The sequence below is a fragment of the Enterobacter sp. JBIWA003 genome (assembly GCF_019968825.1).
Lineage (GTDB): Bacteria > Pseudomonadota > Gammaproteobacteria > Enterobacterales > Enterobacteriaceae > Enterobacter > Enterobacter quasiroggenkampii.
The window spans coordinates 4,691,714-4,749,036 of sequence record NZ_CP074170.1 but is presented as its reverse complement, the minus strand read 5'-3'; the positions used below and the strand labels follow the sequence as shown (position 1 = coordinate 4,749,036).

Genomic DNA, 57,323 nt, shown 5'->3' with positions numbered 1-57,323 from the left:
GTGTCAGATTTTCCCGCAGCAGCGTCTCACACAGCCGTATATCTTCATGCAGCAAATGGTCTGCCTCCAGCGGTGTGACAGGACCGTGAAAATGTTCCTGGTCACGGATAACGTGGCCATAGCCGATAACCCATAATCCGTGTTCGTCACGATATTTTTCCAGAGAAAGACCCTGATGTTTTTTTATTAACGCGATGGCGGCAGATGATATTTTCAGCCCATGCTCTTTCATATTCGTTTCCTCTTAATGGCGACACTGTAGAGGAAACGGCTTACGAGAAATATCCGCCAAATGGCTGTTGATCACGCCTTGTTATTCAGATATTCATGCCGCAATAAACCAAATAACCAGTCATTATGCCAATGCCCCGCAAGGAAATAGCTTTCGCGTAATTCGCCCTCCAGACGAAAGCGGACTTTTTCCAGCACACGTCGTGAGGCGATATTGCCCGCCGTGACGGTGGCGGTAAGTCGGCGTATATCGCCTTCTTCAAAGGCATAGCGGCAAAGCGCCTGCAGGGATTCGAAGCCGTAGCCTTTTCCCTGCGCCTCGGGGGCGAAAAGGAAACCCACTTCGGCACAATCCACCTCCCGATGAATATACCCGGTGACACCCAGCGGGGCCCGGGAGGCGGCGTCACGCACGACGAGGCACAGCCAGTGCGCGCTGCCTGGCGTCCAGGGCGTCAGACGGGCATCGAACGCCTCGCGAATAACTGCGACGGGGCGGTCTTCCGCCACAAAGCGCATGACGTCGGGATGTTGCTGTAATGCCAGAAAAAAGGGCCAGTCTTCTTCCTGCAAAGGTGAGCAGTTCAGGCGAGGGGTAATTAAAACGGGCATTCAGATTCTCCTGACACTTTTTAAATGATTTTAGGGTTGTCACTTTATTTCAACAGAAAGTCAGGTATGGTTAACCGCGTATAAATAAAAAGAAAAAAGGCCGTCTCGTGCCCATTCCGGATGTCTTCGTTGTCGCTTAAGGAAAACAATGACTCTCAGCACATCACATCATATTCGCGAACAGTTCGAACACTGTCTGGCGGTCATTCGCCATGCGTCGGTGGAAATTTTGCTTCTTCTGAATGTACATGCATCTGAGGGCAAAGATCCACGCTGGTTTCTGGAACAACTGGACAGCGCGCGATTAGCCCTGGGCGGCTGGGGAGCCGTGGCGAAAAAACTCAACCTGAATGATGCCGAGATGTCGGAATTTACGCTCCAGCTGCGCCTGCTGCAGCAGCGCGTGCCGCAGTATGAAAGCGGACAGGATGTGAGTGAAAACCAGTTGATTGCGGCGATGCGCTTTGTCACCGCGCTGGAGCACCTTCGCCTGCAGCAGCCGCTGTTGACCTACAGCACGGAGCTGTCTCCGGGCAGCGAACTCCAGCAGCAGCAGGCGCACAAGCAGGTGCGGGCGATAGAGCTGATGATAAAAGGGCTCATCCAGCAGGCCTGGCCCGATCAGGTCAAGCTGAACAACCATCTCAAGACTTTGTTTAACGCCGATCGCGTACGGCGCTGGCTGAAGCTGGGCGAGATCAACGATGTGCTAAGCGGCATGATGTTCAGCGAGCTGGCACAGATGCTGGTGGATAAAAAGGAGTTCAGCCGCTATTACGCTTCGCTGTTCAGCGATCCGTCCATGCTGACGCTGCTGGTTGAACCGCGTAAAACACTGCAAACCTTCCTCGATGACATTCGGCAAATTCGCAACAACATCACCGTTCAGAAAACGTTGAGCTCGGCGCAAATTCAGCTGCTGGATAACTACTACGCACAGATCGCGCGGCCCGTTCAACGCGCGTTTGAAGAGGGGAGAACGCGCGTCAATCCGGCGGGATTCATGGCGGTAGATGCCAGCGAACTGCATACCTTCTGGGAAAAGGCGCAGAAAATGGATCGGGTCACCGGCGGGGATCTGTTTGAAGTCCGCGACACCATTGAAAAGCCGACCCAGCGCGCGCCGCGCACCCCCGAACAACGCGAGCAGCTCATTTCCGGTGCGTTATGGGGGGCAGTTGGCGTTATGGTGATTGCCATCGTGGCCGGGGGATTCTGGCTGGTGACCAGCAGTAAACCGCAGCCTGCGGCCGTCAGCGCGGCTGAAGCGGCACCACCACAGGAAATGCGTGAAACGCCTTCCTCGCGCGAAACGCTCACGCGCATGGGAGTGACCTGGGACGAGAATAATTTCCGCTCGGCCATTAACCGAAACGATACCCGCGTGACCCAGCTCTTTTTGCAGGGCGGTATGGACTGGAAGCTGTCCTGGACCGAAGAGGCGATGTCGGCAGGCTATGACGACGTGCTGGAGCTGATGTTACGCTACCGGCAAAACATGGTGGAGGAGAAGCCGTGTCGGCGCTTCATCAACACACTCAGCCACGCAATGTCGAACGGCGAGTCTCTGACCTCGGTACGTAAAGAGTACCTCAAAGCTTTCTGCACTGTGCCTGCGGTGGTAAAACGCCAGCAGCACGATCTCGACATGGCCACGCGCCGTGCGAAGTCACAGCCGGATGCCACCACCAAAAAATGGCAGTCTATTCAGAGCGCCATTTATGAAGTGATTCGCTGATCTCTCCTCCCTCTCCCTGTGGGAGAGGGCCGGGGTGAGGGCATCAGACCGCACCCCACTTAAGGCTCCCCATACAACCCAATCAGCCGCCGCACCACGCCGTTTGTCCAGCCAAAACCGTCCTGCAGCGGATACTCACCCCCGCCACCTTCGCGCGGCGTGCTGCTGGCGATGTGGTACTTCTCAATCAGCTTATGGTGCGTCTGATAAAAATGGTTCACCGTATGCAGCCAGCTCCAGGCGATCTCATCCCCCAGCGAGTCGTTGCCATACTGCTTGAACCCTTGAATCGCCATCCACTGCAGCGGCGCCCAGCCGTTGGGTTTATCCCACTGCTCGCCGGTTTCATACTCGGTCGCCAGAATCCCGCCCGGCGTGAGCAGTCGTGCCTTGACCGCATCCGACAGGCGCTCAGCCTGCTCATGGGTCGCCATACCGACATACAGCGGCACGATGCTGGCGGCAGAAAACAGCGCCAGCTCTTCACGTCGCCAGTCGTAATCGCGGTAACAGCCGCTCTCCTCGTCCCACAGGTAGCGGTTCACCGCCTCGCGACGATCGCTGGCTTTCTGGCGGAACAGGTCGGCCGTCTCTTTGTCCCCTTTCGACGCCGAGATGTTGGCAATGGCGCTTTCCAGCTTGAACAGGAAGGCGTTGAGGTCGATGGGGATAAACTGCGTCGTGCGGATGCTGGCGAGCCGCGACGGATCGCGCAGCCAGCGGGACGAATAGTCCCAGCCGGACGCCGCCCCCGCCCGCAGGTCGCGATAGACCTCGTTTGGCGGTCGCCCCGAGTGGCGCGCGGTTTCTACGTCCTCAATCCACGATTCGTCGCGCGGGGTATCACGGTCATCCCAGTAGCGGTTGAGCAATGAACCGTCCGGCATGCGCACGGCGCTGCGGTAGGCCTGGTTAAGCAGCAGCGACTCCGCGCCGTCCATCCAGAAGGCGTACTCCATTTTGAGGTGATCCAGATAGCGTTTCGCACCGCGCACGCCGTCCTCCTCAAACAGTTCCACCATCAGCGCAAAGACCGGCGGCTGGGAGCGGCTGAGATAATAGGTACGGTTGCCGTTGGGGATATGCCCGTAGCGTTCAATCAGCCAGGCGAAGTTGTCCGCCATGCACTTCAGCAGGTCGTTACGACCGCTCTCCGCCAGCCCCAGCATGGAGAAATAGGAATCCCAGTAGTAGGTCTCGCTGAATCGTCCGCCGGGAACGATATAGGCCTGCGGCAGCGCCAGCAGAGAAGACCAGGGAATATGATCCTGCGGCTCGCGCGTCAGCACCGGCCACAGGTTATCAATGTGCTCCTTCAGGGAGAGGCCCGGGTCGGAGACATACTCGGTGCCGAACGTTTCCGGCATCCAGAAGTGGTTCTCCACAAACTGGCGCAGGTCGAAGTCCCGGTGGCGTCTGACCTTGCGGTAGCGGATCAGGATATCCAGCGGATCCATTTTCGGCGCGCAGTCGGGGAAGGTTTTGCTGTCCGCAAACAGCCGCGTCGACTGCACATGCTCGAACAGTTCAAGATAGCGGTCTGCGGGCGTCAACGCATCGGAGGCGGGTAGCCCCTCGATCATTTCGGGTTCCGGCTCCGCCTCAATCATTTCATCCAGTTTCAACTCGCAGGGATCGGTCTCGTAGCGCAGCTCTTCTGCAATCTCGAATTCGATGTTCTCGGTAGCCTGTAGTTTCTGGTTGAACATGGTGATAGGGACCTCCGGTTGTGTGTTCAAAAGACAGGTTTATCCGGGCGTCTTATAAGCGTAGACATTCGCTTCGGTAGAGGGGGAGGAATATGTGCGGTAGATCACTATTTTCGGAGCATTCGTTTTGCAACGATTTATGTATGTTAACAGTAGCCTCTCCAGGAGAGGCTACTGAACAAGAGGGGAGCCTGCCGGATTAAAGGCCTTGTTTTAGCCGCGTAGCAATCGGTTCAAATTCCTCGGTGGAATGGCGCTTGAGCGTATCAGGTGCGTTATCCTCAATGGCTTTCCAGTAGGCCCACGGCACCGGTTTTTTCCCCAGCTCATAGTCCATGGCGTCCCAGGCATCTTCACGAAACGCATAAAATGCCCAGTGTGCATGATGTTTGTCGAGGACGGTCAGGACATCATTAAGCCACTGCCTGCAGCCCTGCAGCGTGCGAACGCAGCCAAACTCTCCCGCGACAACCCGGTTGGCCGGAATACCGTGCTGTTTCGCCCAGTCAAAGGGCGCGTTCATCCATTTCTCTATGGCCGTAGCGTCCCATTTCACCTTTTTACCGCCGAACGTGACCATGCCTGGATAGTCGAACGGCACTTTGCGGCGTGCATTTGGCGCGCTGGTGAAATCATAGGGCTCGTACATGTGGAAGCTGTAGAGCACCCGCTTATCCTCAAGCGCGGACGGCCAGCCAGAAAAACCACGCGCGGAGGCGTACCAGCCTCCATCGACCATAATCGGTGTGGTGGCATCGACCTCGCGGATGGCGGCAATAATCTGATTGTAGAGAGCGGGAAGGTTACGCGCCGTGCTTTGCTGCTGCTGATACCAGGTTTTTAACGCCTCTGGCGACGCCTGCTCGCTAATGTTGCCTCTTTTTTCAGGCGCGGGTTCATTGACCAGGTTCCAGGCCGCAATGCCCGGTTCGTCCTTCAGGGCCTGGGCCAAATCACGCCAGAACTGAGCGGCTTCCTGCCAGTATTTTTTATCCTGCCAGATGCGGTCATCAAACTGGTTATTGTTATTTTGCGCCCAGCGCATGCCGGGTAAAGAGAGTGGGGCAATAACGACCTGTAGCCCGGCCGCGTGGGCTTTCCTGATGGCGGCTTTGAGCGTCGCGAGGTCTGCGGCCTCGAGCCCACGGTAACCGTCGGCGTTGCCGAGAAGAAAATCTCTCCCGGCAGGTTTCCATTTATCATAAGAGAGGCGAACCCACGTCGCGCCATAGCCACGCAGCGCATCATAGTATTCCTGCGTGGGTGGCAGGCGGTTAAAGCTGTTTCCGCCGTGCTGAGGGGTATCCCAGAAGGTGATTTGATCAGATGAGGAGGCAGCAAAGCAAAAAAGAAGCAGGGTCAACCCGATAAGCGCTTTCATCTCAATTCCTTTTTAGCGTGATGATGATTTTATATTCGCCGGGATGATGAGGCTTTGTCTTTAAATTATCGAGCCATATAAAAAAACTGGCCCGCAAAGGCCAGTTTTGATGACGTGCTTTCCTGCGAAAAGCCCTTAACGCATGGTCACAAACTCTTCCGCCGCCGTTGGGTGGATTGCCACGGTGTTATCGAAATCTTTTTTCGTTGCGCCCATCTTCAGCGCCACGGCGAAGCCCTGCAGGATCTCGTCCATGCCGAAGCCGATGCCGTGGATACCGACAATCTTCTCGTCCGGACCGACGCAGACCAGCTTCATGCGGCACGGCTGACGGTGCGAGGTGACGGCGGTATACATCGCGGTGAAGGCCGATTTATACACTTTCACCTGGTCGTCGCCATACTGCTCGCGCGCCTGCGGCTCGGTTAAGCCGACGGTGCCGATTGGCGGGTGGCTGAAGACCACGGTCGGGATGTTGCTGTAGTCCAGATGCTCGTCCGGCTTGTTGTTAAACAGGCGCTCGGAAAGACGACGACCCGCCGCAACGGCCACCGGGGTCAGCTCAACCGCACCGGTATTGTCGCCGACCGCGTAAATGCCCGGTACGCTGGTGTTCTGGAATTTATCGACGACGATATAGCCTTTTTCGTCGGTTTTCACGCCGGTCACGCCCAGGTTGAAGTTATCGTTCGCCGGTTCACGGCCAATCGCCCAGATCAGGCAATCGACGGTCTGGCTGCGACCATCTTCCAGCTCCAGCGTCAGGCTGCCGTCTGCATTTTTTACGACCGCTTTTGGCACGGCGTTGGTATGCAGTGTTGGACCTTCGGTGTTCATCACTTCAACCAGTGTATCAACAATCAGCGGATCGAAGCTGCGCAGCGGCGCGTGTTTACGCACGAACAGGTGCGCTTCAGCCCCCAGACCGTTAATCACGCCAGCCAGCTCCACCGCGATGTAACCCGCGCCCACCACGGCAACGCGTTTTGGCAGGGCAGGCAGTTCGAAGAAACCGTCGGAGTCGATGCCGTATTCCACGCCCGGGATGTTCGGGTGGCTTGGACGACCGCCGGTAGCGATCAGGATGTGATCGGCGGTGATCGTCTCACCGTTCACTTCGATCGTTTTCGCATCAACGAAGCGAGCGAAACCGTGGATAACGTCGACGTTATTTTTGCCCAGCACGTTGTCGTAGGAGGTATGAATACGGTCGATGTAGGCGGTACGGCTGGCGATCAGCTTGTCCCAGTCGAAGTGGTTGATGGTGGTGTCAAAGCCGTAGTCCGGGCCATACATGTGGATAGCTTCACGGATTTGCGCCGCATGCCACATGACCTTCTTCGGTACACAACCCACGTTCACACAGGTGCCGCCCAGCGCTTTGGCTTCAATCAGCGCGCACTTCTGGCCGTACATGGCCGCGCGGTTGATGGAGGCGATGCCGCCGCTGCCGCCGCCGATGGCGATGTAGTCATAATGCTTAGTCATAGCTTTTGTCCTTAATCGTGAATTGCCGCGATTGTATACCTGAAATCAATAGTTTCCACCGATGGCTGCGATTACTCCGGCACGATCCAACTGACGGAGGTATGGCCCGTACCGGCTGGCACCAGCGTTTTGTGCAGCCACGGCAGCACGTTGTTCATCTGCGCTTCGAGCTTCCACGGCGGGTTAATGACGATCATGCCCGAGGCGGTCATGCCGCGCTGGTCGCTGTCCGGACGTACCGCCAGCTCGATCTGCAGAATTTTGCGGATGCCGGTCGCTTCCAGGTCTTTGATCATGCGTTTGATTTGCGCACGCAGCACCACCGGATACCACAGGGCGTATGTCCCGGTGGCGAAGCGTTTGTAGCCTTCGTGGATACCGGTCACCACCGCCTGATAGTCGGTTTTGATTTCGTACGGCGGGTCGATCAGCACCAGGCCACGACGGGAGACCGGCGGCAGCTTGGCTTTCAGCTGCTGGTAGCCGTCGGCTTTTTCCACGCGGGCGCGGCTGTCTTTCTGAAATTCAGAGCGCAGCAACGGGAAGTCGCTCGGGTGCAGCTCGGTCAGCTGGATGCTGTCCTGCTCGCGCAGCAGCTGGCGGGCAATCAGCGGGGATCCCGGGTAGTAGCGCAGCTGGCCGTTGCGGTTGAAGTGATTCACCACGCCGATGTACGGCTCCAGCTCGGCAGGCAGGTCGTCCTGCTGCCAGATGCGGGCGATCCCTTCCAGATATTCACCGGTACGCTCGGCATGCTCACCGCTCAGCTGATAACGGCCCGCGCCTGCGTGGGTGTCCAGATAGAGAAACGGCTTCTCTTTCTCTTTGAGCGATTCGATGATCAGGCTCTGAACGGTGTGTTTAAGGACGTCGGCGTGGTTGCCTGCGTGGAAGCTGTGGCGATAACTGAGCATGGGTAATGATATTCCGCTGAATTGACGATTTGCCACAGTTTACAGCAGAACGGCGCAGATTACCCGTAGGCCCGGTAAGCGCAGCGCCACCGGGCTCTTTTCGACAACGTCTGGCATTGAAATCCTCTACACTTAACCCCATTCTAGATCGCATATGCACAGCGCCGGATGCGCGCTTCATTCATCTTATTCAACAGGACAGCGTTTATGACCAATCCATTACTGACGCCTTTTTCGTTGCCGCCGTTTTCTAAAATCCTCCCCGAGCATGTGGTTCCAGCCGTTACGCAATCCCTGGACAACTGCCGCGCGGCGGTAGAAAGCGTGGTAGCGCAGGGCGCGCCGTACACCTGGGAAAATCTGTGTCAGCCGCTGGCCGAAGTGGACGACGTGCTGGGGCGTATCTTCTCCCCGGTAAGCCACCTGAACTCGGTAAAAAACAGCCCGGAGCTGCGTGAAGCCTACGAGCAAACCCTGCCGCTGCTCTCTGAGTACAGCACCTGGGTCGGCCAGCACGAAGGGCTCTACAAAGCCTACCGCGACCTGCGCGACGGTGACCATTATGCCGAACTGAACACGGCGCAGAAAAAATCGGTCGATAACGCCCTGCGTGATTTTGAGCTGTCCGGGATTGGCCTGCCAAAAGAGAAGCAGACCCGCTACGGTGAAATCGCCGCGCGCCTGTCTGAGCTGGGCAACCAGTACAGCAACAACGTGCTCGACGCCACCATGGGCTGGACGAAGCTGATCACCGACGAAGCGGAGCTTTCCGGCATGCCGGAAAGCGCTCTGGCGGCGGCAAAAGCTCAGGCCGAGGCGAAAGAGCAGGACGGCTTCCTGCTAACTCTGGATATCCCGAGCTATCTGCCGGTGATGACCTACTGCGACAACCAGGCGCTTCGCGAAGAGATGTACCGCGCCTACAGCACCCGCGCCTCCGATCAGGGGCCGAATGCCGGTAAGTGGGACAACAGCCCGGTCATGGCGGAAATCCTCGCCCTGCGCCACGAGCTGGCCCAACTGCTGGGCTTCGAAAACTACGCCGATAAATCCCTCGCCACCAAAATGGCGGAAAATCCGCAGCAGGTGCTCGACTTCCTGACCGATCTGGCGAAACGCGCCCGTCCACAGGGTGAAAAAGAGCTGGCCCAGCTGCGCGCCTTCGCGAAAGCGGAGTTCGGCGTGGACGAGCTGCAGCCGTGGGACATTGCTTACTACAGCGAAAAACAGAAGCAGCACCTCTACAGCATCAGCGACGAGCAGCTGCGCCCGTATTTCCCGGAAAACAAAGCCGTTAACGGCCTGTTTGAAGTGGTGAAGCGCATCTATGGCATCACCGCCAAAGAGCGTACCGATATCGACGTCTGGCACCCGGACGTGCGCTTCTTTGAACTGTATGACGAGAAAAACGAACTGCGCGGCAGCTTCTATCTCGATCTCTACGCGCGTGAGAACAAGCGCGGCGGGGCGTGGATGGACGACTGCGTGGGCCAGATGCGTAAAGCAGACGGTTCTCTGCAGAAGCCGGTCGCCTACCTGACCTGTAACTTCAACCGTCCGGTGAATGGCAAACCTGCGCTCTTTACCCACGACGAAGTGATCACCCTGTTCCACGAGTTCGGTCACGGTCTGCACCATATGCTGACCCGCATCGAAACTGCAGGCGTGGCAGGCATCAGCGGTGTGCCGTGGGATGCGGTCGAACTGCCGAGCCAGTTTATGGAAAACTGGTGCTGGGAGCCGGACGCGCTGGCGTTTATCTCCGGTCACTATGAGACCGGCGAACCACTGCCGAAAGAACTGCTGGATAAAATGCTGGCAGCGAAAAACTACCAGGCGGCGATGTTTATCCTGCGTCAGCTGGAGTTCGGCCTGTTCGATTTCCGCCTGCACGCCGAGTTCAGCCCGGAGCAGGGCGCGAAAATTCTTGAAACCCTGGCCGAGATTAAAAAGCAGGTTGCCGTTATTCCTGGGCCAACCTGGGGCCGCTTCCCGCACGCGTTCAGCCATATCTTTGCAGGCGGTTACGCGGCGGGTTACTACAGCTACCTGTGGGCCGACGTGCTGGCGGCGGATGCCTTCTCTCGTTTCGAAGAAGAGGGGATCTTCAACCGCGAAACCGGCCAGTCGTTCCTCGACAATATCCTGACCCGCGGCGGTTCCGAAGAGCCAATGGTGCTGTTCAAACGCTTCCGCGGACGCGAGCCGCAGCTGGATGCGATGCTTGAGCATTACGGGATCAAAGGCTGATTGTTACGTGAAGATCTGCTTAGTGGATGAAACGGGCGCCGGAGACGGCGCCTTATCTGTTCTGGCCGCCCGCTGGGGGCTGGAGCACGATGATGAAAACCCGATGGCGCTGGTGATGACACCAGAACATCTCGAATTACGTAAGCGCGACGAACCGAAGCTCGGCGGGATTTTTGTCGATTTTGTCGGTGGTGCCATGGCGCACCGGCGCAAGTTCGGCGGCGGTCGCGGCGAAGCGGTGGCTAAAGCGGTTGGGATTAAAGGAAGCTATCTGCCGGACGTGGTGGATGCCACGGCGGGGCTGGGGCGCGATGCGTTTGTGCTGGCGTCTGTCGGCTGTCGGGTGCGGATGCTGGAACGTAACCCGGTGGTGGCGGCCCTGCTCGACGACGGTCTGAGCCGTGGCTACGCGGACCCGGAAATCGGCCCGTGGTTGCAGGAGCGTTTGCAACTTATCCATGCCTCGAGCCTGACGGCGCTGACCGATATCACCCCGCGCCCGCAGGTGGTCTATCTCGACCCGATGTTTCCGCACAAGCAGAAAAGCGCGCTGGTGAAGAAAGAGATGCGGGTGTTTCAGTCTCTGGTGGGACCTGATCTGGATGCGGATGGCCTGCTGGCGCCGGCTCGCCAGCTGGCGACGAAGCGGGTGGTGGTGAAGCGCCCTGACTATGCGCCGCCGCTGGCGGACGTTGCCACGACCAATGCGGTGACCACCAAAGGGCACCGGTTTGATATCTACTCAGGCACGCCGGAATAAAAAAAGCCGGGTGGCGGCTTCGCCTTACCCGGCCTACAGTTAGTGCCGTTTGTAGGCCCGGTAAGCGTTAGCGCCACCGGGCTTTTTTGCACTTACTCGTCTTCTTCGTCACGCAGTGGAACAATCAGCATATCCACGTGAACGGTGTTAATCAGCTGGCGCGCGGAAGACATCAGCTTGCTCCAGAAGTCCTGATGGTGACCACACACCACCAGGTCCATGTCATATTTCTTGATCGCATCAACCAGTACCTGGCCCAGGTCGCCGCTGCCGCTCAGGGTTTCGGTAATCGGGTAGCCTGCGTTAGTGGACAGTTCGCTCAGGGCGTGGTGCGTCTCTTCGGAGATACGCTTCTGCATATCGCCCAGATTGACGTCGATCAGACCGGTGTAGAGGTCGGAGTAATTCACATCAACGTGAATCAGCGAAACTTTCGCGTTGTAGGGACGTGCCATGGATACCGCTTTATCAACCAGCACTTTGCTCTCCGGGGAGAGGTCTACCGCGATGAGAATGTGTTTGTAAGCCATAGTGTTACTCCTTCCTTAAGTTATCGATGACTAAATGGGAAAGCCGTCGTCTGATGCTTTCATTACGGCCCAGTTAAACATATTTTTCAAGCTTTGGTGTTGATAACGATTAACCTTGTGGCAAAAAAATTAACGGATCTCCTACACTATTAAATGAGCCGTTCGGATATTAAAACGCGAACCGGATCGACTTTTGGTCATTCTTTCACTGAACTGTCTGTCAGGGCATTGGGGTGCGGTAGCTCAGAAGCCTTGCTTCGTGGGCGGACGCCGGGGAGGATGTATGATTAGCACCGTCGCATTGTTTTGGGCGTTATGCGTGGTTTGCATAGTGAATATGGCGCGCTACTTCTCATCGTTACGTGCGCTGTTAGTGGTACTTCGTGGTTGCGATCCGTTGCTTTATCAGTATGTGGACGGTGGAGGGTTCTTCACCTCGCATGGACAGCCCAGCAAACAGATGCGTCTGGTGGGATATATCTACTACCAGCGCTACCGCGATCATCACGATGAAGAGTTTATCCGTCGCTGCGAGCGCCTGCGTCGTCAGTTCATTTTAACCAGCGCCCTGTGTGGCCTGGTCGTGGTCAGCATGATTGCATTGATGATTTGGCACTGAGCATCACAACAGGCGGGGTCAGCCCCGCCTTCTTTCCTCTGGCTCAGGGCTTAACCGTGAACCGAAGATTGGAGAGATTGGTCTCAATCGAAGTAACCTTCCCGCTATAGGCGATGTTAACGTCTCCGTTTGTATCAATGCTGGCCGCAGTAATTGTACCCGTACCTTCAATGACAGGATGCTTCATTGCCAACTGATGGATAATGTCGGTGTCTTTCCCTGTTATCTTTTCCGAGAGATAGTAACGGTAGATTGTGGGTACGGTGGCGCCACCCTGATTGTTCACTGTCATATAGAGCCAGACGCTGTCAGATAATTTATAAACGTGTTGAAGTGCATCGTTATTTCGCTGATTGGGCTGGTGGTTTAGCCACACAAATCCAATGACCAGAGCCAGAAGCGAAACCGTAACAAGGCGATGAATCCATTTAGTAGCCGTTTTGAATGGCATACTCTATTCCTTATCTGATATTGCGTTGGTCCGTTGGATCGTCCCCGTAAGGCGGCTTTTCGTACCATTTTCCCCATTCAGGTTTTGACGTGCCAGCACGGCTTTGAGCCCAACCTGCTCCCATAAGAAGGATGTTTGCAGGAATGCCTGCTGCAGTTCCGGCGGCTCCGAAGTTGAAATTACCAAATGCAGCAAAATAAGGGTCGAACTTTTTGTAATCCCAGGGACCACCATTTCGGACTTTTTGGTAGAACCAGTAATACGTTGAGGGAGTGGCCATGTTACGCGACATGCCATGAAGACGTGCTTCACGCATATTATTTGCTATAACCATTGAGCCAGGTCCTGAAATTGGGACAGAAGCCATACATTCTCCTTTGTCTGGTTTTTCTTCTGACCGTCATCATAGTGTTATCTTCGCAGCTCTTTTGAGCAAAAAATGTTCAGGAAATCCTAATGTTATAAACTGTTCGATTGCAAATAACAGCCATAAAAAAAGCGGGTCAGTTTCCTGACCCGCTTTTTTGTCGCTTTCAACCGATTAAATCAGCTTCAGCGAAATCCAGTACAGCCCACCAGACAGCAGGATGGATGCCGGAAGGGTGAACACCCAGGCCATCAGAATGTTGGTCACGGTTTTGCGCTGCAGGCCGCCACCGTCAACAATCATGGTACCTGCCACGGACGAGGAGAGTACGTGGGTGGTGGATACCGGCATACCGGTGTAGCTCGCCAGACCGATAGACACTGCCGCCGTCATCTGCGCGGACATACCCTGCGCATAGGTCATGCCTTTCTTACCGATCTTCTCGCCGATGGTGGTCGCCACACGGCGCCAGCCAATCATCGTACCGATACCGAGTGCCAGTGCGACCGCCATGATGATCCAGATTGGCGCGTACTCAATGGTGTTGAGCATATCGCCTTTCAGTTTCTTCAGGAGACGCTGGTCGTCAGCATTCACGTCAGGCAGCTTCGCCACTTTATCCGTTACATCAGAGATGCACAGCATAATGCGACGCAGCTGACCACGCTGCTCAACGGTCAGTTTGTCATAACTTTCGATATTGCCCAGCATGCCTTTGGCACGTTCCAGCGCGTTAATCGCGTTTGCCGGATGGCAGTGGAATTCGCCAGGCGCGGTGGTAGCACCGGCTTCCGGAGACGGGATCAGCTGGTCAACGCCGGTCGCTTTTTTCACCAGCTCAGGGTGCTGCTGGAAGTAGGTTTCAACGTTGTTAACCGCATCACGGGTCCGGGTGATTTCGTAGCCGGAGGCGTTCATGTTAACCACGAAGCCTGCCGGAGCAACGCCGATCAATACCAGCATCACCAGACCAATGCCTTTCTGACCATCGTTCGCGCCGTGTGAGAAAGCGACACCGATTGCGGAAATGATCAGGGCGATACGCGTCCAGAATGGCGGCTTTTTCTTGCCGTCTTTCTTTTCACGCTCTGCTGGCGTCAGGTGAATACGGGAGCGTTTTTTGGTATTGCTCCAGTAACGACGCAGGATGAAGATCAGCCCGCCTGCCACCACCAGACCCACGATAGGGGAGACGATGAGAGAGGCAAAGATCCCCAGTACTTTCGGGATATTTAACGCATCAACAACCGATGTACCGGTCATGAGGGCGTTGGTTAACCCGATACCGATAATCGCGCCGATGAGAGTGTGAGAACTGGATGCAGGCAGGCCGAAATACCAGGTACCGAGGTTCCAGATAATTGCAGCAAGCAGCATTGAGAACACCATAGCGAGGCCATGGCCAGAACTTACGTTAAGCAGCAGATCTGTTGGCAGCATATGCACAATGGCATACGCAACGCTCAGTCCGCCCAGGAGGACACCAAAAAAGTTAAATACCGCCGCCATAACAACCGCAAGCTGCGATCGCATTGCGCGAGTGTAGATAACCGTCGCTACTGCGTTTGCAGTGTCGTGGAAGCCGTTGATCGCTTCGTAAAACAGTACAAAAACCAGAGCAAGCAAGAGTAAAAGCCCGGTATGTAAATCCAGGCCGGCAAACAAATGTAGCATAGGACGTTACGCCATTTTGAGGACATGAACGCGGCGCATTATCCAGGACAAATGCGCAACGGGCAAAGTGAAATATAGACTTTTTTTGACATACCACCTGAATTGAGAAAAGTGCCTGAAAGGATATTCTTTAAATTTCAATGAAATGGCTTTGTAATATCTTTTTACGCTGGTGTGACCACAGAGGAAACTTTACAATCCGCGGCAGTTAACAAAGAGGGTTTTGACGTGGAAAGGTTTGATGCCGTGGTAATTGGCGCCGGTGCGGCGGGTATGTTTTGTGCGGCAATGGCCGGACAGGCGGGTCGTCGCGTGCTGCTGCTGGATAACGGTAAAAAGCCAGGCCGTAAGATCCTGATGTCCGGCGGCGGACGCTGCAACTTTACTAACCTGTATGTTGAACCCGCGGCCTATTTGAGTCAAAACCGTCATTTTTGTAAATCTGCGCTGGCGCGTTATACCCAGTGGGACTTTATCGACCTGGTGGGAAAGCACGGTATCGCATGGCATGAGAAGACGCTGGGCCAGCTGTTCTGCGACGACTCCGCGCAGCAGATTGTCGATATGCTGGTGGCCGAGTGCGAGAAGGGTGGCGTGGTCATGCGCCTGCGCACCGAGGTGCTGGAGGTTTCCCGTGACGACCAGGGCTACACGCTGCAGCTCAACGGCGAAACCGTCAGTGCCGATAATCTGGTGATCGCCAGCGGCGGCCTCTCTATGCCGGGGCTGGGCGCTTCCCCGTTCGGCTATAAGATTGCCGAACAGTTTGGCCTGAACGTTTTGCCTACGCGCGCCGGGCTGGTGCCGTTCACGCTGCATAAACCGCTTCTGGAACAGCTTCAGACGCTGTCTGGCGTGTCTGTTCCCTCAGTTATCACCGCCGAAGACGGCACGGTGTTTCGCGAAAACCTGCTCTTTACCCATCGCGGCCTCTCCGGCCCGGCGGTCCTGCAAATCTCCAGCTACTGGCAGCCGGGAGAGTTTGTCACGGTTAACCTGCTCCCGGACTGCGATCTCGATGCATTCCTCAACGAGCAGCGTACCGCGCACCCGAATCAAAGCCTGAAAAACACGCTGGCAATGCAGCTGCCGAAGCGTCTGGTGGAGTGTTTGCAGGTGCTGGGGCAGATCCCCGACGTGTCGCTTAAGCAGCTTAACAGCCGCGAGCAGGAGACGCTGGTGGAGACCCTGACAAACTGGCGCGTGCAGCCAAACGGCACGGAGGGCTACCGCACCGCGGAAGTCACGCTGGGCGGGGTCGACACGAATGAACTCTCTTCCCGCACCATGGAAGCGCGCAACGTACCCGGGCTCTATTTTATTGGTGAAGTGATGGACGTCACCGGCTGGCTCGGCGGATACAACTTCCAGTGGGCATGGGCAAGTGCCTGGGCATGTGCTCAGGCGCTGGCAGAAGACAAGTGACATCAGCGCGCTGTCACTCGTCGCGGTTGGCTTTACGGGCTGACGGTGGTGACGTCCGTCACGGCCAGAATATTGCTCGCGGCCACGGTCCCCATCTTGATGTATGACGCGGCGGTAACGCCGCCGATATGCGGTGAAATAACCACGTTTTCTACAGACTGCCAGAGGTGCGGCGCCGTCAGCGGCTCGTGGGTAAAGCTGTCCAGCGCTGCGCTGTGCAGCGTGCCATCCCGGAGCGCCGCCAGTAACGATTCACTGTGGATCAGTCCACCGCGTGCCGTATTGACCAGAATGGCGTTCCGCTTGCAGTGTGCGAGCGTCTCGCTATTGATCATTCCCCGATTCTCATCGGTTAGCGGACAGTGCAAAGAGATGACATCGGAACGGGAAAGAAGTCCGGTCAGCGTCTCTGCGCGTTCGCACAGGGCGGGCATGGACTTAGCATAAGGATCGTAAGCCAGCACCTTCATACCGAAGGCATGACCAATAGTTGCCACGCGCGAGCCGATAGCGCCCAATCCGATTAGCCCCAGGGTTAATCCCTCCAGCTCAATGGATTTATGCGTCGCCTTATCCCAGTGCCCGTCTCGTAACCGCTTGTCCAGAGGCACCACGGACTTTGCGCAGGCGAGGATCAGCGCCCAGGTATGTTCAGCCACTGCCGCCGCGTTTGCGCCTGGGGCCGCGCGGACGGCGATATTGCGCTCGGCCGCTGCCGTCTGGTCTATCACATCGATCCCGCTTCCGTGCTTGGAAATAACCTGCAGAGCCGGGGCGGCATCCATGACTTTCGCGGTGATCCGGCCATAACGAACCAGAATCGCCACGGGATTGTGTCGTTCACACAGCGCGATCAGGTCATCTTCTGTCGGCTGGCGGCCCGCAAACACCACCTCAAAGCCCTGCAGCATCACCATGGCCTGCTCCGCCAGGTCGCTTCCGGTAACCAGAATTACGTCTTTGCCCCCCATCACAGCGTCTCCCCGTCAGCTAACATACCTGCCTTACGAAGCGCGTCATCAAGCCAGTGTGGACGCAAATCGCCTTCACGGATGGCGGCAAGACGTCGGGTCTCCATCTCCAGCTTTTCCTTTGCCAGCGCGATGACCTGCTGAACCTCATCACGCGGGATGACGACCACGCCGTCGATATCCGCCACAACCAGATCCCCGGCCTGAACCGTCGCCCCGGCGACTGAAATGGGATGATTAACCCGGCCAGAAATTAACTTTGTCGGGCCGCAGGGGTTCAGACCGGCAGAAAAGACAGGGTAGTGACCTTTGCTCAGGGAATCGGCGTCACGTACAGCACCGTCAATAATGATGCCCGCAATGCCGCTCGCCTGAGCCTGAGTGGCCATGATTTCGCCCAGCAGCGCGCAGCTCAGGTCGCCTTTGCCATCGACGATCAGGACATCGCCGGGTTGCGCAACCGCCATCGCGGCATGAATCGCCAGATTATCACCCGGACGGACTTCCACGGTGATGGCCGGACCCGCAACGGACATGTGAGGAGCCAGCGGTTTGATGCGACCGTGAAGCGTACCGCGGCGACCAGCCACGTCGGCCAGAATGGCTGCCGGATACTCGGCAGCCCGACGAACGTCCTCGGCAGAAACGCGTTCGAACTGGCGATTAATCGGTTTTTTTTCAGAAACGGACATGAATGCCTCCATATTGTTTTACTTAGTACAACGCAGGTTTACAGAACAAAACAACTATAGCGGTGTTGCTTTCCTTTTAGCCAGACCCGAGGTGGCGTTTGTGATGTAAACACGAAGTGACTCACAAAATTTGAGGTACACTCACTGCCGGGCTAACAAGGAGATAATGATGGGGAATGAAGGCGTTGTAGCGGTTGAAAAAGCGCTGGCTTTACTGGATTGCTTCCGTCCTGGGGATGAGAGCCTGACGCTGACCGCGCTGGCACAGCTGTCGGGTTATCACAAAACCACGGTTTACCGCTTGATGAATTCTCTTGAACGGATGAATTACGTCGTCAGGCATGAAGACGGCAATTATGCGCTTGGCCCACGTCTGCTTTACCTCGGCAAGCTGTATGAACAATCTTTCCATCTTTCGCGGGTGGTTCAGCCAGAGCTTCAGGCGCTCTCCCTGGCGTCTCAGGAAAGTGCCAGCTGGTATGTGCTGGAGGGTGGGCAGCGCCTTTGCCTGTTTCGCGCGGAAGCGTCGCACGGCCTGCGACACAGCAATCTTCCCGGCAGCCAGTTCCCGCTCGATAATTCGGCCATCAGTAAGGTCTTGCGCCATTGGGGGCTCAATGAGAGCCTGCCGGAGGGAGACGCTGAACTCCCCTTCTACACGTCAGGCGCACGCGATCCCCACACCGCGGCGTTTGCGATGCCTGTCTTCGGCGTTCACGACAAGCTGGTTGCGGCGTTAGCCCTGACCGGCCCCATCTCACGGCTGACGGAAGATCGTCGTGAGAAGGAGATAGGGCCTTTGATGAAGGTGGCGGCCAGCCGTCTGTCGCAGAAAATGGGAGCCAGTAAGCCCTTCTGTCAGCAGTTCTTTGGTGAAACGAGCGACGCGGCGGAAGACAATCTTTAAACGCAGAAGCGGGACACGTGTCCCGCTTTTGTCATCACGAATGCGTGATCTGTTTTTCGTGTAGCTGAGCGTTGCGGGCCTGCCGTCCCATAATGAGCACCGCTATACCCCCGGCCAGGCACAGCGCGGCCAGTGGAAGCATAGCCAGCGTGTAGCTGCCCGTCTGCTCGCTGATTATGCCGTAGGCATTTACCATGACCACCCCGCCAATCAGGTTCGCGATGGCGCCAATCGCGGCCAGCCCTGCCGCCGCCGAGGAGCTGCTCATCCAGCCGGATGCCAGCGCCCAGAAAGGCCCTTTCGCAGCATACGCGCCTGTCAGGATAATGCTCAGGATCACGATAGTGGCAAAGAGCGAGACGTTTACAAAGGCAGCGAACACGCCGGCGGCAATCATGAACAGCGTCAGCGCGGTATGCCAGCGGCGTTCGTTGGTGCGATCGGAGTGTCGTCCCCAGACAATCATCAGAATCGATGCCAGACCGTAAGGGATAGCGTTAAACAGACCTGTCTCAAGGTTATCGAGATGGAAGGATTTCAGCAGTTGAGGAGACCAGACGCTGATCGTGGTGCCCGCGGACGATGCGCCCGCATAAATCAGCGCCATCAGCCAGATCTGACGATGCTTCAGCAACTGCCACGTCGTCTGATGTCCAATGTTCTTTTGCTGGCTCCGCTCGGTCTCAAGCGTGGTTTCCAGCCACTTTTTCTGTTCATCACCGAGCCATTTCGCCTGATGAGGGCGATCCCGGAGAATAAACCAGGCCGCAATACCCAGCAGTACCGCAGGTAAGCCTTCAATAATGAACAGCAGATGCCAGCCGCGAAGACCCAGCCAGCCATCCAGCGACAGTATCAACCCGGAAAGCGGGGAGCCGATGAAGTTAGCGAGCGGGATGGCGACCATAAAGGACGCAATAATGCGCGCGCGGTAGCGGGCAGGGATCCACCAGGTCAGATACAGCACGACGCCCGGGAAGAAGCCTGCTTCCGCTGCCCCGAGGAGAAAGCGGACGATATAGAGCGAGGTGGTATTTTGAACCAGCGCCATGCCCATGGAGACGATGCCCCAGCTGATCATAATGCGCGGTATCCACAGCCGGGCACCGACTTTTTGCATGGCCAGGTTACTGGGAACCTCAAACAAAAAATAGGCCACGAAGTAAAGGCTGCTGGCGAAGCCAAACGCCGCTTTGCTGAGGCCAAGGTCCTCATTCATCTGCAGCGAAGCCATGCCGATATTCCCACGATCGATAATCGAGACCAGGTAACTGACAATCAGAAACGGGAGAATACGCCAGATCACCTTCCGCATCGTCTCTCTTTCTATGTCCTCGGTGGCGGTCGCGCCGTTACGTAAATGTTCTGTCATTGTATCCTCGCAGGGTGTGTTCTTTGTTTTATTAGGTACAACTTAGTTTTATTAAACAAAACCACTATAGCGACGGCGCGTTCTTTTTATCCAGTTAATGGAAGGTTTAAATGATGTAAATAAGAGGTGACTCACAGATAGTGCGCTGCGGATATCGCTCAAGGCTGATGACCAGCCGCAAGCCGGACGTGTTGGCAGAGAAATAATCACGTAACGCAATTATTGCACCAACTTTTCCTCTCCCTTCGACTAAGCTTCGACCAGATGCCCCGCCGCCTTCGCGGGGCCATACTCCTTTTGGTCAGAGCACGTACCATGCAGCTACTCAGCATTATTATTTTGCTTACCCTAACCGTGGTGATTCATTCGCTGTGGATGTTTGGCGTTTTAAAATTCATTACGTTAGAGGTCGATTCTGCGGTACGCATTGTTTTACGCAATGTCGGCATCGTGATCTCTATGATTTTCGCCCATCTCCTGGAAGCCGGGCTGTTTGCGGCGTTTTATTTTGTCATCGACGCGTTTAATGACTGGAACACCAGCTTCTACTTTTCGCTGGTGAGCTATGCGACGGTAGGGTACGGCGACGTCACGTTACCCCAGCACTGGCGGCTCATCGGCGGGGTGGAAGGGCTGGTGGGCGCGTTGATGGTAGGCTGGTCTGTGGCTGTTCTGGTCGCGGTGCTGCAGCGTTTACGTGGCATGAGCGCCTAAACGGCAGATGCGCAATCCCCGCCTGGTAAGGTAAAGTACCCCTCCTTGCGTAGCCGATTGGGCTGCGGCTTTAAGGGTGAAGAGGCTGATTAACGGCCCGCCCTGTTTCGTTCCTGGTTTACGCCAGTTTGCATGGTTCTGTGTTTTGTCTGCCAAAAGGGTTTTGTATGTCTGCTGCTCATCTCGGTTTCCCGACGGAAACCGTTGTTGTCTTTGTGGTGATGGCCGTTGGGGCGATGTTTATCGACCTCTTTATGCACCGTCACGACAAACCGATCTCGCTGAAAAGCGCCGCAATGTGGTCCATCTTCTGGGTCATGATGGCGATGGCCTTCGCCGGGTTCCTGTACGTTCACCACGGCGCCGAGATGGCGAGCCTGTTCCTTACCGGCTATGCGCTGGAAGAGGTGCTCTCCGTCGATAACCTGTTCGTGATGATGGCGATCTTCGCCTGGTTTGGCGTGCCGGATAAGTACCGTCACCGTGTGCTCTACTGGGGCGTGCTGGGGGCGATTGTCTTCCGCGGTATTTTCGTGGCTATCGGCACCAGCCTGTTAAGCCTGGGGCCCTACGTCGAAGTGATTTTCGCGCTGGTCGTCGGCTGGACGGCGGTGATGATGCTCAGACGTAATGAAGAGAGTGACGAAGTGGAAGATTACTCGGGTCATCTCGCCTATCGCCTGGTAAAACGCTTCTATCCGGTCTGGCCGAAAATCAGCAGCAATGCCTTTATTCTGACGCAGAAAGAGGTGGATGCGGAGCTTGAAAAGCCGGAAAACCAGGACGTGATGGTCGGACGCGTGAAGAAGGCGAAGCGCTATGCGACGCCGCTATTGCTGTGCGTGGCCGTGGTCGAACTCTCTGACGTGATGTTCGCATTTGACTCCGTGCCGGCCATTATTGCCGTGAGCCGCGAGCCGCTGATTATCTATAGCGCCATGATGTTCGCTATTCTTGGTCTGCGTACGCTTTACTTCGTGCTGGAAGCGCTGAAGCAGTATCTGGTGCACCTCGAGAAAGCCGTGGTGCTGCTGCTGTTCTTCGTGGCGTTCAAGCTGGGGTTAAATGCCACCGATCACTTCTGGCATCACGGTTACAGCATTGGCGCGACGGACAGCCTGTTTGTGGTATTGGGCGTGCTGGCGCTGGGAATTATTGCGAGCGTGATGTTCCCGGGGAAACGTGAGGCCTGATGTTCCGCCCGGTGGCGCTTCGCTTACCGGGCCTACAGTTTGGTTTTCTCCCTCTCCCTGTGGGAGAGGGCTAGGGTGAGGGCACCAGACCGCACCTAACCCTTAATCGGTGAATTCCGGCGCTTGCGCGGCGGGTGGAAGTGCCGCCAGTGCGGATCCTGCGCCGCCGCCAGCAGCTCGTGGTCGCCGCGGGTGTCTCCCCAGGCGCGCAGGTGATAGGCGTTCAGATCGCCATACACTTTTTCCAGCCTGGCCACCTTCTGGGCGCAGCGGCAGTTGTGGCCCGTGATGCGCCCCGTCAGCTTGCCGTTTTTCACTTCCAGCTGCGTGCCAATCAGCTTAATGCCCAGTTTGTCAGCCCACGGCTGAAGCACCAGTGCCGGAGACGCGGAACAGATGGTCACCTCCGCACCGGAATTCACCTCGGCCGCCACGGCCAGAACCCCTTCGGGGCGCATCAGCTTGTTCCAGTATTTTTCGCAAAACGCTTCCGCCTGCTGGCGCAACCAGTGTTCATCCACGCCCGTCAGGAACGTTTTAATCAGCACTTCCTTTAGCTCGTCGCGCGTCAGCTTGCGACGCACGCAGTGGAGCGTGGGCAGCGCCATGCGCACCAGACGGCCCGCGAAGTAACGTTTCCCGAAGGCAAAGCGCAGGAAAGGGATAAAGCTGTCGTGGTGCGTTAACGTCCCATCAAAGTCAAAGACAGAGAGCACACTGGATTTCGCCACCGTCTCGTCGGCAATCATATTGGTCATAAATACGTCTTAGCTGAAATACACATTCTGTGGATCAGTTTACCTGCTTTACCAGGACAGTCCTTACATCACCACCATTTTTTTCTCGATCTTGCGATCTCAAAGTGAGTCCAATTTTGGCCTCGATAAGGATTGGTGAAAAAACGATCTGTCTATATTATCGCCACATCGTACGATATTTAGGGGAACCCTTTGGCCCCCACAGGTAAGGAAAAACTCACTCACTACCTCTTTCTTGATATGACTCTTAGATCGTTTATTTCAATCCTTACGTTAAGTTTTGCGTCGTTTTCTGCATTCAGTTTTCAACTTCCCGCGTCGATGTTATCGATGAACCATGAACTGGCAGTCTCGCCAGCGAAATCTGCGCTGATGCAACAGGATACGGGCCCGCTGCGCGCGCGCATGCTCGATCAATACCAAAAGTGGAAGGGAACCCAGTATCAGTGGGGCGGTACCACGCGCCGCGGGGTGGATTGCTCCGCGCTCATGCAGCACCTGTTCAGCGATGCGGCGCATCTTAATTTACCGCGCACGATCGGCGAGCAGATCCACCGCGGGGTGCAGGTGACGCAATATCGCCTGAGGCCCGGAGATCTGGTGTTCTTCCAGACGGGTCCGAACCGCAGGCATGTCGGCGTTTATATTGGCAATAGCCAGTTCATTCATGCCTCAAGCAGCCAGGGCGTCACGGTCTCAACCCTGACGGATGCTTACTGGCAGGCGCACTACATTACTGCCCGTCGGGTTGCAGGCAGTGCAGCCTGACCGCCTCAGATGATGTCATCCACGACGCCGCCGTCGACGCGCAGCGCCGCGCCCGAGGTGGCGGAAGCCTGGGGCGAACAGACATAAATCACCATATTGGCCACCTCTTCAACCGTGGCCGCGCGCTGGATCACCGAGCTGGGGCGGTTGGCCATCACAAACTCTTTCGCCAGTTGCTCCAGCGACTTACCGGTTTTTTCGATTTCATCCTTCATCATCTCTGCGAAACCGTCCGACATCGTTGGCCCCGGCAAGACGCTGTTGACCGTCACTCCGCTTCCCGCCACGAACTTCGCCAGCCCGCGCGCCAGGGAGAGCTGCGCCGTTTTGGTCACCCCGTAGTGGATCATATCCGCCGGGATATTGCAGGCCGACTCGGAGGAGATAAACACCACCCGCCCCCAGCCTTTTTGCACCATGCCTGGCAGCAAGGCGCGGGACAGACGCACGCCGGACATCACGTTGGTCTGCCAGTAATGCTCCCAGGTTTCATCGTCGGTGGAATAGAAATCCTGCGGGCCGTAAATCCCGGCGTTGTTAACCAGAATATCGACGTTATTCGCCACCTTGAGCAGCGACTCGACCCCTTCTGCCGTGCTGAGATCGGCAATCGCGGCGCGCACCTGCACGCCCGGTACCACCTGCTGCAGCTGCTGAATGCCTTTATTCACCGATTCCGTGCTGCGGCCATTGACGATCACCTCGGCACCGCTTTCTGCCAGCCCTCTGGCAATGGCGAACCCGATCCCGCCGGTTGAGGCGGTCACCAGCGCCACTTTCCCCGTAAAGTCGATTTTCATCATCCGCTCCTTATCGTTTTAACGTTCGGACCTTAAAGCGTAGCAGGTGAGGATGACGGCTCCTGGCTAAAAAGGCGCAGCAGCGTCTCCACCTGCTCGTCAAGCGGGGCGAGGGAGCGCTTAACAATCAGGTGAAGCGGCGTCGCTCTGCGTGCACCGTGGCTCAGCGGCAGGCGTTTCAGGATGCCTTGATCCAGCTGAGTCTGGATGCGTTCCTCCGGCAGCCAGCCGTAGCCGACCTGAGAGAGGACGGCCTCAATGGCGGCATCGATGGTGGAGAAGGTCCATGACTCACCGGCCGCGCGCGCGGCGGGCTGGCTGTCCGCAATCTGAATGAGCGGCCACGGGCGTAGCATGTCATCGTTAAGCGGCGCGTCGAGGTCAAAGAGGGGGTGCTGATGGTGGGCCACGGCAACAAAGTCGATATTCATCAGCCATTCGCCGAGCCCGGTCATGTCCTGGCGGCGGGTGAGGACCATCACATCGGCTTCGTCGTTAATGGCATCGTCCCGGGTATTTTCCAGCACCTCGGTGAGTCGTACCTGAGTTTGCGGATACTGCTGCTGGAACTGGCGCAGAATGGCAAACAGGCGGCGGCGGGGGAAAATGGAATCCACCACCAGATCCAGCCGCGTGCGCATTCCGTTGCGAAGGGTCGCTGCGCGCGTCTCAACGTACGAAAAGGCTTTCAGCAGCGGTTTAACCTGGTTGAGCAGCAGTTCTCCTGCCGGCGTTAACACCGCCCGTCGTCCTTCCGGCACCAGGAGGGCCACGCCCAGCCGCTCCTGCAGCAGCGACAGGTTATAGCTCACCGAAGACTGGCTGCGGTGCGTTTCTTCCGCCGCTCGGGCAAAGCTGCCCGCCTCGATCACTTTCGCCAGTAAAGACCATTGTTCAAGCGTCGTCTTATGCATAATTTATCTAAAATTTGGATGAATTTGATTAAAACATAGCGTTATTCATTCATTTTTTGAAGGGGTACGATCGCCTCATCAAAACAAAGGAGACATCTTATGAACACCTTCGACAAACACGACTTAAGCGGCTTCGTTGGCAAACACCTTGTTTATACCTACGACAACGGCTGGAACTACGAGATTTACGTCAAAAATGAGACGACCCTGGATTACCGTATTCACAGCGGTCTGGTGGCAAACCGTTGGGTGAAAGATCAGCAGGCTTACATCGTGCGGGTAGGGGAGAGCATCTATAAAATTTCCTGGACCGAGCCAACCGGTACCGACGTCAGCCTGATTGTGAACCTGGGCGACAAACTGTTCCACGGCACCATCTTCTTCCCGCGCTGGGTCATGAACAACCCGGAAAAAACCGTCTGCTTCCAGAACGATCATATTCCACTGATGAACAGCTACCGTGATGCGGGCCCGGCGTATCCAACGGAAGTGATTGATGAATTTGCCACTATCACCTTTGTACGTGACTGCGGCGCCAATAACGAAAGCGTGATCGCCTGTGCGGCCAGTGAATTACCGAAAAACTTTCCAGATAACCTGTAATAAGCGCGACAATTAACTAAAAAGAAAAGTTCCCGGCTATTTCATATTATTTTGAAATGGCCGGGATTTTTTTTGTTTGTTGATGTATGGTTTAAATGATCCCATTTCAAAATGTTGCGGAAGATCACATCAAAAATATTTAATATTAAATTAACTTGTTGTTTTTCAATTGGCTGCTAGTTGTCTTATAGCGTTGTAAACGCTGTCTTAATTTTTCCCTAAGGAAAGAGAGATACTTTGATATAAGTTTATGGTTCGTTGAAATAAACGGGCCAGCATTTGGTTAATATCAAAAACGTGCCATTTTGATTGCAAGGAAATTAATAATGAGTGATTTTCTGCCTTTTTCGCGACCGTCGATGGGCGCTGAGGAAATTGCGGCGCTTCAGGACGTTTTGATGTCGGGCTGGATCACCACAGGGCCTAAGAATCAGGAACTTGAAGAGGCATTCTGTCAACTTACCGGGAATCAGCATGCGATTGCCGTCTGTTCCGCCACCGCGGGCATGCACGTTACGCTGATGGCGCTGGATATTGGCCCGGGCGATGAAGTCATTACCCCTTCCCAGACCTGGGTGTCCACGCTGAATATGATCGTATTGCTGGGCGCCACGCCAGTCATGATTGATGTGGATAAAGACACATTAATGGTGACGCCAGAAGCCGTTGAAGCCGCCATTACCCCGCGCACTAAAGCCATTATTCCCGTTCACTATGCCGGCGCGCCGTGTGAAATCGACGCTATCCATGCCATCGGTGAACGTCACGGTATTCCGGTGATTGAAGATGCGGCCCATGCCGCCGGAACGTACTACAAAAACCGTCACGTGGGCTGGAAAGGGACGGCAATTTTCTCGTTCCACGCCATTAAAAACATGACCTGCGCGGAAGGCGGCCTGGTGGTCACCGATAACGCGCAGCTGGCACAGCGGATCCGCAGTCTGAAATTCCATGGCCTGGGCGTAGACGCCTATGATCGCCAGACGCACGGCCGCGCGCCGCAGGCGGAAGTGATCGCGCCGGGCTATAAATACAACCTGGCGGACATCAACGCCGCGCTGGCGCTGGTGCAGTTAGGCAAACTGAAAGAGGCCAACAAACGCCGCCAGGAAATCGCTGAACGCTACCTGCGGGAGCTTGCCGATACGCCGTTCCAGCCGCTCACTATTCCGTCATGGCCGCACGTGCACGCCTGGCACCTGTTTATTATTCGCGTTGATGAAGCGCGCTGCGGGATCTCACGCGACAACCTGATGGCGGCGCTGAAAGAGAAAGGCATCGGTACCGGCCTCCATTTCCGCGCGGCCCACACGCAAAAATACTACCGCGAGCGTTTTCCTGATGTATCGCTCCCGAATTCTGAATGGAATAGCGCGCGTATTTGTTCTCTCCCTCTTTTCCCGGACATGACTCATGACGACACAACCCGCGTCATTACCGCACTCCATCAGCTTGCAGGACATTGATATGTTCAGTGCACCGCCTGTACAAAAAGTATCCGTGGTAATCCCGGTTTATAACGAGCAGGAGAGCCTGCCCGAACTGATCCGCCGTACAACGGCCGCCTGCGACACGATGGGCAAGGCCTACGAAATTCTGCTGGTGGATGATGGCAGTAGCGATAATTCCGCGCTGATGCTGACCGAAGCCGCGCAGATTGAAGGCAGCCACATCGTAGCCGTGTTGCTCAACCGTAACTACGGCCAGCACTCGGCGATTATGGCGGGGTTTAGCCACGTCACGGGCGATCTGATCATCACCCTGGACGCGGACCTGCAAAACCCGCCGGAAGAGATCCCGCGCCTGGTGGCCAAAGCCGACGAAGGCTATGACGTGGTCGGCACGGTCCGTCAGAACCGTCAGGACAGCCTGTTCCGTAAGCTGGCCTCGCGCACCATCAACCGTCTTATCCAGCGCACGACCGGTAAAGCGATGGGCGATTACGGCTGCATGCTGCGCGCCTACCGCCGTCATATTGTCGACGCCATGCTGCATTGCCATGAGCGCAGCACCTTCATTCCGATTCTGGCGAATACCTTTGCCCGTAAGGCAACGGAAATCCCGGTTCTGCACGCCGAGCGCGAGCACGGGGAATCGAAGTACAGCTTTATGCGTCTCATCAACCTGATGTATGACCTCATCACCTGCCTGACCACCACGCCGCTGCGTCTGCTGAGCGTGTTCGGCAGCATTATTGCGCTGGCGGGCTTTGCGATTTCTGTCCTGCTGGTGGTACTGCGCCTGGTCTTTGGCCCGCAGTGGGCGGCGGAAGGGGTCTTTATGCTCTTTGCCGTGCTGTTTATGTTCATCGGCGCCCAGTTTGTCGGGATGGGTCTCCTCGGTGAATACATTGGCCGTATCTATAACGATGTTCGCGCGCGTCCGCGCTACTTTATTCAACGTGTTGTCCGTCAGGAACACAAAGCATCTCAAGAGGAAATTCACCCATGAAAGCTGTTGTATTTGCCTATCACGATATGGGGTGCACGGGCACGCTGACCCTGCTGGAAGCGGGCTATGATATTGCGGCAATCTTTACCCATCCGGACACGGCTGGAGAAAACAACTTTTTCGGCTCCGTGGCGCGTATCGCCGCCGAGCGCGGTATCCCGGTTTATGCGCCGGACGACGTTAACCACCCGCTGTGGGTGGAGCGCATCCGCGCCCTCGCGCCTGACGTGATTTTCTCGTTCTACTATCGCAACCTGCTCTCTGACGAGATCTTAGGCCTGGCCGCAAAAGGCGCCTTTAATCTTCACGGTTCTCTGCTACCTGCCTACCGTGGCCGCGCCCCGCTGAACTGGGTGCTGGTGAACGGTGAAACGGAAACGGGCGTGACGCTGCACCGCATGGTGCGCCGTGCGGATGCGGGCGCTATCGTGGCACAGCAGAAGGTCGCTATTGATGCGGACGACACCGCGCTGCAACTGCATCAGAAGCTGAACGCGACGGCACAGACGCTGCTGCGTGATGCGCTGCCGGGCATCCTTAACGGCACCTTCAGCGAAACCGCACAGGACGAGAGCAAGGCAAGCTGCTTTGGCCGCCGCGCGCCGGAAGATGGTCGTCTGGACTGGAACAAACCGGCTCGCCAGCTGCACAACCTGGTGCGCGCCGTAACCGATCCGTGGCCGGGCGCCTACAGCTTTGCGGGCGTAAGCAAATTCATCGTCTGGAAATCCCGCGTGCGTGACGACATTCCGGCGGCAAAACCGGGCACCGTCGTCTCCGTCTCCCCGCTGATTGTGAGCTGCGGCGAGCAGGCGCTGGAGATCGTTACCGGACAAACCGACAACGGCCTGTACGTTCAGGGCACACAGCTGGCGCAGTCGCTGGGCCTGGTGGCCGGGGCGCTGATCACCAGCGCACCGGTTGTTGCCATCAAACGCCGCACCCGCGTTCTGATCCTCGGCGTGAACGGTTTTATCGGTAACCACCTGACCGAACGTCTGCTCAAAGACGATAACTACGAAATTTACGGCCTGGATATCGGCGCGGACGCGATCAGCCGCTTCCTGGACAACCCGCGCTTCCACTTCGTGGAAGGGGACATCAGCATCCATTCCGAGTGGATTGAATACCACATTAAGAAATGCGACGTGGTGCTGCCGCTGGTCGCCATTGCCACGCCAATCGAGTACACCCGTAACCCGCTGCGCGTGTTCGAGCTGGACTTCGAAGAGAACCTGAAGATCATCCGCGACTGCGTGAAATACGACAAGCGCATCATCTTCCCGTCCACCTCTGAAGTGTACGGCATGTGTACCGATAAGAACTTCGATGAAGACACCTCCAACCTGGTGGTCGGGCCGATCAACAAACAGCGCTGGATTTACTCCGTCTCCAAACAGCTGCTGGACCGCGTGATTTGGGCCTACGGCGAGAAAGAGGGTCTGCGCTTTACCCTGTTCCGTCCGTTCAACTGGATGGGGCCACGTCTGGACAACCTGAACGCGGCGCGTATCGGCAGCTCCCGTGCAATCACCCAGTTGATCCTGAACCTGGTGGAAGGCTCGCCAATTAAGCTTATCGAAGGCGGGAAACAAAAACGCTGCTTTACGGATATCAGCGACGGTATCGAAGCGCTGTTCCGCATCATCGAAAACAAAGATAACCGCTGCAACGGTGAAATCATCAACATCGGCAACCCGGACAACGAAGCGAGCATTCGCGAGCTGGCCGAGATGCTGCTGGCCAGCTTTGAGCGTCATCCGCTGCGCGATAAATTCCCGCCGTTTGCCGGCTTCCGCGAAGTGGAAAGCAGCAGCTACTACGGTAAAGGGTATCAGGACGTTGAGCACCGTAAGCCAAGCATTCGCAATGCGAAGCGCTGCCTGAACTGGACGCCGACCGTGAAGATGGAACAGACCATTGATGAAACGCTTGATTTCTTCCTGCGCACCGTGGAGCTGTCGGAACAGGTCTCATGAAAAAAGTCGGTTTACGCATTGATGTCGACACCTTCAGGGGAACGCGTGACGGCGTACCCAAACTGCTGGAACTGCTGAGCAAGCACGGTGTGCGCGCCAGCATTTTCTTCAGCGTGGGGCCTGACAACATGGGACGCCATTTATGGCGTCTGGTTAAACCGGCATTTCTGTACAAAATGCTGCGCTCGCGCGCAGCATCCCTCTACGGTTGGGATATTTTGCTGGCCGGCACCGCCTGGCCCGGCAGACGCATCGGCGCGGGTAATGAAGCGGTTATCCGCGAGGCGGCGCAGCATCATGAGGTGGGTCTGCACGCCTGGGATCACCATGCCTGGCAAGCCTGGGCGGGCGTCTGGGATATCCCGCGCCTGTCTCGTGAGGTCGAGCGTGGGATGCTGGAGCTGGAGGCCATTATCGGTCAGCCCGTGCGCTGCTCCGCCGTGGCGGGATGGCGTGCGGATCAGCGCGTCGTGAAGGCCAAAGAGGCCTTCGCGTTTCGCTACAACAGCGATTGCCGCGGAACCGGGCCCTTTTTGCCGCTGTTAGGCGAAAATCGCTACGGTACGGTGCAAATTCCGGTCACGCTTCCCACCTGGGATGAAGTGGTCGGACGCGAGGTTAAGGCGGATGAGTTCAATCGCTACATTCTGGACCGCATTCATCGTGACGCCGGTACGCCGGTGTATACCATCCATGCCGAAGTGGAAGGGATTGCGTATCAGCATGATTTCGACGAACTGCTGACGATGGCCGCTCAGGAGGGCATCGAATTCTGCCCGTTGAGCGAGCTGCTGCCAGACGACCTCAGCACCCTGCCCGTGGGCAAAGTTGTCCGTAATGAACTGGCTGGTCGGGAAGGCTGGCTTGGTTATCAACAAACCGTGAGTCCGGTCCCATGAAAACAGCCCGTTATGGCTTAGCGCTTCTCGCACTGTTTATCGTTTACTACCTCATTTCGGTCGATATCCGCCTGCTTTGGCAGCCTGATGAAACGCGCTATGCGGAAATCAGCCGCGAAATGCTGGCCTCCGGAGACTGGGTTGTCCCGCATTTTCTGGGGCTGCGTTACTTTGAAAAGCCAATTGCTGGCTACTGGGTCAACAGCATCGGGCAGATGCTGTTCGGGCACACGAACCTCGCCGTGCGCGCCGGGTCCATCTTCTCCACCGGTTTAGCCGCGCTGCTGGTCATCTGGATGGCCTGGCGTCTCTGGCGGGATAAGCGGACAGCCATTTTCTCCGGCCTGATCTTCCTGACCCTGTTCCTGGTGTATGGCATCGGCACGTATGCGGTGCTGGATCCTATCATCACCCTGTGGCTGGTGGCGGCGATGTGCAGCTTCTGGCTGGCGTCACAGGCCCAAACCGTTGCCGGAAAAGCGGGCGGCTATGTGCTGCTTGGGCTGGCCTGCGGGATGGGGGTGATGACCAAAGGCTTCCTGGCACTGGCGGTACCGGTGATTGGCGTGCTGCCGTGGGTGATCGCCCAGAAGCGCTGGAAAGAGGTGCTGATTTTTGGCTGGCTCGCGATCCTGAGCTGCGTGCTGATTGTTCTGCCATGGGGGCTGGCCATTGCGCAGCGTGAGCCTGACTTCTGGCGTTACTTCTTCTGGGTGGAGCATATTCAGCGTTTCGCCCAGAGCGACGCGCAGCACAAAGCCCCGTTCTGGTACTACATACCGTTCCTGATTGCGGGTAGCCTGCCGTGGCTGGCACTGCTGCCCGGCGCGTTTCGTCTCGGCTGGAATGACCGACAAAACGCGGGCGGCGGGTTCTATCTGCTGGGATGGGTGGTGATGCCGCTGCTGTTCTTCAGCATCGCCAAAGGCAAGCTGCCGACCTATATCCTGCCGTGCTTTGCCCCGCTGGCGATCCTGATGGCGCGCTATGCCTGCCTCGCGGCGGAGAAAGGCGCCAGAGCGTTGCGCATTAACGGCGGGATTAACCTGGCGTTTGGCGTTATCGGCGTGGTGGCGGCGCTGGTGGTCTCCCCGTGGGGACTGTCTAAGCATCCGGTCTGGACCTCGGTCGAACTGTATAAAGTGTTCTGCGCGGTGGTCGCGTTCCTCATCTGGGCCGCGGTAGGCTGGTTTACGTTCAGGCAGAGCCAGCAGCGCTGGTGGCTGGCGGCGTTCTGCCCGGCGGGCCTGGCGCTGCTGATTGGTTTTGCCATTCCTAACCTGGTGGTGGATTCCAAACAGCCGCAGTCGCTGGTCGACACCGTGCGCGAGCCGCTTCAGGACAGCCGTTACGTGCTGGCCAATAACGTGGGCGTGGCCGCTGGCCTGGCGTGGGAGCTGAAGCGCAATGACATCACGCTGTATGGTCAGAGTGGCGAACTGCGCTACGGGCTGGATTATCCTGATGTGAAAGATCGTTTTGTCGGTAAAGATGACTTCGCGCAGTGGCTGGCAGAGCACCGTCAGCAGGGACGCGTATCGCTGGTTATCCTGCTGTCAAAACGCGATGACCTTTCGCGGGCTAATCTGCCAGAACCGGACAGCCTGTATATCCAGGGCCGTCTGGCCTACCTGCAGTATCTGCCGAAGTGATGACCTGGATCTGGCTGATACTGGCAAGCCTGCTCAGCTGTGCAGGACAGCTGTGCCAGAAACAGGCTACCCGTCCGGCGAAAGCCGGGCGGCGTGGCGTGCATATCGCGCTGTGGCTTGGCCTGGCCCTGCTGGCGCTGGGCAGCGGGATGCTGGTCTGGCTGGTGGTGCTGCAGCGCCTGCCTGTCGGCATTGCCTACCCTATGCTGAGCCTCAATTTTGTCTGGGTGACGCTGGCGGCGAAGCTATTCTGGCGTGAAACCGTCGCATCGCATCACTGGCTGGGGGTAGGGTTGATCATCATTGGGATTGTTATCCTGGGAGGAAGCCTGTGAAAGGGGCGTTCTGGGCCTTATGCAGCGTGCTGTTAGTCAGCGCCGCGCAGCTGTTGCTGCGCAATGCGATGCAGGCACTGCCGCCGGTCAGCGATGTTCTGGCGCTTATTTCTGCGCTGTGGCACGTCTCATCCGGCACGGGGGCGCTGCTGCTGGGGTTGATGGGGTATGTGGCCTCGATGGGCTGCTGGTATCTGGCGCTGCATCGCATGGCGCTCAGCAAAGCGTATGCCTTGCTGAGTCTTAGCTATATCCTGGTGTGGGGCGCTGCGATCCTGCTGCCGGGCTGGGAAGAACGTTTCTCCTGGCACGGGCTGGTGGGGGTCGGGTTTATTATTCTGGGTGTGTTGACGATTTTTCGGCCAGCACGTCGTCAGCAGAATGGATCAACCCGGCCCTGAGCTCAAAGGGCGTCGCGGTACAGACCGCAAGACTCAGCGAGTCTATCCGGCAGTGGCTGACTGAGTGAAATGCGCGGGCGGTACTGTCAATGCTAACCATTTGCCAGGCGTGACCGCCGCTCTGTTTAACGATCGCTTCTTTCCGCGTCCAGATGCGCCAGAACGCCGTAAGCTGGCTCTCTGGCGTTTCCTTTTCCAGCTCTTCATGCTCGGCACCGCTGAAGACGGCATTGGCGAGCGTGTGCCAGTTTTCCTGCGGGCGAATACGTTCCAGTGAACAGCCCACGTTACCTTCGTCACTGATAATTAACGCAATGTCATCATCCGCGTGGCTAAGGCTGAACCACAGCGGATAGTCGCCGGCAAAAAGGGGTTTCCCCTGTTCGTTGTGGATAATTTCCGGCAGTGACTTCGGGGCCAGCAGACGCGAAAGCAACCCGCGACCCGCCAGCCAGCGCGCACGCTGAGCGCCTTCGGGCGCGTGTCGGGAGAGTGCTTCAGCCCAGCGATTGGTGCTCAGCGAGGAGATTTTTCCCAGAAAAACCTGGTACATATAACGTCTGGCCTTCAGTCAAAACAGAGAGAGTCGCAAAGTTGCGCGGCGAAACCATTACTATAATCTATTGTCCCCGGTAATGGCTAACCAGACGAGAGTGCTTACCCAGGCAACCGGCTTTTTGGCCTCCCCGGCCCGAGCAAAATGGCCAGCTTGCTGCCGCCTTTTGTGGTCTCCATCCAGATCTTACACACGCTGGTCAGGGGGACCGAGAGCAGCATACCGACCGGGCCCAGCAGCCATCCCCAAATCAGTAAGGATAAAAATACGACCAGCGTCGACATGCCCAGCCGGTGCCCCATCATGCGCGGCTCGAGAATATTGCCCAGTACCATATGCACCACGAGGAACAGCGCGCCAACCAGCATGCATTCGTAAAAACCGTTAAACAGAAACGCCTGAATCATCGGCGGCACGGCGGAAAGCACCGCGCCAATATTGGGCACGTAGTTGAGCAGAAACGCCAGCACGCCCCACATCAGCGCGAACTGCACGTTCATCAGCATCAGCCCCAGCCAGACGATGATCCCGGTCCAGACGCTCAGCAGCGTTTTCAGCGCCAGATATTTTGAGACCCCCTTCAGCGCCCGGTGTAACCCGGCGATATGAATTTGGGGGTTATTCAACGCAAAGCGCAGCTTATAGGGGACGTGGCGGACTTCAAACAGCATAAACACCACCGTCATGACCAGCAGCAGAATGCTGGCCATCGCGCCGGAAAGCCCCGTCATCAGCGTGGTGGCGTAGGTCATGACCTTCTCGGAATCCATCCTGCGCAGCATCCGTTCAGGTGAGATATGCAAATTAAGGAAGGGTACCATCTCCTGCAGCGCCACAATCTTACGCGTCAGCTCTTTGTTGTACTGCGGCAGCATGGTGGAGAACTCGCTCAGCGATGCCGCCAGCACGCCGAAGAGCGCCGTCAGGGCAATCAGCATCACGATGACGACAATGGTGATGGCGACCGGACGGCTGACGCCCCGGCGAAGAAACCAGGTGACCAGAGGATTAAGCACAATGGCAAAAAAGAGCGCCAGCAGGAGCTGGACAATAATGTCAGCAGCAGCATGGATACCCGCAAGGATAACCACCAGACAGGCGAGCTTTAATAAGATGTGGAGTCCTGCTTTGTCGGACGGGTTAGCGATCATGCGTGTTCCTTAATATGATGACCCGGTAAGTGTAGTGCCCGGGCTTCGCTTCGTCTGGCACCGTTAATCTGAAAGTCGGTGCTGATTTTCTTATTGGGGCGTGGTAATAGTGAAACACTGTTGTAAAAAATCCAGGTAGAACCCCATGCCCGAACCTGCCGCTGAAACGGCACTGAGCGGACTGCGCCTCAATCTGCGCATCGTTTCCGTTGTTATTTTCAACTTTGCCAGCTATCTCACCATCGGCCTGCCGCTGGCGGTCCTGCCGGGCTATGTCCATGACGTGATGGGCTTCAGTGCCTTCTGGGCGGGGCTGGTGATTAGCCTGCAGTATTTCGCGACACTCCTGAGCCGACCGCATGCCGGTCGCTACGCGGACACGTTCGGTCCAAAAAGCATCGTGGTGGTGGGATTGTGCGGCTGCTTCCTCAGTGGCCTGAGCTACCTGCTGGCTGCCTCAGCCAGCCACTGGCCGCTGGTCAGCCTGGCGCTCCTCTGCCTGGGCCGCGTCATCCTCGGCATCGGGCAAAGCCTGGCGGGAACCGGCTCGACGCTGTGGGGCGTGGGGGTTGTCGGTGCGCCGCACATTGGCCGGGTGATCTCCTGGAACGGGATTGTCACCTACGGTGCGATGGCGCTCGGTGCGCCGCTCGGCGTGGCCTGCTATGCGTTTGGCGGGCTGTATGGGCTGGCCGTCACCATCATGGCGGTCGCGCTGCTGGCGATTCTGTTTGCGCTGCCGCGCCCGAAAGTGAAGGCCAGCAAGGGCAAGCCGCTGCCGTTTCGGGCGGTGCTGGGGCGCGTCTGGCCGTACGGCATGGCCCTGGCGCTGGCGACCACCGGCTTCGGTGTGATCGCGACCTTCATTACCCTGTTCTATGACGCCAAAGGCTGGGACGGCGCGGCCTTTGCGTTAACCCTGTTCAGCTGTGCGTTTGTTGGCGCGCGCCTGCTTTTCCCTAACGGCATCAACCGTCTGGGTGGGCTGAACGTGGCGATGATCTGCTTTGCGATAGAAATTGTCGGGCTGCTGCTGACCGGAATAGCGATGGTGCCCTGGGTCGCGAAAGTGGGCGTCTTCCTCGCGGGAGCCGGTTTTTCACTGGTCTTCCCGGCGCTGGGCGTGGTGGCGGTTAAAGCCGTGCCGCCGCAGAATCAGGGCGCCGCGCTGGCGACCTATACGGTGTTTATGGATATGTCGTTAGGCATTACCGGCCCGCTGGCGGGGCTGGTGATGGCCTGGGCAGGCGTGCCGGTGATCTATCTTGCCGCAGCGGGTCTGGTGATCGTGGCCTTGCTTCTGACGTGGCGGCTAAAAAAATGGCCCCCGGTGCAGGCACCGGAGGCCACGTCATCATCGTGAAACGTTACTGGATCACGATGGTGTTAATGATGTTTTCAGCAGCCGTCTGCGCTTTCTGCTGATCTTCCGCTGGCAGGGTGATCTGCAGGGTCAGGAGTTTGTTATCGACCTTGCCCAGCACGACAGAGGAGTACGCGGTCTGGCCTTTCGCAGAGATGATGCTGTCCAGCTGCTGCAGCTTATGGCCTTTCAGTTCGATGGATTTATTGGTCACGACCTGCAGCTGCGGGTCGCGGCCACGCTGCTGATCTTCCAGACGTTTGGACAGGACGGCCAGATCTTCGCTGGTGTCGTCGCCCACAATCACAATGACCGCTTTCTGCCCGGTTGCGTCGGAGTATACGTGCATGTTGTTCGCCTGAGTGCCCAGCTTGCCGCTCTGGTCAGTCATATCGGCTGGCAGAGAGAAGCTGAGTTTGCCATCCATCAGATTCACCGGCTGGCCGGTCGCATTGCTTTCTGCGGATGCGCCCTGAGCAGGCGTTTTCGTGTCGCTGTTATCACAGGCTGCAAGACCCACAACCAGCAGGCCAATCCCGACATATTTAACCAGATTGCGCATTGACTTCTTCCTTTCGATAAACGGCCATAACGGCTCATTCGTTCATCTTATCACAACTGATAAAGCGAACCCTTAACCTGCCTGCAATGCCGTGATTTCAGATTTATCTGCCAGTCTTTTCAGCAGCATATTCAGCAGCATGCCGTACATGGGCAGGAAGAAGACAATGCTGATGAGCACCTTAAAGCAGTAGTCCACCAGCGCGATTTCCATCCAGTGTTCGGCCATAAACGCATCCGGGCTACGCCAGAAGGCGATGAAGAAGAAGGCCAGCGTATCGCTCACGTTACCGAACAGCGTGGAGGCGGTGGGCGCCATCCACCAGCGATGATTCTGACGCAGGCGGTTAAACACGTGCACGTCCAGAATCTGCCCCAGCGCGTAGGCCATAAAGCTTGCTGCGGCGATACGGGCGACAAACAGGTTGAAGTGGGTTAACGCCTCAAAACCCTGCCAGCTTCCCATATAAAACAGGGACGAAACCCCGTACGAGATGAACAGCGCCGGGAGCATGACCGCAAAAATAATGCGGCGAGCCAGCGGTGCACCAAAGATACGCACGGTCAGATCGGTGGCGAGGAAAATAAACGGAAAACTGAACGCGCCCCAGGTGGTATGAAAACCAAAGATGGAGATCGGGAGCTGCACCAGATAGTTGCTGGAGGTGATCACCAGCAAATGGAAAAGCGAAAGCCAGAACAACGCTTTTACGCGCTGAGATTCAGAAAACTGCGTCATATTGTGACCTTTTTATACGTTGGGGTGAGGGAACCCAATAAAAACCGCAGCATGATACTGCTTTGGCAGGACATTGCAATGGTTAGTTTTTACGCAATCGTTAACCTGGTTTGCATTGATCGCAACCGGGCGTAAACTACAGCCGTTTTTACCTGACCGAGAAGATCATGACCGACCTGTTTTCCAGCCCAGACCACACCCTTGATGCCCAGGGCCTTCGCTGCCCGGAACCGGTAATGATGGTACGTAAAACCGTGCGCAACATGCAGACCGGTGAAACGCTGCTGATCATCGCCGACGACCCGGCCACGACCCGCGACATTCCCGGTTTTTGTACCTTTATGGAGCATGAGCTGGTGGCACAGCAGACTGAGGCGCTGCCGTATCGGTATTTGATTCGTAAGGGATAAGTTTTGTAGGCCGGGTAAGGCGAAGCCGCCACCCGGAGAATATGTTTCCTCTGCGGCCTGATGCCCTCACCCCGGCCCTCTCCCACGGGGAGAGGGAGCAAACACTAAAAATGGCCACGTAGTGGCCATTTTGCTTTTACCTAGCCCTTCATCCACGCCCGGATCCCGTCCAGGAACATCTGCGTTGCCATCATGACCAGAATCAGCCCCATCAGGCGCTCCAGCGCGTTTACCCCTTTTTCGCCCAGCAGGCGCAGGAACAGGGACGACTGCAGCAGGATAATGAACGTCCCGCCCCAGGCAATCAGCAGGGCAATCACCAGATGGCTCATCTGATTCGGATACTGATGCGACAGCAGCATCAGCGTGGCCAGAATGGTCGGGCCCGCGACGAGGGGGATCGCCAGCGGCACAATAAATGGCTCTTCACCCGCAGGCAGGCCGCTGCTGCTGCCTTCCGCGCTCGGGAAAATCATCTTAATGGCAATCAGGAACAGAATAATCCCGCCGGAAATCGACACGGTTTCGGCACGCAGGTTCAGGAATGCGAGAATTTTTTCACCCGCAAACAGGAAGATAAACATCACCAGCAGGGCGATGAGCAGCTCGCGGATCATGATCGCCCGGCGACGCTTCGGCTCAGTGTGTTTTAGCACCGACATGAAAATGGGCAGGTTGCCCAGGGGATCCATAATCAGGATCAATAAAACCGCGGCGGAAATGATTTCACTCATGTAAATTATCCCTGAAACTCTCTAAGGTTATTATGATAATTAGCTGTATTTCTGATTGCCGGGCAATCATCGATTAATTTCGCTTGCGACTTTGGCAGCATTTTGTAATGTGAAGCATATCCCAGTTCAATACTGGCTTGCACAATCAGCACACACCCTCAGCAGGAAAAAAATGCTATGAAAAACGTTGGTTTTATCGGCTGGCGCGGTATGGTCGGCTCTGTACTCATGCAACGCATGGTTGAAGAGCGCGATTTCGACGCTATCCGCCCGGTCTTCTTCTCCACTTCTCAGCTCGGCCAGGCTGCTCCGTCCTTTGGTGGTACCACAGGCACGTTGCAGGATGCTTACGATCTGGAAGCGCTGAAGGCGCTCGACATTATTGTGACCTGCCAGGGCGGCGATTATACCAACGAAATCTATCCAAAGCTGCGTGAAAGCGGCTGGCAGGGCTACTGGATTGATGCGGCCTCGTCGCTGCGCATGAAAGACGATGCCATCATCATTCTCGACCCGGTTAACCAGGGCGTGATCACCGATGGCCTGAACAACGGCGTGAAAACTTTTGTTGGCGGTAACTGCACCGTCAGCCTGATGCTGATGTCCCTCGGCGGCCTGTTCGCGCAGGATCTGGTGGAGTGGGTCTCCGTGGCGACCTACCAGGCGGCGTCCGGCGGCGGTGCGCGTCACATGCGCGAGCTGCTGACCCAGATGGGCCAGCTGCACCAGAGCGTTGCGACCGAGCTGGCAAACCCGGCATCCGCTATTCTGGATATCGAGCGTAAAGTGACCCAGCTGACCCGCAGCGGCGAGCTGCCGGTGGATAACTTTGGCGTACCGCTGGCCGGTGGCCTGATCCCGTGGATCGACAAGCAGCTGGATAATGGCCAGACCCGCGAAGAGTGGAAAGGCCAGGCTGAGACCAACAAAATCCTCAATACCGCGAACACCATTCCGGTTGACGGTCTCTGCGTACGTATCGGCGCACTGCGCTGCCACAGCCAGGCCTTCACCATTAAACTGAAAAAAGATGTGTCTATTCCGACCGTGGAAGAGCTGCTGGCCGCGCACAACCCGTGGGCGAAAGTGGTACCAAACGATCGCGATATCACTATGCGCGAGCTGACCCCGGCAGCGGTAACCGGCACGTTGACCACGCCGGTTGGCCGTCTGCGTAAGCTGAACATGGGGCCGGAGTATCTCTCCGCGTTCACCGTCGGTGACCAGCTCCTGTGGGGCGCCGCCGAACCGCTGCGCCGCATGCTGCGCCAGCTGGCGTAATAATTTGTTAAATACCAGGGGTGATTTTCACCCCTTTTTTTTGCGTACTACATGGAGTAACACGCGTATGTCTTATTTTTTATCAGGAGTCATCTAGAGCGTTGGCTATGCTTTAAGGAAGAGTCATTTCTTACCTGAGGTTCGAGCGGAGCAGAATGGATGCACATTTTTGTGCTGTCCCGTTCAGGTCACATTAAAAGTCGTCCCGGAGCGCTTAAAAAGGACGACATAAAAAACAGGATGAATACCATGTCCGATCGTGTGGATAGAGACGTGATTAATGCGCTTATTGCGGGTCATTTCGCTGACCCCTTTTCTGTGCTTGGGATGCACCGTACTGAGGCCGGTCTGGAAGTTCGGGCACTGTTACCGGATGCCACAGAAGTCTGGGTGATTGAACCCAAAACCGGCCGCAAGGTCGGTAACCTTGAATGCCTCGATTCCCGTGGCTTCTTCTCGGGCGTGATGCCCCGTCGTAAAAATCCTTTTCGCTATCAGCTCGCCGTTCTCTGGCACGGTCAGCAAAACCTGATTGACGATCCCTACAGCTTTGGCCCTCTGCTTAAAGAGATGGATGCCTGGCTGCTCTCCGAAGGGACGCATCTTCGCCCTTATGAAACGCTGGGTGCCCATGCCGATACCATGGACGGCATTACCGGCACGCGGTTCTCCGTGTGGGCGCCCAATGCCCAGCGCGTCTCCGTTGTAGGCCAGTTCAACTACTGGGATGGCCGCCGCCACCCGATGCGCCTGCGTCGGGAAACCGGCATCTGGGAGCTGTTTATCCCCGGGGCGCACCACGGGCAGCTTTATAAATTCGAGATGATTGACGCCCACGGCAAGCTGCGCATTAAAGCCGACCCGTATGCCTTCGAAGCGCAGATGCGTCCGGATACCGCGTCGCTGATTTGCGGCCTGCCGGAGAAGGTCGTTCAGACGGAGGAGCGTAAACAGGCTAACCGCTTTGATGCGCCGATCTCCGTCTATGAAGTCCATCTCGGCTCCTGGCGTCGCCACACCGATAACAACTTCTGGCTCAGCTACCGGGAGCTTGCCGACCAGCTGGTCCCGTACGCCAAATGGATGGGCTTTACCCACCTGGAGCTGCTGCCGGTCAACGAGCACCCGTTCGACGGCAGCTGGGGCTATCAGCCCACCGGGCTGTATGCGCCGACCCGCCGCTTCGGCACCCGCGATGACTTCCGCTATTTCATTGATGCCGCGCACGCCGCCGGGCTGAACGTCATCCTCGACTGGGTGCCGGGCCATTTCCCGGCGGATGATTTCGCGCTGGCAGAGTTTGACGGTACGAAGCTGTACGAGCATAGCGATCCGCGCGAAGGCTATCACCAGGACTGGAACACGCTGATCTACAACTACGGTCGCCGTGAGGTCTCAAACTACCTGGTCGGGAATGCCCTGTACTGGATCGAGCGGTTTGGCATCGATGCCCTGCGCGTGGATGCGGTGGCGTCGATGATCTACCGCGACTACAGCCGCAAAGAGGGGGAGTGGATCCCGAACGAGTTTGGTGGCCGCGAAAACCTGGAAGCGATTGAATTCCTGCGTAATACCAACCGCATTATCGGCGAGCAGGTGGACGGTGCCGTGACTATGGCGGAAGAGTCCACCGACTTTGCGGGCGTCTCCCGTCCGCCGTCATTGGGCGGCCTGGGGTTCTGGTATAAGTGGAACCTGGGCTGGATGCACGACACGCTCGACTACATGAAGCTGGATCCGGTTCACCGTAAGTATCATCACGATAAGCTGACGTTCGGGATGCTCTACAACTACACCGAAAACTTCATGCTGCCGCTGTCGCACGATGAGGTGGTACACGGTAAAAAATCGATTCTCGACCGCATGCCGGGCGACGCGTGGCAGAAGTTTGCCAACCTGCGCGCCTATTACGGCTGGATGTTTGCCTTCCCGGGCAAGAAACTGCTGTTCATGGGCAATGAGTTCGCCCAGGGGCGCGAGTGGAACCATGACGCCAGCCTCGACTGGCATCTGCTGGAAGGCGGCGACAACTGGCACCACGGGGTGCAGCGTCTGGTACGCGATCTGAACCTGACCTATCGTCACCACAAAGCGCTGCACGAGCTCGACTTCGATCCGTACGGCTTTGAATGGCTGGTGGTGGACGACCATGAGCGCTCGGTGTTTATCTTTGTGCGTCGTGATAAAGCGGGTAACGAGATCATCGTCGCCAGCAACTTCACCCCGGTGCCGCGCGAACACTACCGCTTCGGCATTAACCAGCCGGGCAAATGGCGTGAAATTCTGAATACCGACTCAATGCACTACCACGGCAGCAACGCCGGTAACGGTGGGCTGGTACAGAGCGACGCCATTGAAAGCCACGGGCGGCCCAACTCCCTGAGCCTGACGCTGCCGCCGCTTGGCACCATCTGGCTGATGCGGGAGGGCGAATGACGCAGCTTACGGCAGGTAAACCCGAACCGCTCGGGGCGCATTTTGACGGAAAGGGGGTCAATTTCACCCTCTTTTCCGCTCACGCCGAGCGAGTAGAACTGTGCGTGTTTGACGGGGAAGGTAACGAGCACCGTTACGATTTACCCGCGCGCACGGGGGATACCTGGCACGGCTACCTGTCCGGCGGGCGGCCCGGCATGCACTACGGCTTTCGCGTTCACGGTCCGTGGGATCCCGCGCAGGGGCACTGGTTTAATCCGGCGAAGCTGTTGATTGACCCGTGCGCGCACCGCGTGGACGGCGAATTTAAAGATGACCCGCTCTTCCACGTGGGCTACGGCGAGCCCGACCACCGCGACAGCGCGCCCGTCGCGCCAAAAAGCGTGGTGGTGAACGATCTTTATGACTGGGAAGACGATGCCCCGCCGCACACGCCGTGGGGCAAGACCGTCATTTATGAAGCCCACGTCAAAGGGCTGACGTACCTGCATCCGTCGATCCCCAAAGAGATGCGCGGCACCTACAAGGCACTCGGGCATCCCACCATGATCGCCTACCTGAAACACCTCGGCATCACCGCCCTGGAACTGCTCCCCGTCGCCCATTTTGCCAGCGAGCCGCGTCTACAGCGGCTGGGGCTGAGCAACTACTGGGGCTATAACCCGCTGGTGATGTTCGCGCTCGAGCCGCGCTATGCCGTCCATCCGGAAAAGGCGCGGGACGAGTTCCGCGATGCGGTGAAGGCGCTCCACGCGGCGGGCATTGAGGTCATTCTGGACGTGGTACTGAACCACAGCGCAGAAAGCGATCTCGACGGCCCGACGCTCTCCATGCGCGGAATTGATAACCGTAGCTATTATTGGATCAGGCAGGATGGCGATTACGAGAACTGGACCGGCTGCGGCAACACGCTCAATCTCAGCCATCCGGCGGTCACGCATTTTGCGTATGAATGCCTGAAATACTGGGTAGAGACATTCCACGTCGACGGTTTTCGTTTCGACCTGGCGCCGGTGATGGGGCGCACGCCAGCGTTCAGCCAGCAGGCGCCGCTGTTTGAGGCGATAAAAAACTGCCCGGTGCTCTCGCAGGTGAAGCTCATTGCCGAGCCGTGGGACATCGGTGAAGGCGGTTATCAGGTCGGGAATTTCCCGCCGCTGTTTGCCGAGTGGAACGACCACTACCGCGACGCCGTGCGCCGCTTCTGGCTGGAGCGGAACCTGTCGCTGGGGGAATTTGCCGGGCGCTTTGCCGCGTCGAGCGATCTCTTTAAGCGCGACGGCAAACGCCCGTCGGCCACCGTCAATCTGTTGACGGCGCACGACGGTTTTACGCTCAGGGACTGCGTTTGTTTCAATCAGAAACACAATGAGGCGAACGGCGAAGAGAATCGCGATGGCACTAACAATAACCATAGCTTCAATCATGGTATAGAAGGGTTAGGCGGAAGTCTGGATGTGATAGAGCGGCGACGCGCCAGCGTTCATGCGCTGCTGACAACGCTTTTACTGTCGCAGGGCACGCCGATGCTGCTGGCAGGCGACGAGCATGGTCATAGCCAGCACGGTAACAACAACGCCTATTGCCAGGACAACACCTTAACCTGGCTTGACTGGGGGGAAGCCAACAGCGGGCTGATTCATTTTACCGCTGCGCTGATCCATCTTCGCCAGCAGATCCCCGCGCTGACCGCCAACAATTGGTGGGAAGAGGGTGACGGCAACGTTCGCTGGCTGAATAAAGACGCGCAACCGTTAAGCGCGCAAGAGTGGCAACACGGCGTACCACGCCTGCAAATCCTGCTGTCGGATAAATGGCTGGTCACGCTGAACGCGACGGATGACGTCGCAGAGATTGTTTTACCTGAAGGGGAATGGCGCGCCGTTCCTCCCTTTGCCGGAGCGGATAATCCGGTAGTAATGGCTGTCTGGCACGGGCCTGCGCACGGAGTGTGCGTATTCCAAAGATGATAAAAAAGGAGTTAGTCATGGTTAGATTAGAGAAGAACGATCCCTTAATGTTGGCACGCCAGCTACCATTAAAAACGGTTGCCCTGATACTTGCGGGCGGGCGTGGTACCCGTCTGAAAGATTTGACCATCAAGCGCGCCAAACCGGCTGTTCACTTTGGTGGTAAGTTCCGTATCATCGACTTTGCGCTCTCCAACTGCCTGAACTCGGGCATTCGCCGCATCGGCGTCATTACGCAGTATCAGTCGCATACGCTGGTTCAGCATATCCAGCGCGGCTGGTCATTCTTCAGCGAAGAGATGAACGAGTTTGTCGATCTCCTTCCTGCGCAGCAACGCGTCCACGGCGAAAACTGGTATCGCGGGACAGCGGATGCGGTGACCCAGAACCTCGACATCATTCGTCGCTACAACGCGGAATACATCGTGATCCTCGCCGGGGACCACATCTACAAGCAAGATTACTCCCACATGCTGATCGACCACGTCGAAAAAGGGGCGCGCTGCACCGTGGCGTGTCTGCCTGTGCCCGTTGCTGAAGCGACGGCGTTTGGCGTCATGCACGTGGATGCGGACGACAAAATTATCGACTTCGTTGAAAAACCGGCGAACCCGCCAACCATGCCGGGCGATGACACCAAATCACTCGCCAGCATGGGGATCTATGTCTTTGACGCCGATTATCTTTATGAGCTGCTGGAAGAAGACGACAAAGACGAAAACTCCAGCCACGACTTCGGTAAAGACATCATTCCGAAAATTACGAAAGCTGGCATGGCGTATGCACATCCTTTCCCGCTGTCCTGCGTGCAGTCCGACCCGAATGCGGAACCCTACTGGCGCGACGTGGGCACGCTGGAAGCGTACTGGAAAGCGAACCTCGATCTGGCATCGGTCACGCCAGAACTGGATATGTACGACCAGAACTGGCCGATTCGTACCCATATGGAGTCGCTGCCGCCGGCCAAGTTCGTCCAGGACCGCTCCGGCAGCCACGGTATGACGCTGAACTCGCTGGTGTCCGGCGGGTGCATTATCTCCGGTTCGGTGGTGGTGCAGTCGGTGCTGTTCCCGCGTGTGCGGATAAATTCATTCTGTAATATCGATTCGGCAGTCTTGTTGCCGGATGTCTGGGTAGGGCGCTCGTGTCGTCTGCGTCGTTGCGTGATCGACCGTGCCTGCGTCATCCCTGAAGGGATGGTAATTGGGGAGAATGCGGAAGAAGACGCGCGTCGTTTCTACCGTTCGGAAGAGGGGATCGTGTTAGTCACACGGGAAATGTTGCGGAAGCTGCAGATCAAACAGGAGCGATGATGCAGGTTTTACACGTATGTTCTGAGATGTTCCCGTTATTAAAAACGGGCGGACTGGCAGATGTGCTTGGCGCATTACCGGCGGCGCAAATCGCCGGAGGCGTGGATACCCGAGTCCTGCTGCCCGCCTTTCCGGATATACGGCGCGGTATACCTGATGCGAAAGTGGTGACCCGCCGTGAAACGTTTGCCGGACGCATTACCCTGCTGTTTGGACATTACAATGGCGTAGGGATTTACCTGATCGACGCGCCGCACTTATACGATCGCCCGGGCAGCCCGTATCACGATACGAACCTGTTCGCCTATACCGACAACGTGCTGCGCTTTGCGCTGCTCGGCTGGGTCGGCGCCGAAATGGCGACGGGGCTGGATCCGTTCTGGCGTCCGGACGTGGTGCACGCGCACGACTGGCACGCCGGGCTTGCCCCGGCGTATCTCGCCGCGCGCGGCCACCCGGCGAAATCGGTCTTTACCGTGCATAACCTGGCGTATCAGGGGATGTACTACGCCCATCACATGAATGACATCGATCTGCCATGGTCGTTCTTTAACATGCACGGTCTGGAGTTTAACGGGCAGATCTCGTTCCTGAAGGCGGGGCTGTACTACGCCGATCACATCACGGCGGTGAGCCCAACCTACGCGCGTGAGATCACCCAGCCGGCGTTTGGCTACGGCATGGAAGGGTTGCTGCAGCAGCGCCATCGCGAAGGCCGCCTGTCGGGCATCCTGAACGGCGTGGATGAACAAATCTGGAGCCCGGAAACCGATCTCCTGCTGGCGGCGCGCTACGGTCGTGATTCCGTGGAGGACAAAGCGGAGAACAAACGCCAGCTGCAGATTGCGATGGGCCTGAAGGTGAACGACAAAGTGCCGCTGTTCGCCGTTGTGAGCCGCCTGACCAGCCAGAAAGGGCTGGATCTGGTGCTGGAGGCGCTGCCCGGTTTACTGGAGCAGGGGGGACAGCTGGCGCTGCTCGGCGCGGGCGACCCGGTGCTGCAGGAAGGTTTCCTTGCCGCCGCCGCGGAACACCCGGGGCAGGTAGGCGTGCAGATTGGCTACCACGAAGCGTTCTCGCACCGCATTATGGGCGGCGCGGACGTCATCCTGGTGCCAAGCCGTTTCGAACCCTGCGGCCTGACGCAGCTGTACGGCCTGAAATACGGCACCCTGCCGCTGGTACGCCGCACGGGCGGACTGGCGGATACCGTATCCGACAGCTCTCTGGAAAACCTGGCGGACGGTATCGCCAGCGGATTTGTTTTTGAGGACAGTAATGCCTGGTCGCTGCTTCGGGCGATTCGGCGTGCTTTCGTCTTGTGGTCCCGTCCATCGCTGTGGCGTTACGTACAACGTCAGGCGATGTCCATGGACTTTAGCTGGCATGTCGCGGCGCAGTCATACCGCGATCTCTATCAACGCTTGATGTAACGAGGCGAAGTTACTGATATGAACGCTCCATTTAGCTACTCTTCACCCACGCTCAGCGTTGAGGCGTTAAAGCACTCCATCGCCTACAAGCTGATGTTCACCATCGGGAAAGATCCGGTTATTGCCAACAAGCACGAGTGGCTGAACGCCACCCTGTTTGCCGTGCGTGACCGCTTAGTTGAACGCTGGCTGCGCTCAAACCGCGCCCAGCTCTCGCAGGAGACGCGTCAGGTTTACTACCTGTCGATGGAATTTTTGATTGGCCGCACGCTGTCCAATGCGCTGTTGTCGCTCGGTATTTATGACGACGTCAAAACCGCACTGGAAGAGATGGGGTTAGATTTAGAAGAACTGATCGACGAAGAGAACGACCCGGGCCTCGGTAACGGCGGTCTGGGACGTCTCGCCGCCTGCTTCCTCGACTCGCTGGCGACGCTGGCGCTGCCGGGCCGTGGCTACGGTATTCGCTACGATTACGGTATGTTCAAACAGAATATCGTCGACGGGCGTCAGAAAGAGTCCCCGGACTACTGGCTGGAGTACGGCAACCCGTGGGAGTTTAAGCGCCACAACACGCGCTACAAGGTGCGGTTTGGCGGACGTATTCAGCAGGAAGGGAAAAAATCCCGCTGGGTGGAAACGGAAGAGATCCTGGCCGTGGCCTACGACCAGATTATCCCCGGCTACGACACTGACGCCACCAACACGCTGCGCCTGTGGAGTGCCCAGGCCAGTAGCGAAATTAACCTCGGGAAATTTAACCAGGGTGACTACTTCGCGGCGGTGGAGGATAAAAACCACTCCGAGAACGTGTCCCGCGTGCTGTACCCGGATGACTCGACCTACTCAGGCCGCGAGCTGCGTCTGCGTCAGGAGTACTTCCTCGTTTCGGCGACCATTCAGGACATCCTTAGCCGCCACCATCAGCTGCACAAAACCTACGCCAACCTGGCGGAGAAAACCGCGATCCACCTTAATGACACCCACCCGGTGCTCTCTATTCCGGAGCTGATGCGCCTGCTGATCGATGAGCATAAGTTCAGCTGGGATGACGCCTTTGAGGTGACCTGTCAGGTGTTCTCATACACCAACCACACGCTGATGAGCGAAGCGCTGGAGACGTGGCCGGTGGACATGCTCGGCAAAATCCTGCCGCGCCATCTGCAGATTATCTTTGAGATTAACGACTACTTCCTCAAGACGCTGCAGGAGCAGTATCCGAACGATACCGGCCTGCTGAGCCGCGCGTCCATCATTGATGAGTCGAACGGTCGTCGCGTGCGCATGGCCTGGCTGGCGGTTGTCATCAGCCATAAGGTCAACGGCGTGTCAGAGCTCCACTCGAACCTGATGGTGCAGTCGCTGTTTGCGGACTTCGCGAAGATCTTCCCGACGCGGTTCTGCAACGTGACCAACGGCGTCACCCCGCGCCGCTGGCTGGCGCTGGCCAACCAGCCGCTCTCTGAGGTACTGGACGAGAATATTGGCCGCACCTGGCGTACCGATTTGAGCCAGCTGAGCGAGCTGGAACAGCATATTGATTTCCCGACGGTGAACAAAGCCGTGCGCGAAGCCAAGCTGCTGAACAAAAAACGTCTGGCGGTCTGGCTGGCGATGCACCTCAACGTGGTGGCAAACCCGAAAGCGCTGTTCGACGTTCAGATCAAACGCATCCATGAATACAAGCGTCAGCTGATGAACGTGCTGCACGTGATCACCCATTACAACCGCATCAAGGCCGATCCGACGGCCGAATGGGTGCCGCGCGTGAAGATCTTCGCCGGTAAGGCGGCGTCGGCCTACTACATGGCGAAGCACATTATTCATCTCATCAACGACGTGGCGAAGGTGGTTAACCAGGATCCGGATATTGGCGACAAGCTGAAGGTGGTGTTCATTCCGAACTACAGCGTCAGCCTGGCGCAGCTGATCATCCCGGCGGCGGATCTCTCTGAACAGATTTCCACGGCGGGGACGGAGGCATCCGGCACCAGTAACATGAAGTTTGCCCTCAACGGCGCGCTGACCATCGGCACGCTGGACGGGGCGAACGTCGAGATGCTGGAGCACGTGGGCGAAGACAATATCTTTATCTTCGGTAATACGACGGAAGAGGTGGAGGCGCTGCGCAGGAAAGGCTACTCGCCGCGTCAATATTACGAAGAGGATGAAGAGTTGCGTCAGGTGCTGACGCAGATCGCGACCGGCGTGTTTAGCCCTGATGAACCGAGCCGCTACCGCGATCTGGTGGATTCGCTGATTAACTTTGGCGATCACTACCAGGTGCTGGCGGATTACCGCAGCTACGTGGACTGTCAGGACAAGGTGGACGAGCTGTATCGCCAGCCGGAGAAGTGGACCAGCGCCGCGATGTACAACATCGCCAATATGGGCTATTTCTCGTCAGACAGGACCATCAAGGAGTATGCCGAGACGATCTGGCATATTGATCCGGTGAGGTTGTAAAAACAAAGCCCGGTGGCGCTGCGCTTACCGGGCCTACGGGATCGAGTAGGCCGGGTAAGGCGGAGCCGCCACCCGGCTTTTTTCAATTAAGACGCCAGCGACAGCTCACGCTTTCCCGCATGTTGCAGTAACCACTGCGCCACGCGAGACTGCTGTTCGGCGTTGAGCCACATCCCTTCTTTGGTACGGCGCCAGATAGCATCGTCCAGACGACGCACCCACTCGTGCTCAACCAGGTAACGCAGCTCGGCTTCGTACAGCTCGTGGCCGAAATGCTCGCCCAGATCCGCAATGTCCTTCGCATCGCCCAGGAACAGCTCGGTATTGCTGCCGTAGGTGCGGGCATAGTGGCGCGCCATCCCTTCGGTGATGAACGGGAAGCGACGGCGCAGCTTCGCGGCGTAATCATCGCGGTTATCGCCGATATCACCGCCGGGCAGTACCGCGCCTTTGGTCCATGCCGGGCCAATGCCTTTGTAATACGGCGCCAGTTTTTCCAGCGCGTGCTCGGCCAGCTTGCGGTAGGTGGTGAGCTTGCCGCCAAACACGGACAGCAGCGGCGCCTGACCGTCAACGTCGTGAATATCGAGCGTATAGTCGCGGGTGATGGCCTGCGGTGAATCAGATTCGTCATCGCACAGCGGACGCACGCCGGAGTAAGTCCAGACCACGTCGTCGCGCGACAGCTGTTTCTTAAAGTGCGCGTTATACACTTTAAGCAGGTAGTTCACTTCGCTCTCGTCGATCTCAACGTTCTTCGGATCGCCTTTGTACTCCACGTCGGTGGTGCCGATGATCGAGAATTCGTCCATCCACGGGATCACAAACACAATGCGCTTGTCTTCGTTTTGCAGAATGTACGCCTGCTTCTGGGTATGCACGCGCGGCACCACAATGTGGCTGCCTTTGATCAGGCGGATGCCGTACGGGGAAGGCAGATGCATGCCCTCGTCAAAGAACTGTTTCACCCACGGGCCGGTGGCGTTCACCAGGCCGCGCGCTTTCCAGCTGAATTTCTCGCCGGTATCGATATCTTCCGCCTCGACAATCCACAGGCCGTTTTCACGGCGGGCAGAGGTCGCGCGGGTGCGGGTTTTCACCTCGCCGCCTTTCTTCTCAACCATCTGCGCGTTCGCCAGCACCAGGCGGGCATCGTCCACCCAGCAGTCGGAATATTCGAATCCGCGCACGATTTCAGGCTTAAGGACCGATTCTGAGCCAAAACGCAAACCTTTCGAACCCGGGAGGCTGGTGCGTTTACCCAGATGATCGTACATAAACAGACCAATTCGGATCATCCACGCCGGACGCAGATGTGGGCGATGGGGCAGGCGGAAGCGCATCGGAATCGCCAGATGCGGGGCCATTTTCAGCAGCACTTCACGTTCGGCCAGCGCTTCACTGACCAGGCGGAATTCGTAGTGCTCCAGGTAGCGCAGGCCACCGTGAATCAGTTTGGAGCTGGCGGACGACGTCGCGCAGGCGAGATCGTTAGCTTCCAGCATCAGTACGGATAAACCGCGTCCTGCGGCATCGACCGCAATACCGGCACCGTTGATGCCACCGCCTATCACAATCAGATCTTTGGTTTCCATAACACCCTCATGCACTTTCGTTAAAGCTCAGAAATGTTCGATATCGCTCATAATAGCAAAGGAACGCGCTTTTGGTAACATCAAAAAAACAATTTAGAGTGATATGGATAACATAATGGCGTTTACCCGCCGCCAGGACGTACACTACGGGGTAAAATCTTGTCGTTGACCACTGTAAAGAGAACACCATGGATCAGTTTGAATGTATTAACGTAGAAGAAGCCCACCAGAAGATGCACCAGGGAAAAGCGGTGCTGGTGGACATCCGCGATCCGCAGAGTTTTGCGATGGGTCATACGCCGGGCGCGTTCCATCTCACCAACGACACGCTGGGCGCGTTTATGCGCGATAACGACTTCGACACGCCGGTGATGGTCATGTGCTATCACGGCAACAGCAGCAAAGGCGCGGCGCAGTACCTGCTTCAGCAGGGTTACGACGCGGTTTACAGCGTCGACGGCGGTTTCGATGCCTGGCATCGTCATTTCCCGGCGGAAGTGGAATACGCTTTTGAGCGCTGATCCCGCTATACTGTCCCCTTTTGTGTGGAAATAAGCGACCGCTGCCCATGTTGATGATCACCTCTTTTACCAACCCGCGCGTCGCCCAGGCGTTTGTCGACTATATGGCGACGCAGGGCGTTATTCTGACTATTCAGCAACATACGCAGACCGACGTCTGGCTGGCCGATGAGAGCCAGGCCGGGCGGGTAAACGAGGAGCTGGCGCGTTTTCTTGAGAACCCTGGCGACCCGCGCTATCTGGCGGCCAGCTGGCAATCCGGCCAGACCGGCAGCGGATTGCACTACAGCCGCTTTCCCTTCCTCGCCACCATTCGCGAGCGCGCGGGCCCGTTTACGCTGCTGCTGATGGCGGCCTGCATCATTGTCTTCATTATCATGAACGTGGTCGGCGACCAGAGTGTGATGATTGCCCTGGCGTGGCCCTATGACCCGTCTCTTGAGTTTGACGTCTGGCGCTACTTTAGCCACGCGCTGATGCACTTCTCGGTGATGCATATCCTCTTTAACCTGCTCTGGTGGTGGTATCTCGGCGGTGCCGTTGAAAAGCGTCTGGGCAGTGGCAAGCTGATCGTTATCACCCTCATCAGCGCCCTGTTAAGCGGCTACGTGCAGCACAAGTTCAGCGGGCCGTGGTTCGGCGGGCTGTCGGGTGTCGTGTATGCCCTGATGGGCTACGTCTGGCTTCGCGGGGAGCGCGACCCGGAAAGTGGCATCTATCTGCAACGCGGATTAATAACCTTTGCATTAATATGGCTAATTGCCGGATGGTTTGATCTGTTTGGTATGTCTATCGCCAACGGTGCGCACGTCGCCGGGCTGGCCGTGGGGCTGGCGATGGCCTTTGCCGACACGCTCCATGCGCGAAAACGAACATAATTCTCAGGGATAATTGATGAAACAAACACAACGTCATGACGCCATTATCGAACTGGTAAAAAAACAGGGATACGTCAGCACCGAAGAGCTGGTGGAGCAGTTTGCCGTCAGCCCACAAACCATCCGTCGTGACCTGAACGACCTGGCCGATCAGAACCGTATTCTTCGCCACCACGGTGGCGCGGCGCTGCCGTCCAGCTCGGTTAACACCTCCTGGCACGACCGTAAAGCCACGCAGACGGCGGAGAAAGAGCGTATTGCCCGCAAGGTCGCCAGCCAGATCCCAAACGGGGCGACGCTGTTTATTGATATCGGCACCACGCCGGAAGCGGTCGCCCATGCGCTGCTGGATCATGAGAACCTGCGTGTGGTCACCAACAACCTGAACGTGGCTAACACCCTGATGCAGAAAGACGATTTCCGCATCATCCTCGCGGGCGGGGAGCTGCGCAGCCGCGACGGCGGAATTATCGGCGAAGCCACCCTCGATTTTATCTCCCAGTTCCGCCTCGACTTCGGCATTCTGGGGATCAGCGGCATCGACAGCGACGGCTCGCTGCTGGAGTTTGATTACCACGAGGTACGCACCAAGCGCGCGATTATTGAAAACTCACGCCACGTGATGCTGGTGGTGGATCATTCGAAGTTTGGCCGAAACGCGATGGTGAACATGGGCAGCATCAGCATGGTGGATGCGGTCTATACCGACGTGATGCCGCCGGCGGGCGTCATGCAGGTGATTAAAGATAATAATTTGCAGCTGGAATTGTGCTAACGGTTGTGTCGGGTGGCGCTGCGCTTACCCGACCTACAACACCCGTAGGCCCGTGCAAGCGTAGCGCCGCCGGGCAATGAATTACACTCCGTACCCCATCATCTTCAACAGCTGCTGTGCATGCTGTACCGCATCCTGACGATGCGCCACGCCCAGCTTCTGGTACAGGTTGCGGATATGCGTTTTGATGGTGGTCGCCGCCACCGCCAGCTCGCCGGCAATCTGCTCATTGCTGTAGCCTGAATAGATCAGCCCCAGAACCTGCCATTCGCGCTGGGTGAGCGGGCTGGTGCGGATAAGCTCCGGCACTTCCGGGTGATTCAGCAGACGTTCAACGAAGTTCTCATCAAAATGCGCGAACTTGTGCCGATGATGCTGGTTAATCTCGCGCAGAATGCGCTGGGCGCGATGTTGATCCAGCTCCGGCAGCGTGTTGAGCTGAATAAGCTGACGCAGTTGCTGGGCCATCACTTCACCCTCAATCACAAAGTGGCTGATAAACCCGGTGCGGTTTGCCAGCTGTAGCGCCTCCAGCAGCACGCGCTGGGCATCGTTTTTACGACCCGCCTGCCAGTAGAGCTGGTTCTGCAGCAGCAGGTTGCGGTTCAGATCGCTCATCAGGCGCAGGCTGCGCGCGTTCTCGTTCAGCTCTTCCAGCACAATCTCAGCGGGCTCTAATTCACCGAGCAGGATCTGCGCGCGGGCAATGTTGCGCCACTGGCTCTGCAGGAAGTGGTTGTTGGCAAATTCCGGTTTTGGCGTCTGACGCAGCCAGTTGGCGGCGGATTTTTTATCGCCGGTCATCTGCCAGTAAATCACCCGGACCTTATCGGCGTTTGACACCCAGTCGCTATGATACTGACCGTTGCCGAGCAGGTTTTCCAGGCGGTTAAGATGGTTGCGGGCGTTATCGAGATCGCCGCGCGCCAGCGAGCACTGCACCAGCAGCGCCAGACACTGCAGCTGCTGCTGAGGCTGGAAGCTGGAAAGAACATCCACACCCTGGCGGGCGCAGCTTTCTGCTTCATCCAGACGCGACCATGCCCACAGCAGCTGAGCGCGAATACGCAACAGGAACTCGTGCATCGGCAGCTGTTCCAGGTGTTGTTCACGAATCAGCTGGAACGCTTTTTCCTGGTTTTCCCAGGCAGCCTGCAGGAACCCCTGCGCGAATAAAATCTCGCTCTGCTGGATCAGGCTCCACAGCGCGTAGTGCCAGACATCATGACGACGCGCCATCTGTTCGGTTTGCTGCATCAGTGAAAGCGAACGCGTGAGGTCGCCCTTGCAGTGCAGCACTTCGCCGTGCACGGAGGTCGCCACGATGCGGCTGTAGAAGTTGGCCAGCGGCAGTTCATCCAGCGCGACCATCGCCAGCCGTTCCGCTTCGTCCGGGTCGCCATCGTTAATGGCCACCTGAGCGCGCAGCGCGTTGAACTCGCCGTGCAGGGTGGTATCCATCTCGCTTTCCATCTCCTGCTCGGCACGCGCCAGCAGGGTGTTCACTTCGCTGTAGCGATGCTGGCTCTGCATCAGCCAGGCCTGCAGCAGCACCAGACGCGGATTCTCCAGCAGGCTTTCCCACGGCAGGGCTTTGAGGGACTCTTCCAGCAGCGTCAGCTCGCTGTGGTTAAACAGGCCCCACGCATGATTGAGGAGGATATCGCGCAGCATGCTGGCATCCCCGGCAGCGAGCGCGTGGTGGATGGCCTCGCTCGGGAAGCCCTGTGCCATCCAGCTTTCGGCAGCGGCGCGGTGGATCTCCGGCAGTTCAACCGCCAGCTCCCACTGACAGCGCTGGCGCAGGAAGCTACCAAACAGCGGATGATAGCTAAACCACTCGCCGGGATCGTCCATGCGCGTCAGGAAAAGGCCCTGACGTTCAATTTCTTCGAGCTGCAGCTGACCGTTTTCACAGCCCGTCACCCGCACGATGAGGGCATCGTTCATGGAGCGCAGCAGCGAGCTTTTCAGCAGGAAATTACGCGTCGAGGGATCGACACTGTCCAGCACCTCGTCCACCAGGTAGTCAGAGAGGTGGCTGGCGTTGATGCCGGCCAGACGCCGCGCTGACTGATGGGCTGGACTGTTGTTTTGCCGGGCAGAGAGGGCGATGAGCTGCAGCGCCGTGGCCCAGCCCGCGACGTCATCACACAGGCGGCTGCTTTCAGCGGCCTCAATGGGTGAGGTCAGGCGGCAGTCAAAGAACTGTTTTGCTTCCTGGTGGGTAAAGGCCAGCTGCTGGCTACCCACTTCCAGAAGCTGATCGCGCACGCGCAGGTTGGCAATACCCAACTGCGGCAGGTTGCGTGACAGCACCACTAACGTCAGGTTTTCCGGCTGATGGCGCAGGAAGAAACGCATTGATTCATGAATCACCGGGTTAGTGATGAGATGGTAATCATCAATCACCACGTAAAGCGGGCGATGCCATTCAGCCAGTTCGATAAACAGCTGAGAGAAAAGGGAGGACAGGCTGGCGTACTGGCGCTTTTGTACCATCACCTCACTGGCAACGCAGTGTCCATGGGTGGCTTGCTGTATCGCGGCAATCAGATAGCTGGCAAAGCGCTCCTGCTGGTTATCGCCCTCATCAAGAGAGTACCAGCCAAGATCGCTCTTACCTGCGGCCCATTGCGAAATGAGCGTTGTTTTTCCATAACCTGCAGGGCTCGTAACCAGCGCCAGTCGGAAATTATGCGCGCCGGAAAGTTTAGCCAACAGACGCTCGCGGACCACTGTGTGGTCAAGACGAACCGGGCGACTTAATTTAGACGGAATCAACATAGGTTTCACTTCACTGTGGGGAACGAGAGATTTTATTTTTTTTGCGCTTCGTAATTAATGGTTATAAGGTCGGCCAATAAGTTAACTATTGCAAGTTATGTCTGGATTTGGTGGCTGTGAATTTGCACTCTGTCACAAAACATTCAGGCAGAGGAGGGAACTTTCTGAAAAGGTCTTTGATGCCCCGTCAACGCTGGCTTGTATGGCTGTACTGCGGCTGCGCTGAAACTGGTTTCAGAAAGGGATAGTGACGTCGAATTTAATATACTTCTGGTAAAGTTAAGGGAGATTAATAATCTCCTTAGCGATTTCCCGATTGCCGAAATATTATTCTAGGTAAGTAATTATTTCGGCGGGGTTTAATTTCACCCGAAACCGCATTTCATTTCTTTGACATTCTCCTCGGTTACTTTTTTATCTTCCGGGCACACTCGAACTATGCTCTGAGAGTGGCCTTGATCACACTTTTCTGCTCATCCCCGCTACTCCTCCCTGTCTAATCCCCCTCGGGAGGAGGAAGAGGGGAAATGAGCCAGGCACACTAGCGCCAACTTGTGTTTTCTTTCTAAAGGATGCCGATCCCCTATGTCACAGCCTACCTTCAACAAAGCTCAATTCCAGGCTGCCCTGACGCGTCAGTGGCAGCGTTTTGGCCTTCATGCTGCAAACGAGATGACGCCTCACCAGTGGTGGCAGGCAGTGAGCGGTGCGCTCGCAGAGCAGCTGGATGCTCAACCCCTGGCAAAACCGGTAAAAGGCCAGCGCCATGTAAACTACATTTCAATGGAATTCCTGA

At 57.1% G+C, this 57,323-nt stretch carries 52 protein-coding genes (2 of these 52 running past the window's edge); 29 read left to right on the top strand and 23 right to left on the bottom strand.

All coding sequences use genetic code 11. From position 1 onward, the window contains the following. On the bottom strand, positions 1-232 hold the 5' portion of the coding sequence (locus tag KGP25_RS23090) for a lysozyme (RefSeq protein WP_045909054.1). The gene continues 107 nt to the left of window position 1, outside the view; only the first 232 of its 339 coding nucleotides appear in the window; it begins with the start codon at positions 230-232; its stop codon lies beyond the left edge, outside the window. Between the two features lie 71 nt (positions 233-303). Next, positions 304-843: a GNAT family protein gene (locus KGP25_RS23085; protein ID WP_045909053.1), complete on the bottom strand. Its 540-nt coding sequence runs from the start codon at positions 841-843 to the stop codon at positions 304-306. A gap of 148 nt (positions 844-991) precedes the next feature. Between KGP25_RS23085 and KGP25_RS23080 the strand changes: the two genes are divergently transcribed. Beyond that, entirely contained in the window at positions 992-2,581 is a 1,590-nt protein-coding gene (locus tag KGP25_RS23080; protein ID WP_045909052.1) for an STY4199 family HEPN domain-containing protein, read from the top strand. A gap of 59 nt (positions 2,582-2,640) precedes the next feature. Here the strand turns inward: KGP25_RS23080 and KGP25_RS23075 are convergent, their stop codons facing one another. The 4 genes from KGP25_RS23075 to KGP25_RS23060 form a co-directional block, all read right to left on the bottom strand. Next, a complete protein-coding gene (locus KGP25_RS23075) occupies positions 2,641-4,290 on the bottom strand; it encodes an alpha,alpha-trehalase (RefSeq protein ID WP_024908843.1) in 1,650 nt (549 codons plus the stop codon). A 199-nt stretch (positions 4,291-4,489) separates the two neighbouring features. Then, positions 4,490-5,671 (bottom strand): cellulase family glycosylhydrolase, encoded by a 1,182-nt coding sequence (locus KGP25_RS23070; RefSeq protein ID WP_223539667.1) that lies wholly within the window; start codon positions 5,669-5,671, stop codon positions 4,490-4,492. Positions 5,672-5,806: 135 nt separating this feature from the next. Further along, positions 5,807-7,159 (bottom strand): glutathione-disulfide reductase, encoded by a 1,353-nt coding sequence (gorA, locus tag KGP25_RS23065; protein ID WP_008503120.1) that lies wholly within the window; start codon positions 7,157-7,159, stop codon positions 5,807-5,809. A 71-nt stretch (positions 7,160-7,230) separates the two neighbouring features. After that, the gene (locus KGP25_RS23060; RefSeq protein WP_008503119.1) at positions 7,231-8,073 is read right to left on the bottom strand and encodes a 23S rRNA (adenine(2030)-N(6))-methyltransferase RlmJ; all 843 of its coding nucleotides are present in this window, start codon (positions 8,071-8,073) and stop codon (positions 7,231-7,233) included. A 207-nt stretch (positions 8,074-8,280) separates the two neighbouring features. On the opposite strand from KGP25_RS23060, the gene prlC reads away from it, so the two are divergent. Both prlC and rsmJ read left to right on the top strand, forming a co-directional pair. After that, complete coding sequence (prlC, locus tag KGP25_RS23055; protein WP_048027782.1) at positions 8,281-10,323, top strand: oligopeptidase A; 2,043 nt, start codon at positions 8,281-8,283, stop codon at positions 10,321-10,323. Between the two features lie 7 nt (positions 10,324-10,330). Continuing rightward, the gene (gene rsmJ, locus KGP25_RS23050) at positions 10,331-11,083 is read left to right on the top strand and encodes a 16S rRNA (guanine(1516)-N(2))-methyltransferase RsmJ (RefSeq protein ID WP_048027777.1); all 753 of its coding nucleotides are present in this window, start codon (positions 10,331-10,333) and stop codon (positions 11,081-11,083) included. Between the two features lie 92 nt (positions 11,084-11,175). On the opposite strand, the gene uspA is transcribed toward rsmJ, so the two are convergent. Beyond that, entirely contained in the window at positions 11,176-11,613 is a 438-nt protein-coding gene (gene uspA / locus KGP25_RS23045; RefSeq protein WP_003861223.1) for a universal stress protein UspA, read from the bottom strand. Between the two features lie 283 nt (positions 11,614-11,896). Here uspA and uspB point away from each other — a divergent pair, with 283 nt between their 5' ends. Next, entirely contained in the window at positions 11,897-12,232 is a 336-nt protein-coding gene (gene uspB, locus KGP25_RS23040) for a universal stress protein UspB (RefSeq protein WP_003861224.1), read from the top strand. 43 nt (positions 12,233-12,275) lie between these two features. Here the strand turns inward: uspB and KGP25_RS23035 are convergent, their stop codons facing one another. The 3 genes from KGP25_RS23035 to pitA form a co-directional block, all read right to left on the bottom strand. After that, positions 12,276-12,683 (bottom strand): hypothetical protein, encoded by a 408-nt coding sequence (locus KGP25_RS23035; RefSeq protein ID WP_223539666.1) that lies wholly within the window; start codon positions 12,681-12,683, stop codon positions 12,276-12,278. 10 nt (positions 12,684-12,693) lie between these two features. Continuing rightward, positions 12,694-13,050 carry a polymorphic toxin type 44 domain-containing protein gene (locus tag KGP25_RS23030; RefSeq protein ID WP_223539665.1) on the bottom strand — a complete coding sequence of 119 codons (357 nt, stop codon included), beginning with the start codon at positions 13,048-13,050 and terminating at the stop codon, positions 12,694-12,696. 174 nt (positions 13,051-13,224) lie between these two features. Beyond that, positions 13,225-14,724 (bottom strand): inorganic phosphate transporter PitA, encoded by a 1,500-nt coding sequence (gene pitA / locus KGP25_RS23025; protein ID WP_223539664.1) that lies wholly within the window; start codon positions 14,722-14,724, stop codon positions 13,225-13,227. Positions 14,725-14,952: 228 nt separating this feature from the next. On the opposite strand from pitA, the gene KGP25_RS23020 reads away from it, so the two are divergent. Beyond that, positions 14,953-16,149 carry an NAD(P)/FAD-dependent oxidoreductase gene (locus KGP25_RS23020; RefSeq protein WP_048226402.1) on the top strand — a complete coding sequence of 399 codons (1,197 nt, stop codon included), beginning with the start codon at positions 14,953-14,955 and terminating at the stop codon, positions 16,147-16,149. Between the two features lie 32 nt (positions 16,150-16,181). Here the strand turns inward: KGP25_RS23020 and KGP25_RS23015 are convergent, their stop codons facing one another. Then, positions 16,182-17,120 carry an NAD(P)-dependent oxidoreductase gene (locus tag KGP25_RS23015; RefSeq protein ID WP_223540603.1) on the bottom strand — a complete coding sequence of 313 codons (939 nt, stop codon included), beginning with the start codon at positions 17,118-17,120 and terminating at the stop codon, positions 16,182-16,184. Continuing rightward, a complete protein-coding gene (locus KGP25_RS23010; RefSeq protein ID WP_223539663.1) occupies positions 17,120-17,812 on the bottom strand; it encodes an RraA family protein in 693 nt (230 codons plus the stop codon). The genes KGP25_RS23015 and KGP25_RS23010 overlap by 1 nt, the downstream gene beginning before the upstream one ends. 169 nt (positions 17,813-17,981) lie before the next feature. On the opposite strand from KGP25_RS23010, the gene KGP25_RS23005 reads away from it, so the two are divergent. After that, positions 17,982-18,719 (top strand): IclR family transcriptional regulator, encoded by a 738-nt coding sequence (locus tag KGP25_RS23005; RefSeq protein WP_126534909.1) that lies wholly within the window; start codon positions 17,982-17,984, stop codon positions 18,717-18,719. A gap of 34 nt (positions 18,720-18,753) precedes the next feature. On the opposite strand, the gene KGP25_RS23000 is transcribed toward KGP25_RS23005, so the two are convergent. Further along, positions 18,754-20,091, bottom strand: coding sequence for an MFS transporter (locus tag KGP25_RS23000; RefSeq protein WP_223539662.1), 1,338 nt, complete (start codon positions 20,089-20,091; stop codon positions 18,754-18,756). A 315-nt stretch (positions 20,092-20,406) separates the two neighbouring features. Here KGP25_RS23000 and KGP25_RS22995 point away from each other — a divergent pair, with 315 nt between their 5' ends. Together KGP25_RS22995 and KGP25_RS22990 are read left to right on the top strand one after the other, a co-directional pair. Further along, positions 20,407-20,805, top strand: a complete 399-nt coding sequence (locus tag KGP25_RS22995; RefSeq protein WP_024908850.1) for a potassium channel family protein — start codon at positions 20,407-20,409, stop codon at positions 20,803-20,805. Positions 20,806-20,972: 167 nt separating this feature from the next. Next, positions 20,973-21,998: a TerC/Alx family metal homeostasis membrane protein gene (locus tag KGP25_RS22990; protein ID WP_223539661.1), complete on the top strand. Its 1,026-nt coding sequence runs from the start codon at positions 20,973-20,975 to the stop codon at positions 21,996-21,998. Between the two features lie 95 nt (positions 21,999-22,093). Here KGP25_RS22990 and KGP25_RS22985 read toward each other — a convergent pair whose 3' ends face one another. After that, entirely contained in the window at positions 22,094-22,756 is a 663-nt protein-coding gene (locus tag KGP25_RS22985) for an HAD family hydrolase (protein ID WP_074180434.1), read from the bottom strand. Between the two features lie 321 nt (positions 22,757-23,077). On the opposite strand from KGP25_RS22985, the gene KGP25_RS22980 reads away from it, so the two are divergent. Then, positions 23,078-23,524, top strand: coding sequence for an NlpC/P60 family protein (locus tag KGP25_RS22980; protein ID WP_223539660.1), 447 nt, complete (start codon positions 23,078-23,080; stop codon positions 23,522-23,524). A gap of 5 nt (positions 23,525-23,529) precedes the next feature. Here KGP25_RS22980 and KGP25_RS22975 read toward each other — a convergent pair whose 3' ends face one another. Together KGP25_RS22975 and KGP25_RS22970 are read right to left on the bottom strand one after the other, a co-directional pair. Then, positions 23,530-24,324 (bottom strand): SDR family NAD(P)-dependent oxidoreductase, encoded by a 795-nt coding sequence (locus tag KGP25_RS22975; protein ID WP_223540602.1) that lies wholly within the window; start codon positions 24,322-24,324, stop codon positions 23,530-23,532. A 32-nt stretch (positions 24,325-24,356) separates the two neighbouring features. Beyond that, the gene (locus KGP25_RS22970; protein ID WP_069720554.1) at positions 24,357-25,238 is read right to left on the bottom strand and encodes a LysR family transcriptional regulator; all 882 of its coding nucleotides are present in this window, start codon (positions 25,236-25,238) and stop codon (positions 24,357-24,359) included. A 99-nt stretch (positions 25,239-25,337) separates the two neighbouring features. Here KGP25_RS22970 and KGP25_RS22965 point away from each other — a divergent pair, with 99 nt between their 5' ends. The 8 genes from KGP25_RS22965 to arnF all read left to right on the top strand — a co-directional run bounded on the left by KGP25_RS22965 (position 25,338) and on the right by arnF (position 33,558). Beyond that, the gene (locus tag KGP25_RS22965) at positions 25,338-25,841 is read left to right on the top strand and encodes a phenolic acid decarboxylase (protein ID WP_008503103.1); all 504 of its coding nucleotides are present in this window, start codon (positions 25,338-25,340) and stop codon (positions 25,839-25,841) included. Between the two features lie 326 nt (positions 25,842-26,167). Next, positions 26,168-27,307: a UDP-4-amino-4-deoxy-L-arabinose aminotransferase gene (gene arnB, locus KGP25_RS22960; protein WP_048027756.1), complete on the top strand. Its 1,140-nt coding sequence runs from the start codon at positions 26,168-26,170 to the stop codon at positions 27,305-27,307. A gap of 1 nt (position 27,308) precedes the next feature. Next, positions 27,309-28,292 (top strand): undecaprenyl-phosphate 4-deoxy-4-formamido-L-arabinose transferase, encoded by a 984-nt coding sequence (arnC, locus tag KGP25_RS22955; RefSeq protein ID WP_048226320.1) that lies wholly within the window; start codon positions 27,309-27,311, stop codon positions 28,290-28,292. Next, the gene (gene arnA / locus KGP25_RS22950) at positions 28,289-30,271 is read left to right on the top strand and encodes a bifunctional UDP-4-amino-4-deoxy-L-arabinose formyltransferase/UDP-glucuronic acid oxidase ArnA (protein WP_126534891.1); all 1,983 of its coding nucleotides are present in this window, start codon (positions 28,289-28,291) and stop codon (positions 30,269-30,271) included. Before arnC ends, arnA begins: the two co-directional genes overlap by 4 nt. Then, positions 30,268-31,170, top strand: coding sequence for a 4-deoxy-4-formamido-L-arabinose-phosphoundecaprenol deformylase (gene arnD, locus KGP25_RS22945; protein WP_045909039.1), 903 nt, complete (start codon positions 30,268-30,270; stop codon positions 31,168-31,170). Before arnA ends, arnD begins: the two co-directional genes overlap by 4 nt. Beyond that, positions 31,167-32,822 carry a lipid IV(A) 4-amino-4-deoxy-L-arabinosyltransferase gene (arnT, locus tag KGP25_RS22940; RefSeq protein ID WP_223539659.1) on the top strand — a complete coding sequence of 552 codons (1,656 nt, stop codon included), beginning with the start codon at positions 31,167-31,169 and terminating at the stop codon, positions 32,820-32,822. Before arnD ends, arnT begins: the two co-directional genes overlap by 4 nt. Continuing rightward, the gene (arnE, locus tag KGP25_RS22935) at positions 32,822-33,157 is read left to right on the top strand and encodes a 4-amino-4-deoxy-L-arabinose-phosphoundecaprenol flippase subunit ArnE (RefSeq protein ID WP_223540601.1); all 336 of its coding nucleotides are present in this window, start codon (positions 32,822-32,824) and stop codon (positions 33,155-33,157) included. Before arnT ends, arnE begins: the two co-directional genes overlap by 1 nt. Beyond that, positions 33,154-33,558, top strand: a complete 405-nt coding sequence (arnF, locus tag KGP25_RS22930) for a 4-amino-4-deoxy-L-arabinose-phosphoundecaprenol flippase subunit ArnF (RefSeq protein WP_223539658.1) — start codon at positions 33,154-33,156, stop codon at positions 33,556-33,558. Before arnE ends, arnF begins: the two co-directional genes overlap by 4 nt. Here the strand turns inward: arnF and acpT are convergent. Next, a complete protein-coding gene (acpT, locus tag KGP25_RS22925; protein WP_223539657.1) occupies positions 33,491-34,111 on the bottom strand; it encodes a 4'-phosphopantetheinyl transferase AcpT in 621 nt (206 codons plus the stop codon). The two genes, arnF and acpT, sit on opposite strands and share 68 nt — an antisense overlap. A gap of 104 nt (positions 34,112-34,215) precedes the next feature. Then, entirely contained in the window at positions 34,216-35,265 is a 1,050-nt protein-coding gene (locus tag KGP25_RS22920; RefSeq protein ID WP_023326241.1) for an AI-2E family transporter, read from the bottom strand. A gap of 145 nt (positions 35,266-35,410) precedes the next feature. On the opposite strand from KGP25_RS22920, the gene KGP25_RS22915 reads away from it, so the two are divergent. Then, a complete protein-coding gene (locus tag KGP25_RS22915; RefSeq protein ID WP_063622752.1) occupies positions 35,411-36,628 on the top strand; it encodes an MFS transporter in 1,218 nt (405 codons plus the stop codon). A gap of 4 nt (positions 36,629-36,632) precedes the next feature. Here the strand turns inward: KGP25_RS22915 and KGP25_RS22910 are convergent, their stop codons facing one another. Both KGP25_RS22910 and KGP25_RS22905 read right to left on the bottom strand, forming a co-directional pair. Further along, on the bottom strand, positions 36,633-37,190 hold the full coding sequence (locus KGP25_RS22910) for a DcrB family lipoprotein (protein ID WP_008503073.1): 558 nt from the start codon (positions 37,188-37,190) through the stop codon (positions 36,633-36,635). Between the two features lie 72 nt (positions 37,191-37,262). Beyond that, complete coding sequence (locus KGP25_RS22905; RefSeq protein ID WP_223539656.1) at positions 37,263-37,928, bottom strand: 7-cyano-7-deazaguanine/7-aminomethyl-7-deazaguanine transporter; 666 nt, start codon at positions 37,926-37,928, stop codon at positions 37,263-37,265. 167 nt (positions 37,929-38,095) lie between these two features. On the opposite strand from KGP25_RS22905, the gene tusA reads away from it, so the two are divergent. Continuing rightward, positions 38,096-38,338 (top strand): sulfurtransferase TusA, encoded by a 243-nt coding sequence (gene tusA, locus KGP25_RS22900; protein ID WP_008503071.1) that lies wholly within the window; start codon positions 38,096-38,098, stop codon positions 38,336-38,338. Positions 38,339-38,478: 140 nt separating this feature from the next. Here the strand turns inward: tusA and yhgN are convergent, their stop codons facing one another. Then, on the bottom strand, positions 38,479-39,072 hold the full coding sequence (gene yhgN / locus KGP25_RS22895; protein ID WP_003861574.1) for an NAAT family transporter YhgN: 594 nt from the start codon (positions 39,070-39,072) through the stop codon (positions 38,479-38,481). 177 nt (positions 39,073-39,249) lie between these two features. Here yhgN and asd point away from each other — a divergent pair, with 177 nt between their 5' ends. The 6 genes from asd to glgP all read left to right on the top strand — a co-directional run bounded on the left by asd (position 39,250) and on the right by glgP (position 49,971). Next, positions 39,250-40,353, top strand: coding sequence for an aspartate-semialdehyde dehydrogenase (gene asd, locus KGP25_RS22890; protein WP_024908885.1), 1,104 nt, complete (start codon positions 39,250-39,252; stop codon positions 40,351-40,353). A 249-nt stretch (positions 40,354-40,602) separates the two neighbouring features. Further along, positions 40,603-42,789, top strand: a complete 2,187-nt coding sequence (gene glgB, locus KGP25_RS22885) for a 1,4-alpha-glucan branching enzyme (protein WP_048027822.1) — start codon at positions 40,603-40,605, stop codon at positions 42,787-42,789. Continuing rightward, positions 42,786-44,759 carry a glycogen debranching protein GlgX gene (glgX, locus tag KGP25_RS22880; protein WP_048027715.1) on the top strand — a complete coding sequence of 658 codons (1,974 nt, stop codon included), beginning with the start codon at positions 42,786-42,788 and terminating at the stop codon, positions 44,757-44,759. The genes glgB and glgX overlap by 4 nt, the downstream gene beginning before the upstream one ends. A gap of 17 nt (positions 44,760-44,776) precedes the next feature. Beyond that, the gene (gene glgC, locus KGP25_RS22875; protein WP_008503066.1) at positions 44,777-46,072 is read left to right on the top strand and encodes a glucose-1-phosphate adenylyltransferase; all 1,296 of its coding nucleotides are present in this window, start codon (positions 44,777-44,779) and stop codon (positions 46,070-46,072) included. Then, positions 46,072-47,505, top strand: a complete 1,434-nt coding sequence (gene glgA / locus KGP25_RS22870; RefSeq protein WP_008503065.1) for a glycogen synthase GlgA — start codon at positions 46,072-46,074, stop codon at positions 47,503-47,505. The genes glgC and glgA overlap by 1 nt, the downstream gene beginning before the upstream one ends. Before the next feature lie 18 nt (positions 47,506-47,523). Next, a complete protein-coding gene (gene glgP, locus KGP25_RS22865; protein ID WP_025910282.1) occupies positions 47,524-49,971 on the top strand; it encodes a glycogen phosphorylase in 2,448 nt (815 codons plus the stop codon). An 86-nt stretch (positions 49,972-50,057) separates the two neighbouring features. Here glgP and glpD read toward each other — a convergent pair whose 3' ends face one another. Then, on the bottom strand, positions 50,058-51,566 hold the full coding sequence (gene glpD / locus KGP25_RS22860) for a glycerol-3-phosphate dehydrogenase (protein WP_048027712.1): 1,509 nt from the start codon (positions 51,564-51,566) through the stop codon (positions 50,058-50,060). 188 nt (positions 51,567-51,754) lie between these two features. On the opposite strand from glpD, the gene glpE reads away from it, so the two are divergent. Genes glpE through KGP25_RS22845 form a run of 3 tightly spaced genes read left to right on the top strand, consistent with a single transcriptional unit; the run spans position 51,755 to position 53,740 of the window. Continuing rightward, entirely contained in the window at positions 51,755-52,087 is a 333-nt protein-coding gene (gene glpE, locus KGP25_RS22855; RefSeq protein ID WP_008503062.1) for a thiosulfate sulfurtransferase GlpE, read from the top strand. Positions 52,088-52,134: 47 nt separating this feature from the next. Then, a complete protein-coding gene (gene glpG / locus KGP25_RS22850; RefSeq protein WP_032648308.1) occupies positions 52,135-52,965 on the top strand; it encodes a rhomboid family intramembrane serine protease GlpG in 831 nt (276 codons plus the stop codon). A 16-nt stretch (positions 52,966-52,981) separates the two neighbouring features. Then, positions 52,982-53,740, top strand: a complete 759-nt coding sequence (locus tag KGP25_RS22845; protein WP_008503060.1) for a DeoR/GlpR family transcriptional regulator — start codon at positions 52,982-52,984, stop codon at positions 53,738-53,740. Positions 53,741-53,821: 81 nt separating this feature from the next. Here KGP25_RS22845 and malT read toward each other — a convergent pair whose 3' ends face one another. Further along, entirely contained in the window at positions 53,822-56,527 is a 2,706-nt protein-coding gene (gene malT / locus KGP25_RS22840; protein ID WP_048027711.1) for an HTH-type transcriptional regulator MalT, read from the bottom strand. Between the two features lie 585 nt (positions 56,528-57,112). On the opposite strand from malT, the gene malP reads away from it, so the two are divergent. Continuing rightward, positions 57,113-57,323, top strand: partial view of a maltodextrin phosphorylase gene (gene malP / locus KGP25_RS22835; RefSeq protein ID WP_223539655.1) — the 5' end (the start) only. The gene runs 2,183 nt beyond the window's last position; 211 of the gene's 2,394 nt are visible here — the first part of the coding sequence; the start codon lies at positions 57,113-57,115; its stop codon lies off the right edge, out of view.

Bases quoted from the DNA above. Each gene is read 5' to 3' on its own strand.
- KGP25_RS23085 (WP_045909053.1), bottom strand. From the start codon at position 843: ATGCCCGTTTTAATTACCCCTCGCCTGAACTGCTCACCTTTGCAGGAA.
- KGP25_RS23080 (WP_045909052.1), top strand. From the start codon at position 992: ATGACTCTCAGCACATCACATCATATTCGCGAACAGTTCGAACACTGT.
- KGP25_RS23075 (WP_024908843.1), bottom strand. From the start codon at position 4,290: ATGTTCAACCAGAAACTACAGGCTACCGAGAACATCGAATTCGAGATT.
- KGP25_RS23070 (WP_223539667.1), bottom strand. From the start codon at position 5,671: ATGAAAGCGCTTATCGGGTTGACCCTGCTTCTTTTTTGCTTTGCTGCC.
- gorA (WP_008503120.1), bottom strand. From the start codon at position 7,159: ATGACTAAGCATTATGACTACATCGCCATCGGCGGCGGCAGCGGCGGC.
- KGP25_RS23060 (WP_008503119.1), bottom strand. From the start codon at position 8,073: ATGCTCAGTTATCGCCACAGCTTCCACGCAGGCAACCACGCCGACGTC.
- prlC (WP_048027782.1), top strand. From the start codon at position 8,281: ATGACCAATCCATTACTGACGCCTTTTTCGTTGCCGCCGTTTTCTAAA.
- uspA (WP_003861223.1), bottom strand. From the start codon at position 11,613: ATGGCTTACAAACACATTCTCATCGCGGTAGACCTCTCCCCGGAGAGC.
- uspB (WP_003861224.1), top strand. From the start codon at position 11,897: ATGATTAGCACCGTCGCATTGTTTTGGGCGTTATGCGTGGTTTGCATA.
- KGP25_RS23035 (WP_223539666.1), bottom strand. From the start codon at position 12,683: ATGCCATTCAAAACGGCTACTAAATGGATTCATCGCCTTGTTACGGTT.
- KGP25_RS23030 (WP_223539665.1), bottom strand. From the start codon at position 13,050: ATGGCTTCTGTCCCAATTTCAGGACCTGGCTCAATGGTTATAGCAAAT.
- pitA (WP_223539664.1), bottom strand. From the start codon at position 14,724: ATGCTACATTTGTTTGCCGGCCTGGATTTACATACCGGGCTTTTACTC.
- KGP25_RS23015 (WP_223540603.1), bottom strand. From the start codon at position 17,120: ATGGGGGGCAAAGACGTAATTCTGGTTACCGGAAGCGACCTGGCGGAG.
- KGP25_RS23010 (WP_223539663.1), bottom strand. From the start codon at position 17,812: ATGTCCGTTTCTGAAAAAAAACCGATTAATCGCCAGTTCGAACGCGTT.
- KGP25_RS23005 (WP_126534909.1), top strand. From the start codon at position 17,982: ATGGGGAATGAAGGCGTTGTAGCGGTTGAAAAAGCGCTGGCTTTACTG.
- KGP25_RS23000 (WP_223539662.1), bottom strand. From the start codon at position 20,091: ATGACAGAACATTTACGTAACGGCGCGACCGCCACCGAGGACATAGAA.
- KGP25_RS22995 (WP_024908850.1), top strand. From the start codon at position 20,407: ATGCAGCTACTCAGCATTATTATTTTGCTTACCCTAACCGTGGTGATT.
- KGP25_RS22990 (WP_223539661.1), top strand. From the start codon at position 20,973: ATGTCTGCTGCTCATCTCGGTTTCCCGACGGAAACCGTTGTTGTCTTT.
- KGP25_RS22985 (WP_074180434.1), bottom strand. From the start codon at position 22,756: ATGACCAATATGATTGCCGACGAGACGGTGGCGAAATCCAGTGTGCTC.
- KGP25_RS22980 (WP_223539660.1), top strand. From the start codon at position 23,078: ATGTTATCGATGAACCATGAACTGGCAGTCTCGCCAGCGAAATCTGCG.
- KGP25_RS22975 (WP_223540602.1), bottom strand. From the start codon at position 24,324: ATGAAAATCGACTTTACGGGGAAAGTGGCGCTGGTGACCGCCTCAACC.
- KGP25_RS22970 (WP_069720554.1), bottom strand. From the start codon at position 25,238: ATGCATAAGACGACGCTTGAACAATGGTCTTTACTGGCGAAAGTGATC.
- KGP25_RS22965 (WP_008503103.1), top strand. From the start codon at position 25,338: ATGAACACCTTCGACAAACACGACTTAAGCGGCTTCGTTGGCAAACAC.
- arnB (WP_048027756.1), top strand. From the start codon at position 26,168: ATGAGTGATTTTCTGCCTTTTTCGCGACCGTCGATGGGCGCTGAGGAA.
- arnC (WP_048226320.1), top strand. From the start codon at position 27,309: ATGTTCAGTGCACCGCCTGTACAAAAAGTATCCGTGGTAATCCCGGTT.
- arnA (WP_126534891.1), top strand. From the start codon at position 28,289: ATGAAAGCTGTTGTATTTGCCTATCACGATATGGGGTGCACGGGCACG.
- arnD (WP_045909039.1), top strand. From the start codon at position 30,268: ATGAAAAAAGTCGGTTTACGCATTGATGTCGACACCTTCAGGGGAACG.
- arnT (WP_223539659.1), top strand. From the start codon at position 31,167: ATGAAAACAGCCCGTTATGGCTTAGCGCTTCTCGCACTGTTTATCGTT.
- arnE (WP_223540601.1), top strand. From the start codon at position 32,822: ATGACCTGGATCTGGCTGATACTGGCAAGCCTGCTCAGCTGTGCAGGA.
- acpT (WP_223539657.1), bottom strand. From the start codon at position 34,111: ATGTACCAGGTTTTTCTGGGAAAAATCTCCTCGCTGAGCACCAATCGC.
- KGP25_RS22920 (WP_023326241.1), bottom strand. From the start codon at position 35,265: ATGATCGCTAACCCGTCCGACAAAGCAGGACTCCACATCTTATTAAAG.
- KGP25_RS22915 (WP_063622752.1), top strand. From the start codon at position 35,411: ATGCCCGAACCTGCCGCTGAAACGGCACTGAGCGGACTGCGCCTCAAT.
- KGP25_RS22910 (WP_008503073.1), bottom strand. From the start codon at position 37,190: ATGCGCAATCTGGTTAAATATGTCGGGATTGGCCTGCTGGTTGTGGGT.
- KGP25_RS22905 (WP_223539656.1), bottom strand. From the start codon at position 37,928: ATGACGCAGTTTTCTGAATCTCAGCGCGTAAAAGCGTTGTTCTGGCTT.
- tusA (WP_008503071.1), top strand. From the start codon at position 38,096: ATGACCGACCTGTTTTCCAGCCCAGACCACACCCTTGATGCCCAGGGC.
- yhgN (WP_003861574.1), bottom strand. From the start codon at position 39,072: ATGAGTGAAATCATTTCCGCCGCGGTTTTATTGATCCTGATTATGGAT.
- asd (WP_024908885.1), top strand. From the start codon at position 39,250: ATGAAAAACGTTGGTTTTATCGGCTGGCGCGGTATGGTCGGCTCTGTA.
- glgB (WP_048027822.1), top strand. From the start codon at position 40,603: ATGTCCGATCGTGTGGATAGAGACGTGATTAATGCGCTTATTGCGGGT.
- glgX (WP_048027715.1), top strand. From the start codon at position 42,786: ATGACGCAGCTTACGGCAGGTAAACCCGAACCGCTCGGGGCGCATTTT.
- glgC (WP_008503066.1), top strand. From the start codon at position 44,777: ATGGTTAGATTAGAGAAGAACGATCCCTTAATGTTGGCACGCCAGCTA.
- glgA (WP_008503065.1), top strand. From the start codon at position 46,072: ATGCAGGTTTTACACGTATGTTCTGAGATGTTCCCGTTATTAAAAACG.
- glgP (WP_025910282.1), top strand. From the start codon at position 47,524: ATGAACGCTCCATTTAGCTACTCTTCACCCACGCTCAGCGTTGAGGCG.
- glpD (WP_048027712.1), bottom strand. From the start codon at position 51,566: ATGGAAACCAAAGATCTGATTGTGATAGGCGGTGGCATCAACGGTGCC.
- glpE (WP_008503062.1), top strand. From the start codon at position 51,755: ATGGATCAGTTTGAATGTATTAACGTAGAAGAAGCCCACCAGAAGATG.
- glpG (WP_032648308.1), top strand. From the start codon at position 52,135: ATGTTGATGATCACCTCTTTTACCAACCCGCGCGTCGCCCAGGCGTTT.
- KGP25_RS22845 (WP_008503060.1), top strand. From the start codon at position 52,982: ATGAAACAAACACAACGTCATGACGCCATTATCGAACTGGTAAAAAAA.
- malT (WP_048027711.1), bottom strand. From the start codon at position 56,527: ATGTTGATTCCGTCTAAATTAAGTCGCCCGGTTCGTCTTGACCACACA.